We start from the raw sequence: 57671 nt of genomic DNA on the forward strand, positions 1-57671 counted from the left end.
GTGCCCGAACTCATTGTGTATTCTGGATGCCCCGTATGTTCATCTAACTGCTCGCTGACCACGTTAAAACCTTGGGACAAGTAGAACTGGTAACTGGCCTGATTTTCCTTATATACCGAAAGAGTCAGAATCGATCTTTGATTTTTTGCGTGATTCAGCAATTGCTTACCGATACTTTTACCTTGCAGCTCGGGAGCTACAAATATGGCAGCTAAACGACTTTCATACAGAGCGAAAAATCCAATAACTTTAGAGTCTATTTCGTAAACGTAGACCTCTGAAGCTGGGATATAAATATTACGCATGCTCTCTACTTGAGATTCCCAAAACTCAGCCAAGATAAAATCATGAGCTTTAATCGACGCATTCAGCCAGATTTCAAGAACTGAATCCAAGTCATTTTTGTTGTACTTTCTTATCATTTTTAGACTCTGAGTTGTCAAATTTATCAGGGGCAATATAACGTATTAGTATTTATGCTAATTTCTATCAACTACCCTAGCACGACTAAAACCACTACCTCTATGAAAGTCTATAGAACCAAAGAACTTCGGTGACTGTACAAACCAAACAGTATCCAAGAACTCCAAAGCTTTTTTATAGCTTTCACAATTTTCTAAAGACCTTTGAGCCATGAAATCTTTTTCGTGCTTTGGAGGCTGTACAAACCTGTCTCCAAACTGCTCAAGACCGATTAGTTTTCTTTCTTCCTCGAAATCAATGCTTTTAGAGTGAACCACAGAATTCCTAAATGAAACCATATCAGCAATAGTTTCACGGTGAGGCTCAACCAATTCTTCGGCATCAACTCCAAGTCGAGAAAGTAGCCAGTCGAATTTACCTTGAATAGTTGCGTTACTATAGAGTTTTAACTCTGATTTTTTAGTAAACACCTCTTTTCCAAAGGTATTTAACTTTGACTCCATGGCAAAACAATAAAATGTCATTGCAGGGACTAGCTTTTTGAAACGATATCCGTCCTTTTCAACTTTTGCTTCATTGTATAAGGCTATGGCGATCGACTCCAAATAACGGTCGTTTACAATCGAGCCTTCTATTTTAGTCATTGCCTATACTTCCTCGATTAGCCTTACACTTTATAGAAATAGACAGATTTCCCCCGCATTTATATTTCGTCTATTTTGTATTTAATCATTATTAAACTCAAGCAATATCAAACTATTGTGTGTGAGTTGAAGAGGCATTACAGGAAGAAAGTACCGAAGGTTTCCGTATAAGTTCTTAATGCATTGATTAGAAAATGTCGGGCAACCTGAACACGCTCGATTCGTTAAGAGCATCTACTTTAAATGGTTTCGGGGCAATAGCTTTTTAGCTAATCGAACAGCGATAGGGTTAGTGAGGATTGGCATTGTTGCAACTGTGACCGTTGGCGGCATGGATGCCGCCGTCGAGCCTATAGGGATGCTTCTTTTGAAAGAAATAGACGGCGAGTCACTGGGGAAACAATGACAATTCATGCTGCACTATTGACGACAAAGTTATCTTGCTTTGGTGCAAGAGCTTTTTAGCTAAACGAACTGCGAAAGTGATAGTTAGGATTGGCATTGCAGCTACAGTGATAGTTGACATGATGGGTGTCGCCGTCGAGCCCAAAGGGATACTTCTTATTAAATAAAAAATCGGCGAGTCACTGGGAAACAATGACAATTAATACAGCAGAACTAGCTTTGCGCATCAGTTCTTTATGTTGTAATTCGTCATTAAGAACTTGCCTAAGATAGGTATTGCCCTACCTGTGACGATCTAAAAGGATATTTTAGTCGCGCACTTAGGTGTTGTGCTGGACAGGCAAAATAGCCAAAGCATTTTATTTACTGGGTATGAAAGGGCATAATGCGGCGCTTACTATTTGTTTAAGATACAAGGAATAACCATGAAGTACCTGGTTAGCGTAGTTGCATGCTGTTTATTATCGGCCTGTTCTTTTGGGGATGCTGATGTTGAGTTCACACCTGAGAAAGGGGAAGAGCGCTCGTATCAGTTGTATAGCACCACCAACATCACTGTAGACAATGGTCAGCGTACCGAAACGCTTAATACTAGCTCACATCAATTGCTGCGTTATAAGGTCCTCGAGACAGGCCAAAACAGTCGGTTTCAAGTGCACGTCGATTACATGAACATGCGCGATGGTCAAGGGAGCGGCGTCAGTAGTGGCCAGCGGGCCGATCGTAATCCAGAAATGCACGCTATTTTCTCGCAGGGGTTTGAATTTACATTAAATCTAGAAGATGGCAGCGTTAAAGAATTCAGTGCATTGAACAAACCGGTATGGCAGGCGCTGCTGGCTGAACGCGGCGCAGAGCTTGAGCAGGAACTGAAAAAACTCTTTAGCTCATCGGCCTTCCTTAGCACCATACCCGCCAAAGCGGGGGCGGTCGTCGCGCTTCCTACCTATCAAGGCCACGCCAATGCCAAACTTACTGTATTGCAAGTCACTGATACGCATGTATTAGCCAAAGTTGAAAGTGACGGCGAGCAAGCCAAAATATACGGTCAGCTGATGTTAGAACGTGAGCGGGGTTGGTTAGCGCAGTTAGCTTTAGTGGCAGAAGCGCCGTTTGAGCGTTACGGCTATAAGGGCACAGTGCGCAGCAACGTTATTATGTTGCCGCAGCAGCGCCAGTTGGGTGATTTAACACAGCGTTTAGGTTTTGATTATGATTTTCCAGCCTTTGAGTATCAAAAACAGCCTGACTTTGTGCTGGATGACATCAATAAGACCTTAGGCCTTGATGCTGTGTTTGCCTATGATGCGGGTTACTTTTACCAGCAAGATGATCTATTAAATCTAACCTATCATCATGACTTTTCAGGTTTTAAACCCGAAGGCGGATTTAGCTTAACCGATATCACGGCACACAGCGCGGATGGCACTGTGCTGCCACTGCAACTGAGCAAGGTGGGCAGTTACAGTTATCCAGAACAGGATGGTTTCCATCAATCTGTGCAGCAAAATCTGCTTATTGGCTGGAATGCACCAAATGACCTCTTAGCTCAGGTTGCTGAGTTTCGCGCGACTGCCCATTATCATGGTGCGAAACTGGTCAAACTTAACCTGACACCTGATCCCAGTAAAACTGTGAGCTTGCAGTATGAAGATTTACAGCTGGAACTCTCGCCAATCCCAGATCAACCATTCCGTTATTTACTGAAATCGCGAGGCGGCGCTGACAAAACTTGGTTGTACCGGCGCTATGACGGTGCCGAAGGCGCTATGGTGCACTATCTTTCACCGCCAGCCACTGGACCGGATTGGCTAACGTCGGCAGAGCAAAATATGCTGTCGCTGGCTTCATCGGCGCAATATGAAACGATTACACAGTTTACCTTTGCCGCCGCGCCGTCAACACTGACACTCTATGTGAATACTGCGGTTGACAGCGGCGAACTGACTAAGAATATTCGTTTTATTCCAACCCTAGATTACGCGCAAAATGTCGACTATCCGCCGGCGCAGCAGCAACTGCTTTACAGCGATGATATGTATGCGTCCTATGATAATCAGCCGCAACCTAGCACACCTGTCGATCCTGCCTTACTCGAGCCGCAAATCGTCGCCAAATACGGCGTTAGTATGCTGTTAACGTCCGAGCAGGCAGCGGTGTGCACCCTCAGTGTGGTCGATGCCCCTAAGGTAAACGGGCACACACTGCAATGGACAAACACTAACGCCAGCAGCAACACGGGTTTTGGTGCTGGGCTAGATAAGTTTGTGCTGTACCAACTGAGTAGCGCCGATGGGATCCGCCGCAATTTTTACGACATCAATGTCAGCAGCACCTTGGCCTGTACTGGAACGCCTCAATGGCAAGCACTCGCATATCATCCCGAGCAAAGTTGGTTGATTGATGTCAGTCAGCTGCCAGATTTGGATACCACTCAAACCGTGGCCGAATTTATGCGGCACTATCGTTTTCTAAATGCGCAGAATTTACCCCTTGCGCCTGCTATGCAAGGTGACAGTAGTGATTTTTATCAACGTCCGTTGCAGCAAGTATTACGTGAGCAACGCTGGTTTGTGCTGGCGGGGCGCGCAGCACAGATAGAACAGCTGACGATAAGCGGGGAACCTGTAAATAAACAGTGGGTTAATACATTCCCTGCGTTACCTTAAGGAGCAGAAAATGCGAGTCTTATTACTATTATCTGCGCTACTTATGTCGTTTAATTTGTCGGCTGAGCGAATTTTACTCGACCAAGAATGGCGGCTTAGCGATGTGCCGGGCGAAGCCATTTATTATCTGGAGCAAGCGCCGACAGAACAAAATGGCGAGTGGCCAGTGCAGCTATTTTATTTAGAAACGGATAAACCGGTTTTTAAGGGCAGTGTCAACAATCCCAATTTAGTCGAGAGTTTTATCGTTGGCGATTTCGAGTTTTTCTACCCCGACGGTCAATTGTCTCGCAAGGGCAGCAGCGATGCGCAAGGACATTATCAGGGCACGCATCTGCATTATTGGGAAGACGGAGCGCTCTCGGGAGAGTACCACTACCAGAATGGCCAACTGAACGGCGAGCAGAAAAGCTATTATCAAAATGGCCAACTGCAGCGCCATGAGCATCGCGTGAATGGGGCTGAATTAGGCTTATCGCAAAGTTATCATGCCAACGGCCTGCTGGCATCGCGCACAAACTATGGCGCAAACGGTATGGAAGGGCGATATGAAAGCTTCTATGACAATGGTAAGCCAGAGCAAAGCGTGAATATGGTGGCGGGAAAATACCAAGGTGAGCGACTGTATTGGACTAAAGAGGGCTGGTTATACACCAAAGAGTTTTACCTGAATGGAAAAATGCACGGAGAAGTGTTGAGTTATCAGGCCGCAGATATTCTGCAAGAGATCAAACATTATCAGCATGGCAAGCAGGTAGGAAACCAGCAGCGTTTTAAAGGGCCAGGGCTGTTAGCCATGCAGCAAGAGTACGATAATGATGGCCGTGAAATACAGAATATTACCTATGATAATGCTGGCAATGTCGCCACTCAAACCGATACTCAATATCTTGCAAAAGGCCGGATTAGCACTGAACAGCGCTTCGATGCCACTGGAAAGTTAACCCATCAATATCAGCGTGATACTGCGAAAAACTGGAGTTTACGTCAGCGCTTCGACTCTGCAGGTGAATTGATTGAACGCGATGAACAACTCAAGGGGCAATATGAAGGCTTGTATATTGGGATTGGCTGGAATGGCGCTGTCCAACGTGCGAGCTATAGCAAAGGTCAAATGCACGGTGCCTATCGGGAAGATAATGTAGAGGACGGCAGTTTTGTCAGCGGCCAATACCACTTAGGTTTAAAGGTCGGCAAGTGGGTCACGCAAAACCGTGACACGACGCGCAATGAGCAGTTTAACCAACAAGGTGAGCTGAGTGGCGAACAAACAGAAATCGCAGCCGATGGCACGATAATGCGCCGAGAGTTTTATAAAAACGCTAAGTTACATGGCGCGTATTTGCTGCGTGGTTTTGATAAACAGCTGCAAGCCCAAGGTCAGTATGTTAACGGTCAACGCGAAGGCCAATGGCTGCTGCAAGATGAAAGCAGCTATAGCATGGTTAAGCTCTGGCATGGTCACTATAAAGCAGGACACGAAGTGGGTCACTGGCAAGCCTTTTCCGCCAACGGCCATTTATTAGGGCAGACTCAGTATGATGATAAAGGTCAATTGCAGGGTAAAGGTTACAGTTTTAACGAAGATGGCAGCCTGCTACAAAGTGATGAGTATCTTGATAATCAACTGCACGGCAGGTCAGTGTATTACTTTAATGGCGAACCCTCATCTGAGTATCGCTATCAAAATGGTCAGATGATCAGCGAGTAGCAGGTTATCGCGTAATCAACTTATCGCGCAATAAAACAGAAACCGGCAGACTATGCCGGTTTTTTACTTTTGTCTTTTAAATGTATAGCTTGCATATTTTTGCTTGTCTTGCTGTAACGCTTCGCCATACACAGTACCCGTTATTAGCGTGGCATAGCGACACTTCAATTCTACAACCCTCACTTCTAACCCCCTTACTTCCCAAACCCTCGTTTCGCAATTGCGAGCTGGTCTGAACAAACACAATCCCAGCGTTGAACGTCAACGAGTCCTCATACTTCTGCAACTTTCACCGCGGTGTTTTGTTAAATGAACAATGCAGGCAGCGGCATGAGCCGATTTTCAGCTAAAAGCATTATATTCATTAGGGAGGGATAGTTTTATTTTTCAAACTCTTGAAAATAATTATTTATTGTGTAAAGTAGCCAGCCTTGCTATTTTGTAACAAAATGATACAGAGTTGCTGTTGTATTTGTCCATTTATTGGATATCCCTTTGCGTATGTCGCCCGACACAGCTAACTGCAGTCTTGTTAGCTGTTTTTTTTGCCTAAAATAAAATATCGTTTGTTTTTTGCTCTATAGATCCATAGGTTAACACTTAGCCTTCGGATAATTGCGGCTATGCTTAATCCAATAACAGGCTTGTGTGCAATGCAAAAGGGGCGTGAGATGAAGCGTGTATTGATAAGTTTAACGGGTAAAGTGCAAGGTGTGGGTTGTCGGCATGCGACCTTGACTAAGGCCAGAGCCTTGGGCGTGACAGGCTATGTCACCAATTGCCGTGATGGCAGTGTCGAAGTGTTAGCCCAAGGCAGTGATATTGCGGTGAATAACTTGATTGCTTGGTGCGAAGTGGGCGTGCCTTGTACCGAGGGATTAACGGTCACTGTGGGAGAAGACGAAGCCGATGATATCTACCTCGACTTCTCCATAGTGCAGTCTTAAACAGCAGTACAGTCTAAGTCATTCATTTTAGAGTACGACTTAAGCCTTTCGCTGTTTACTTGCTGACTCAGTATTGCCCAACCGTTTGTATCGATTCGGCATTCTGACTTTTTTGCTGTGCACTAGGTTGTGCCATCTTACGAATTTGGATCACCATGCCCATTTCGGGGTGATCTAAATAATGGATCTCCTCACTCTTCACCCGGCGGTTTTGCTCCAAAGGCACTGACATTAAAAACGGTGTCATGACTTTAGGCGCCGTGAGTGTTGCGCTGGTATCGGCGGCATCGCTTGGCATTGCTGGTAATAGTTTTCTGCCTTCTTTGCGCATATTCAGTGCGGTTTCAATATACAAATAGTGGCTCAAGTAGATATTTAATGTGCCATCTAATTCCCAAACCGGCGAGACCACAGGCGCAAGCATAGGCGTGCCATCTGCATTGATCATAGGTTCTGTTTGAGTTGGCGTAACGATTTTTCTGCCATCAAAATGGTAGGTATCCGAGAAATCTTTACCCGCAAATAAACGAATAGGCACTGAACCACTTTTGCCGCGCATCGGTTGTTGCCACGCCATGTGCAGTAAACTGCGCGTGCCGCGTTCACGGGAGATACTATTGATAATGCTCGCGAACTGGCTTTGGCTGCGTGCTAATAACACTGGGCCACCATTGGCGCTGGCATAGCTGGTCGTTGCGCTGCTGATTTCTGATGGGATCACTGGCGGATAGCGAAATTCGACACTGGTCGGCGCGGCGGCTATAGGCTCAGACGTTGGCTCACCGTTTAAGCTTTCAGCGCAGTGGCTATTGGCATCGGCATCAAATACTAAGGTACAAGGCGCCGACTCACTCGCCATTGGGGTAACGACTTGTGCAACCGCTGGAGAGATCAAGTCTATCGCTTTATCGGTTTTTGTCTTGATCGGCGTATCTGGCCATTGCTCAGTTGACTGACTTTGGCGTTCAAATACATAGACTTCAACTTCGAACCAAGCTTCAGCTTGGACCACCTGACTGTGCGATAGTGCAATGAGGGTAGCGATAGAGACCGCGAGTTTACGTAACACTATTTATCTCCAAGACGATGTTGCGATTGATGTTGAGATAGTTGTTCGAGCAAGAGTTTCACTAAAGCGAGCCTGTCTTTGCTGGTTTCGGCCGCAAGGCTGAACTTTAACTTATTCGGTCCTTCCATTCGATAGATTTGTGGCTGGCTTTGGAGTAATCCAATAATAAACATAGGATCGATGACGTGATCATGACTAAATTCGATGCTGCCACCTTTACTGTGCACTTCTATTTTAGTCGCCCCTAAGCGAGTCGCCTCATGTTTATAGAGGGTCATTTCCATTAAGTTGCGCGTCGGTTCGGGCAATAGGCCAAAACGGTCGATCAATTCGACTTTTAACTCATCCAGCGCCGCTTCGGTTTCGCAACCTGCGATGCGTTTATAGAGGGATAGACGAATATTCACGTCGCTCACATAGGCCTCAGGCAGTAGGGCGGGGATACGCAGTTCAATTTCACATTGTTGATTCAGCATTTGCGCCAGCGATGGCTCTTTGCCTTGTTTTAAAGCTTTGACTGCCGCTTCGAGCATTTCCATGTATAAGCTAAAACCAATTTTCGAAATATGGCCGCTCTGCTCATCACCTAAGAGTTCACCTGCACCGCGGATCTCCAAATCTTGGGTCGCGAGCATAAAGCCTGCACCGAGATCTTCAAGGGCATCAATGGCTTCTAAACGCTTACGCGCATCGGGAGTCATACGTTTAGGATGCGGCGTCATCAAATAGGCATAAGCCTGATGGTGCGAGCGTCCGACGCGGCCGCGTAATTGGTGTAACTGCGCCAGACCAAAGGTATCGGCGCGCTCAATAATAATGGTGTTGGCACTCGGGACGTCGATACCAGTTTCGATAATAGTAGTACAGACTAACACGTTGAATCTTTGGTGATAAAAGTCAGACATCACCCGCTCAAGGTCGCGTTCACGCATTTGACCGTGGGCGACGACTACCCGCGCTTCTGGCAGTAAATCGATAATGCCTTGGGCACATTTTTCAATACTTTCAACATTATTGTGCAGGTAATACACTTGGCCGCCACGGAGAATTTCCCGCAAAATGGCCTCGCGCACGGTTGCAGGATCGGATTCGCGCACAAAGGTTTTTACCGCTAAACGTTTGGCGGGCGGGGTGGCGATAATAGATAAATCGCGCATGCCCGACATGGCCATATTTAAGGTCCGTGGAATAGGCGTTGCCGTCAGAGTTAGGATATCCACGTTCGCACGCAGTGCCTTGATTTTCTCTTTCTGACGCACACCGAATCTGTGTTCTTCGTCGATGATCAGCAGGCCTAAGTTTTCAAACTTGGCCTCAGATTGCAATAACTTGTGAGTACCGATAACGATATCGACTTTGCCTTCTTCCAATTGCTGCAGCACTTGAGTCTGCTCTTTAGCGGTGCGAAAGCGTGACATCACTTCGGTGACTACGGGCCAGTCGGCAAACCTGTCTTTAAAGTTTTCATAGTGTTGCTGGGCAAGCAATGTGGTCGGGACCAGCACGACCACTTGCTTACCGGCGTTGACGGCCACAAAGGCGGCGCGCATGGCGACTTCGGTTTTACCAAAGCCCACATCGCCACAGACTAATCTGTCCATTGCGGTCGGCGATTGCATATCGGCTAACACGGCGATAATGGCGCTTTCTTGATCGACGGTTTCCTCGAAGGGGAAACCGCGAGCGAATTGGGCGTATTCTTCTTCGTCAATCTCGCAGCTTTCGCCGGGACGAGATTGGCGACGGGCATATACATCGAGCAGCTCGGCCGCGACGTCGCGGATTTTTTCAATGGCTTTTTTCTTGGCTTTAGCCCAGGTCTCATTGCCGAGTTTATTTAAGTGGGCGTCTTCGTCGGCGCCAACACTGTAGCGGCTGATAAGGTGCAATGAAGACACTGGCACATACAGTTTATCGCCGCCGGCGTATTCCAATTGCAGGTATTCGGCGACCAGTCCGCCTGTATCTAGCGTGACTAAGCCTTTATAGAGGGCAACACCGTGTTCTAAATGCACAATGGGCTGGCCGACTTTGAGTTCGGCCAAGTTTTTAATCAGGGCATCGTTACTGATCTGACGCTGTTTTTCACGGCGACGTTGCTGGGAAATTCGATGGCCGAAGAGCTCAGTTTCACAAATGATACTGATGCCATCTTTAGCGCTGATCTGCAGTAAACAACCGCGTGACAGCGGCGACACGATGAGCCCTAACTTGGCATCACTTTGAATAAATTCATCAAAATGGTTAAACAGCGCAGGTTTTAACTGAATTTTTGCGAGCAATTCAAGCAGCGCTTCGCGGCGACCCTCGGACTCGGCACTAAACAACATGCGTTTGGCGCTGCTGGCATAATCTTGCAGCGCTAACAGTGGTTGCTTTAATTTATGGTTGGCGCTGATGTCGGGCAGGGTGCTGGCGGCAATCACCAAAGCTTTTGTCGCTTCAGCGCCATCCGTCGGCACGTGCATCTGGTAACGTGGCAGCGGTTTAAAGGCGGCAAATAACTCTTCGATGAGTAAATACAGCTCTTTAGGTGCCAGTAGCGGCCGCAGTGGATCGACGCGCCTGTCTTGATAGCGGTGTTCGACTTCTTGCAGATGCGCGCGCGCCGACTTTTCGATATCCCCTAAAGTGACTAACTGAGTGTCCTTGGGCAAGTAATCGAATAGGGTCGCTGTGTCATCAAAAAACAGCGGGAGGTAGTTTTCAATCCCCGCCGGCATCAAGTTACGGCTCACCAGCTGATAAACCGACTCTGGCTCTTTGACTATGACCTCAAAACTGCGACGGTATCTTTGTCTAAACCCTTCGATGGCTGAGCTGTCGGTCGGAAATTCCTTCGCGGGCAATAGGCGAATTGAGTCGACAGGTTGCAATGAACGTTGGGTTTCGGGATCAAAATGGCGGATGGTTTCCACTTCTTCATCGAATAGCTCGATGCGCAGTGGCATATTCATCCCAGTGGGGAAGATATCCAGAATCGAGCCGCGAATGGCAAACTCGCCGTGTTCATACACTTGCTCAACTGAATGGTAGCCAGTGTCGGTTAAATGCTGGCGTACATCGTGTAATTTGTAGCTATCACCTTTTTTCAGCACAAACACGTTAGCGCTTAAATAGGCCTTAGGTGGCAGGCGCATCATTAAGGTTGTGACGGGCACGATAACGATGTTTTGCTCTATCTGAGACAGCTGCGACAGGGTTTCGAGTCGCTGGGAGATCAAATCCTGATGGGGCGAAAAACTGTCGTAGGGCAAGGTTTCGCGATCAGGGAATAATCTGACCTTAATGCCTGTTTTACTGAGCAAATAACTCAGTTCTAGCTCTAAGCTTAATGCGCTTGGCGTATCACTGGTGACAACTAAGGTCGTCCCCTTATGTTGACGTGCTAAACTGGCGAGTGTAACGGCTTGGCAAACGCCGCCCACGGTGGACAGAGTCTGAATTTGATTGCCATTTTTGACGGCTGGCGGCGTTAGGGCTGATATGTGAGTCATTGGCGTGCGATAAACTGATTCATTCACAAAGAGTTGCAGACATTGTAGAGACTTGATGGCGCAGGTGCCAGTGAAAAGTCAGCGGCTATTGACGCTCGTCTCTGGCGAGTTTACGTAACTTGAGTTGTTTCTGCTGCACATTGAGGCTGGCTTTGACTAATTGCTCGACGTCAGCTTCGAGAATTTGACTGAACTCAAAGTCGGTTTGCCATTGCGGGGCAGGAGAGTGAAGTTCCGCCTGAGTATTGAACTCGGGGCTTTGTGTGTCACCGCTATTGGCGCTGCTCTCGGTAGATAGCGTTTTTTGCGCGGTAGAGCTGGTCACTTTGCCAAAACAGAGAATGGCGACTAGCTCGTCGTGAATAAACAGGGTGATTTTATAGTTTGAGCCGATGTCCAAAGCTGTGGGTGTGAGCAGTCTTAGGCCGCTGCCACCAAACTGATTGCCAATGCATTTATCGCCTTCTTGGGTTTCTTTCTCTAATACATGCTGCAGCACTAAATCCACTTTGCGGGATTGCAGCTTTAAAAAGTCCACCACCACTTTAGCGTCGTTGTCTAAATGGCGCAGTTGCAGCAAGCAATTGGCTTCGAGCGTTTTCACTTCGCTGAGTAGCTGAATACCCAATGATTGCATTGATCTTAATGCCATTTCAGAGGGTAATGGCTCGGAACTCGGCCACAGACTTAAGTAGGCGGTAAAAGGGTGAGGCACACTAAAATACGGATTGGTGTCAGTGAACAAGGCTTGCCTCTTTATTTATAGGACCAATACCCCTATTATCGTGCCCATCTTCATGATTTAGCAAGTTCAGCACACAGGACGCAACCCTCTTTCAATGAATCCAGGATTTCCTTTCTATATTGGTTACCGTTATTGGCGGGCCAGAAAAGCGAACGCGTTCGCGTCGTTCATTACTCTATTTGCCGTTTCGGGCATTTTTTTAGGCGTTGCCGCGCTCATTGTCGTGAGCTCTGTGATGAATGGTCTCGAAGGCCAACTCAAGCAACGTATCTTAGGCGCAGTACCGCAATTAACCCTTTATAGTGAAGCGCCTTTAGTCGATTGGACTGAGCAGGCGAGTGCGCTTAAAGCCTTACCTGGCGTATTAGGCGTGACGCCGAGCGTGTCGACGCAGGCCATGGTGCAATCGGCGGCGAGTATTCGTGCTGTACAGGTTTATGGCGTGTTCCCCGAGTTAGCGGAAAAGTTATCTTCGGTTGCCCAGCACACTTATTCAGGTGCATTTGAGCAGCTGACGAGCGGCGACTACAAGGTGATTTTAGGCTCTGAGCTGGCAAGGCAACTTAAAGTCGCCCCTGGTGATACGGTGCGATTACTGAGTGGCGATGGCGTGGTGTATTCGCCCTTAGGTCCAGTGCCGAGTCAACGTAAGTTTTTGGTCTCAGGCATTTTTGAAATGGGCTCTCAGGTCGATGCGGGCGTGGCGTATATCCATTATCAAGATGCGAAACGGCTGATGCGTCAACCCAGTGAGGCTATTGATCAGCTTAGACTCTATTTAGCCGATCCCTTTAGCGCACCGGCTTTAGCGCCTAAAGTGCAGGATATATTAGCTAAACAAGGCATTAAGGCGACAACCAGCGATTGGCGTGATACCTATGGCCACTTGTTCGGCGCGGTCAAAATGGAAAAGAACATGATGTCGCTAATGTTGAGTCTGATTGTGGCCGTGGCCGCATTCAATATCGTCTCGGCGCTGGTGATGATGGTGGTCGATAAAACCACAGATGTGGCGGTGCTCAAAACTCAAGGCGTGACCACATCCGCCGTGATGGGCATTTTTGTGGTGCAAGGGTCGCTTAATGCAGTGCTCGGTTTAGTGCTGGGGCTGGCGGTTGGGATACTCATCACCTTGAATCTGAATGGTATTATGACCACTTTAGGGATTTCTATTCTAGGCGTAGGGCAACGTTTGCCGGTGAAACTGGAATTGATGCAGTTGTCTGTGATCGTGATTGGTACGCTACTGGTGACCCTGCTGGCGACCTTATATCCCGCACTGCGCGCCGCCAATGTGCAACCCGCGACTGCGCTCAGGTACGAGTAAAGAGATACGAGTAACTGGATACGAATACAGAAATACGAGTAAATACGCCAATAGCTGCACACCGTCGCCACTGTTGAATTGAGCGACGGTTTAGCAAGATGCGAATAATTAAATGCATTGATTTGATGACATAAATCGATGCCAAAGCCTGTTTAAGAGAGAACTTCAATGCAAGACGTGTTACTGCAAGTGCAGAGTGTCAGTAAGAGTTACCATGATGGCGCCGTGACCACGCAAGTGTTGTCTAATGTTGATCTGCACGTGTTTAAGGGCGAGCAGTTGGCGATTGTCGGCAGTTCAGGCTCAGGTAAGAGTACCTTGCTGCACATCATGGGCACGTTGGATGAACCAACCGCAGGTAAAGTCTTGCTGTTAGGCGAAGATTTATATCAAGTGTCCAGTGCGCGTCAAGCGCAGATCCGTAACCAAGATTTGGGTTTTATCTATCAATTCCATCATTTATTGCCTGAATTTACCGCGTTAGAAAACGTCGCTATGCCGGCATTTATTCAAGGTAAAGATCGTAAGCTGGCGCTCGCCGATGCTAAAGCCTTGTTGGAGCGGGTCGGGTTAGGGCATCGCATGACGCACATTCCCGCCGAGTTATCGGGCGGCGAACGTCAGCGTGTGGCTATCGCAAGGGCCTTGATTAATAAACCAAAGTTAGTGCTGGCCGATGAACCTACGGGTAACTTAGATGCCAACAGTGGCGATGCGGTTTATGAGTTGATCCGCGAGTTGGCCGAACAACTGGGTACAGCGTTTGTGGTGGTGACCCATGATCATAAATTGGCTGCCCGTATGGACCGTCAGCTGATGATGAAGAACGGCTTCCTGCAATTAGCGGCGGAAACCCAAGTATGAAAGGACCGTTAGCCTTATCCATTGGTTGGCGTTTTTATCGCGCCCGCCAATCCAACAGCTTTATTAGCTTTATTTCCTTCGCATCGACAGCGGGCATCGCCTTAGGCGTGGCGGTATTGATCATCGTCCTGTCGGCAATGAACGGTTTTGAGCGCGAGTTAGAACATAGATTACTTGGTGTCGTGCCACAGGCGGACATAGTCGGTGTGAGCGAGCCTATCGCGAACTGGCAGAGTGTTGCAGAGGGCGCGCTGTTAATTGAAGGCATTCGCGGCGCTGCGCCTTTTATCCGCATGCAAGGTTTAGTGCAAAAGCCCGGCGGTTTTCAAGGCTTAGCTGTCGTGGGGATCGATCCAAAAGAAGAAATCAAGGTATCGACACTGGCGCAATTTATGAGCGATGCCAGCTGGCAGAGTCTAGGCCAAGATGAAAATCACATCGTCCTCGGGCAGAGTTTGTTGACCAAGTTGGGGCTTGAGGTTGGCGATACGCTGGCCTTATATGTGCAGGATATGGATCCAGAAGCGGCGGGCAGTTTACGCGCGGCGAAGAGCCATCGTTTTGTGGTGTCTGGCGCCTATAATCTTGGCGGCGAGCTTGAGCTGACTACGGCTTATATTCCTATGCAGTACGCGGCGCAGATTTTGAACATGAAGAGCGGCGTGACTGGCGTGCGTATTAGCGTCGATAAAGTGTTTGATGCACCCGTCAAAGTGCGCGAGCTTGGTTATGCGCAAAAGCAGTCGGTGTATATCAGTGACTGGACCCGTACCCAAGGGCATTTATATCAAGACATTCAGTTGGTTCGCACTGTTATGTACTTAGTGCTTGTGCTGGTGATTGGTGTCGCTTGCTTTAATATCGTTTCCACCTTAGTGATGGCAGTGCGGGATAAAGCCTCTGAGATTGCGATTTTGATGACTATGGGCCTGAGCCGCCTTGCTGTAATGGGGATTTTCATGGTGCAGGGCGCCTTGAATGGTCTGCTTGGCTGTGGTCTTGGTGGGATTATTGGCGTGAGTGTGGCACTAAATTTAAGTGCGATTGCCAGTACTATGGAGCAGTTACTCGGTATTCAACTGCTTTCAGCCGATGTGTACTTTGTCGACTTTTTACCGTCTGAGTTACATGGCTCAGATGCGGTGTTGGTGATTGTGATGGCGTTTGTGATGAGCTTAATCGCCACGCTTTATCCTGCTTGGAAAGCCAGCCAGATTGCGCCAGCGCAAGCCTTAGCGGGTAGATAACTCAATTAGTGGTTGTACGTCCTGTTAGCCGATTGGTGCTGAAACCAGTGCTGACGCTTGCAGGACACTCCTTTTGTTGTTAATCACTATGTCTCAATGATTATACTATTTCTCAAATACTATGTTTTGGCGACTGAGGATGTGAGGACTTGATGACTCGAGTACTGAAGGATTTAGAATGAAAGCCACATAAACAAAAAGGCCAGTGGGCGCTCTTAGAAGAGACTGCCACTGGCCTTTTTTTGTCTAACGTTTTGTGTCTATGCGTTTTGGAAAGCTAAGTGTTAATCGAGGCTAACGCTTCGAGACTAACGCTTCGAGATTAACGCCTACAATTAACGCTTTAAAGCTTCGTTCAACAATGGACGCATGATTTTAACTAATTCTGTGGTTACTTTAGGTGAACCTGCAACGATGTTACCAGAAATCAAATAGTTATGGTTACCAGTAAAATCAGTAACCGTACCGCCCGCTTCGCGGCAGATAAGATCGCCAGCAGCGATGTCCCATGGCTTTAAGCCGATTTCGAAGAAACCGTCTAAACGACCCGCAGCAACATAGGCTAAATCTAATGCGGCAGAACCTGCGCGACGTAAGTCAGCACATTGGCCGAAGACTTCGCCGAAAATAGCCATATAAGTTTCAGTGTGTTGACGCGCCTTGAATGGGAAGCCAGTACCAATCATAGTTGGGGCTAATTCATTCACGTTAGTAACACGCAGACGGAAATCATTGAGTTTTGCGCCTTTACCACGGACGGCGGTAAAGAGTTCTTCACGGACAGGATCGTAAACAACTGCAACTTCAGTTTTACCTTTATGTTGCAGAGCGATAGAAATCGCGAAGTGGGGAATGCCTCTAACAAAGTTGTTAGTGCCATCCAGAGGGTCAACGATCCAAACGTAGTCGTTATTCTCACCGCGGTTTTCGCCTTTCTCTTCACCCACGATAGTGTGATCAGGGTAAGATTTACGAATTTGGTAAGTAATTGTCGCTTCTGCTTCCTTGTCTACACTGGTAACAAAATCGTTGATACCTTTTGAACTGACTTCAATACGGTCAAGTTCGGTATAGGCGCGCATAATATTTTGGCCGGCCGCGCGGGCAGCGCGTACAGCAATCGTCAGCATCGGATGCATTGCAATCCCCTGGATGTTAAAGAACGTTAAAATAGCGGGCGGCATTATACCCGATTTGATAGTTATATCAAATACCGATTTTCATATAAGCATTCGGCAATGGCTGTGATAATATTCGTCCCCAACGTTTTATGAATTAAATTAAGTTGTTTCATGCTAAGTAATATTCGAGTGGTTTTAGTGGGGACTTCGCACCCCGGCAATATTGGTTCCACTGCCAGAGCGATGAAGACTATGGGTCTGTCAAATCTGTACCTTGCAGAACCGCGTGTTGAACCCGATGGGCATTCCATTGCATTAGCCGCGGGTGCATCGGATATTCTGAAACATCTTGTGAAAGTGGATTCACTCGCTGAAGCGATTGCCGATTGCAGCCTCGTGATTGCAACCAGCGCGCGCAGTCGCACCTTAGATTGGCCGATGTTAGAGCCAAGAGAAGCTGGGGTGAGATTAGCGACCGAGGCACTTAAAGGCCCCGTTGCAATCGTGTTTGGCCGTGAGAACCACGGGTTGAGCAATGAAGAGTTGCAACAGTGCACTTATCATGTGGCGATTCCTGCAAATCCTGAATACAGCTCGCTCAATCTTGCGCAAGCCGTACAAATCATTTGTTATGAAACCCGTGTTGCTCACCTCGCACAAAAAGAAGTGGCCGAAGAAGAGCTGACTGAGTATCCCTTGGCCGCCGATCAGGAACGTTTCTTTGCACACCTTGAGACGACACTGCTATCAACCGGATTTATCATTAAGAATCATCCCGGACAAGTGATGATGAAACTGCGCCGCTTGTTTAGCCGCGCACGGATTGAGAGTCAGGAGATGAATATCCTCAGGGGTATTTTGACCTCTATTGAGAAAGTGACGGGTTCTAAAGACAAATAGCCAAATCCTAATCATCAATAATTACCGTACAGAATGACCGTAAAGGGATAAACAATGGGCGTGATAGCTAGGCTAAAAGAAGACATTGAATCTATATATCACCGTGATCCTGCGGCGCGCAGCGCGTTTGAGATCTTGGTTAACTATCCGGGCATGCATGCCATTTGGTTGCATCGGATAAGCCATAAGCTATGGAAGCGCGATTGGCGCTTAACTGCACGTTGTTTATCGACTTTTTCCCGTTGGTTGACGGGCGTTGAAATCCATCCAGGTGCGACCATAGGTCATCGATTTTTTATCGACCATGGTATGGGCGTGGTGATTGGTGAAACGGCTGAAATTGGCGATGATTGCACCCTTTATCACGGTGTAACGCTTGGCGGAACCACATGGCAGGCGGGTAAACGTCACCCTACGTTAGCCAATAACGTGGTGGTGGGCGCGGGAGCAAAAATCCTCGGTCCTATTACCATGCACGATGGTGCGCGTGTGGGTTCAAACTCAGTTGTGGTGAAAGATGTGCCAAAAGATACCACAGTAGTCGGTATTCCTGGGCGCGTGGTGGCATCACCGTCACCGCAATCGAAAGAGAAAACCGAACGCCGCAGCGCGATGGCGAAAAAATACGGTTTTGATGCGTACGCAGTATCACCGGATAATCCCGATCCTGTTGCCAATGCGATAGGACAGATGCTGGATCATATGCATCTGATGGACTCGAAAGTTCAAGAGTTGTGTCAAGCCATTCAAGGGCTAGGTGGTAATGTCTGCACCGAAAAACTCCCAGAGCTGGATATGGGCGAGTTTAATGATGCAGAGAAAGCCGCCGCCGATAAGCGACAAAATGCCATCGATGAGTTTGATCCGAGTATTTAGCTTTAACGTAATGGTCTAAGTGACTTAAAAGTCTAGTTTCAACGGTTCTACTTTAGCGGATCTTGTTATAAAGGCTCATACAGCGGTCAAACCTTAGTTTGACCGCGCCATAGTGTACTGATCACTTTTATCCTGGGTTTATATCGTGCTAGATGTCGATTAATTGGCGCTCTAGCATTGAATCTTAAGCAGGAAAAAGGTTAAATACCCCACCAAGATGAAAGGGTATTGGTTATGTGCGCACTCAATACTTGAGTGTTTTAGTAGGTTTTAATACTTGACTGATTTACTCGGGTATGTTGAAATAAAGCATACCTCTTCGGGAGCTATGGTAGTTATGAAACTTACATCAAAAGGTCGTTATGCAGTAACCGCTATGCTAGATGTGGCCATCCACTCAGCATCGGGACCAGTTCCCTTAGCGGACATCTCTGAGAGACAAGGGATTTCGCTTTCTTATCTGGAACAACTCTTCGCTAAGCTAAGAAAACACGGTTTAGTTGCCAGTGTACGTGGACCGGGCGGTGGTTATCGCTTAGGCCTAGAAGCCAATGATATTTCAGTCGGCATGGTTGTCCATGCTGTAGACGAGTCTGTCGATGCGACTCGTTGCCAAGGACTTGGCAATTGTCAGAGTGGAACTCGCTGCTTAACCCATTCACTTTGGGGCGATTTAAGCAAACAAATTTCAGATTTTTTAGATGGTATCAGTCTTGCTGGCTTGATGCAGAAACGAGATGTGCAATTTATCTCGCTTAAGCAAGACACTATGCAAAAGGAACAAAGAGTCAGTTTATAACTGAACTTTGTTATACGATAAAAATAATTTTTGTACGTTGTATGTAGCCTCGGCAGAGACTGCTCAGTACGGAGTGTGTTATGAAGCTTCCTATCTATTTAGATTATGCCGCCACCACGCCTGTTGATCCAAGAGTCGCGGAAAAGATGTTCCAATGCATGACAATGGACGGCATCTTTGGTAATCCAGCCTCACGTTCACATCGCTACGGCTGGCAAGCTGAAGAAGCGGTGGATATTGCTCGCAATCAAATTGCCGAGTTAATTAACGCCGATCACCGCGAAATTGTGTTTACCTCTGGCGCGACGGAATCGAACAACTTAGCGATTAAAGGTGTTGCTCATTTCTATCACAAGAAAGGCAAGCACATCATCACCAGTAAGACTGAACATAAAGCCGTTCTTGATACCTGTCGCCAATTAGAGCGTGAAGGTTTCGAAGTGACTTATTTAGAGCCAGCGGCTAACGGCATCATTCCGATGGAACGTTTAGAAGCGGCAATGCGTGACGACACTATCCTTGTCAGCATCATGCACGTGAACAACGAAATCGGTGTGATCCACGATATCGATGCAATCGGTGAGCTGTGCCGTTCAAAAGGCATTATTTTCCACATGGATGCAGCGCAAAGTGCAGGCAAAGTGCCTATCGATGTGCAAGCCACTAAAGTGGATTTGATCTCGATTTCTGGTCACAAAATGTATGGCCCTAAAGGTATCGGCGCGCTATATGTTCGTCGTAAGCCACGCATTCGCTTAGAAGCGCAAATGCACGGTGGTGGTCATGAGCGTGGTATGCGTAGCGGTACGTTACCAACGCATCAAATCGTAGGTTTAGGTGAAGCTGCTGCAATCGCAAAAGCGGAAATGGCCTCTGATGACGCTCGTATCGGTGCATTACGTGACAAATTATGGAATGGCATCAAGCACATTGAAGAAACCTATATCAATGGTGATGCGATTGAGCGTGTTAGCGGTAGCCTCAACGTCAGCTTCAACTATGTTGAAGGCGAGTCGTTAATGATGGCACTGAAAGATTTAGCGGTTTCATCGGGTTCGGCTTGTACCTCAGCCAGCCTAGAGCCTAGCTACGTATTACGTGCGCTTGGCTTAAACGATGAAATGGCACATAGCTCGATTCGTTTCTCTATCGGCCGTTTCACAACCGAAGAAGAAATCGATCACGCTATCGAAGTAATTACTCAATCTATTGATAAATTAAGAGAAATGTCTCCTTTGTGGGAAATGTTTAAAGATGGAATCGACCTGAACCAAGTTCAATGGGCACATCATTAATTCTGACCTTTACAATAGATAATTTTGGAGCAGTACCATGGCTTACAGTGAAAAAGTGATAGATCATTATGAGAACCCACGTAACGTTGGTTCTTTTGATAAAAACGATCCTTCGGTCGTGACCGGTATGGTAGGCGCGCCTGCTTGCGGTGACGTGATGAAACTTCAGTTGAAAATTGGTGCTGATGGCATCATTCAAGACGCTAAGTTCAAAACTTACGGTTGTGGTAGCGCGATTGCGTCTAGCTCACTGGTAACTGAGTGGGTTAAAGGCAAGACTATCGAACAAGCTGCGGCGATTAAGAACACAGATATCGCTGAAGAATTGGCATTGCCACCGGTGAAGATCCACTGTTCAATTTTGGCTGAAGATGCCATTAAAGCTGCTATCGACGAGTACAAATCGAAACAAGCTAAGTAACATCTGGAGTTAAGATGGCGATTACAATGACCCCAGCGGCAGCCGATCGTGTCAGATCTTTCTTAGTCAACCGAGGCAAAGGTGTAGGCCTGCGTCTCGGCTTAAGAACATCAGGCTGTTCTGGTATGGCTTATGTACTTGAGTTCGTTGATTCTTTAAATGATGACGATGAAGTGTTTGATATCGAAGATGTGAAAATCATCATCGATGCTAAGAGCCTCATCTATCTTCAAGGGATCGAGCTGGATTTTGTTAAAGAAGGGCTGAATGAAGGCTTCCAATTTAACAATCCTAACGCAAAAGGTGAGTGTGGTTGCGGTGAGAGTTTCACTGTTTAACCGCTAAAGTTGACGCATGAATTATTTCGAGCTGTTTAAATTTTCCCCTGCCTTCGATATTGATACCGCCTTACTTGCAGAACGCTATCGCGAACTGCAACGGGCGGTTCATCCCGATAAATTTGCCAATGATACTGAGCAGCAAAAATTGCTGTCGGTGCAGCGCACGGCGCAAGTCAATGATGGTTTTCAAACCTTAAAAGATCCCATTCGCCGCGCCGAGCATATGCTGTCGCTGCGTGGCATTGAACTAAGCCATGAAACCACGACAGTGAAAGATACTGGCTTCTTGATGCAGCAAATGGAATGGCGTGAGGCGTTGGAAGACATACGCGATAGTGCCGATCCTCAAGCGAGTATTGACGAGCTATATCAATCGTTTGCAGAGTACCGCGCGCAACTCACTCAGCAATTGACTCAACTGTTAACCAGTGAGCAGGCTGAAGATACATTGTTAGCGGCGGATCAAGTTCGCAAACTCAAATTTATGGCAAAATTACACGACGAGTTAACCAGAGTCGAAGACGCTCTGTTAGATTGATTTTCCGTGTTTATGTTACTTTGCTGACTCAAGCACGCTTGAGTTGGCATTACTAAGTTGGATATATATGGCCCTTTTGCAGATAGCTGAGCCCGGTCAAAGTGCCGCGCCGCACCAACATAGACTTGCCGTTGGCATCGATTTAGGTACGACCAATTCTTTGGTGGCGGCTGTTCGAAGTGGAGAGACGGCAACCCTGCCGGACGAACTTGGACAGCATTCATTACCTTCTATCGTGCGTTATACCCAAGATTCAGTCGAAGTTGGCGCCCTTGCGGCGTTGAGTTCGGCGCAGGATCCGCAAAACACGATCGTTTCGGTTAAGCGTTTTATGGGCCGCAGCCTGGCTGATATCAAAGCCGGCGAGCAATCATTCCCCTACGAGTTTGCCGAAAGCGAAAACGGTTTACCTTTATTCGTGACTCCCCAAGGCCAAGTGAATCCCGTGCAAGTGTCTGCGGAGATTTTACGTCCGCTGATTGCCCGTGCTGAAAAAACCTTAGGTGGCGAGCTGCAAGGTGTGGTGATAACCGTACCGGCTTATTTTGATGATGCCCAGCGCCAAGGCACGAAAGATGCCGCAGCTTTGCTGGGTGTTAAAGTGCTACGTCTGTTGAATGAACCGACGGCTGCTGCGATTGCCTACGGCTTAGATTCTAAGCAAGAGGGCGTAATTGCCATCTATGACTTAGGCGGCGGTACCTTCGATATTTCTATTTTGCGTTTGAATCGCGGTGTATTCGAAGTGTTAGCCACCGGTGGTGATTCAGCGCTTGGCGGCGATGATTTCGATCATTTACTGCAAGCACATATGCAACAAGTGTGGCAGCTTAGCGACATCGACTCACAATTAAGCCGTCAGCTGTTAATTGAATCGCGTCGAGTCAAAGAAGCCTTAACGGATGCAGCAGAAACTGAAGCAAAAGTGATCCTTGCCGATGGGACTGAACTCACGCAAATCGTTACTAAAGCTGAATTTGATGCCATGATTGCGGCGTTGGTTAAGAAGACCATTGCTAGCTGTCGCCGTACCCTGCGTGATGCGGGCGTAACGACAGATGAAGTGCTTGAAACTGTGATGGTTGGCGGTTCAACGCGCGTGCCATTAGTGCGTGAACAGGTTGAAGCTTTCTTCGGTAAACCACCACTGACGTCTATCGATCCCGACCGTGTTGTCGCCATTGGTGCAGCTATTCAAGCCGACATTTTAGTGGGTAATAAACCCGAATCTGATTTGCTACTCCTCGATGTGATCCCTTTGTCATTAGGCATAGAGACCATGGGCGGTTTAGTGGAAAAAGTGGTGTCGCGTAATACGACGATTCCGGTTGCGCGAGCACAGGAATTTACCACCTTTAAAGACGGTCAAACGGCCATGGCATTTCATGTGGTGCAGGGCGAGCGTGAGCTCGTTGCCGATTGCCGCTCACTGGCGCGTTTTACTCTAAAAGGTATTCCGCCGTTAGCTGCAGGCGCTGCGCACATTCGTGTGACTTTCCAAGTGGATGCCGATGGTTTACTCAGCGTGACAGCGATGGAGAAATCCACCGGCGTGCAATCTAGCATTCAAGTTAAGCCATCTTTTGGTTTATCGGATACTGAAATTGCCACTATGCTGAAAGATTCGATGAAGTATGCCAAAGACGATATCGGTCGTCGTATGCTGGCCGAGCAGCAAGTGGAGGCGGCTAGGGTGCTCGAGTCTTTACATGCCGCGTTAGCGAAAGATGGTGACTTGCTGAATGCCGATGAGCGTGGACAAATCGATGCCACTATGGCCAATGTGGCGCAAGTTGCCGCGGGCGATGATGCCGATGCGATTAAGCTCGCGATTGAAAAACTGGATGAGCAAACCCAAGATTTTGCTGCCAGACGTATGGACAATTCTATTCGAGTGGCATTCAAAGGCCAGTCGATCGACAACATATAGGTGATGTAATGCCCCAATTAGTCTTTCTTCCCCATGCCGAGTTGTGCCCAGATGGTGCAGTGCTTGAGGCGAATGTTGGTGAGACCATTCTTGATGTTGCGCTGCGTAATGGCATCAATATCGAGCATGCATGTGAAAAGTCCTGTGCTTGCACGACGTGTCACTGTATCGTGCGTGAAGGCTTTAATGATCTTGAGCCAAGTGATGAGCTAGAAGATGACATGTTAGACAAAGCTTGGGGACTTGAGCCCGAAAGCCGTCTATCTTGTCAGGCGAAAGTGGTCGACACTGACATGGTGATTGAGATCCCTAAATACACGGTTAACATGGTCAGCGAAGGCAATTAATGCTGCCGCGATAATTGTTAAAACCAGTCCACGTGACTGGTTTTTTGCTTTTGGCGTTGAGCATTTGTGCAACTAATCTTGTCTATGCCTCTAGTTGTTTGATTTATCCCTGCGCAGGCGTATTATGCGCTCAAAATTAATGGTTGCCGGAGACCAGAATGAGAATAGCGATCTTATCGCAAGGGCCTGAGTTATATTCAACGAAGCGACTCGTTGAAGCGGCTCAATTACGTGGTCATGAAGTACACGTAATCAATCCCCTTGAATGTTATATGAATATCAACATGCGGCAATCGAGTATCCACATTGGTGGGCGAGAGTTACCCGCATTTGATGCTGTGATCCCCCGCATTGGGGCGTCGATTACCTTTTATGGCTCGGCGGTTTTGCGTCAGTTTGAGATGATGGGCGTATATGCTTTAAATGATTCTGTTGGGATCTCGCGCTCACGTGACAAATTGCGTTCTATGCAGTTGATGTCACGCCGCGGCATTGGCTTACCCATTACTGGATTTGCCAATAAACCGAGTGATATCCCCGACTTGATTGATATGGTGGGTGGCGCGCCTCTGGTGATTAAATTACTCGAAGGCACCCAAGGCATTGGCGTGGTATTAGCCGAGACCCGTAAAGCGGCTGAGAGCGTGATTGAAGCCTTTATGGGCCTTAAAGCCAACATCATGGTGCAGGAATATATTAAAGAAGCCAATGGCGCAGACATTCGCTGCTTTGTGCTCGGCGATAAAGTGATTGCCGCCATGAAGCGTCAAGCTATGCCCGGTGAGTTCCGCTCTAACTTGCACCGTGGTGGCACGGCAAGTTTAGTCAAATTAACCCCTGAGGAACGCTCAGTCGCCATTCGTGCGGCTAAGACCATGGGGCTCAATGTCGCTGGCGTTGACTTGCTACGCTCAAACCATGGTCCTGTCATCATGGAAGTTAACTCTTCACCTGGTCTTGAAGGAATTGAAGGCGCCACCACGAAAGATGTGGCGGGTGCTATTATTGATTTTGTTGAAAAAAATGCGATTAAAGTGAAAAAGGTGACGCAAGCACAGGGTTAGTGCCCTTGCTGTCGAGTATTGACTACGGAATATCAACACTTGATTCACCTCCTTATGGGTAACGTCTTTTAGCAATCGCTTACCCATTAAAGCGAACCGAATAGGGGAAAACGATGACATTAACCTGGATAGATTCGTTAGATATTGCGTTGGAATTACTCGAAGCACACCCAGAGGTGAATCCTACTCAGCTGCATTTCACCCAATTGTATGAGTGGGTGTTAGCCTTGGATGATTTTGCGGATGATCCCAAGCACTGTAATGAAAAAATACTGGAAGCGATTCAGCAGTGTTGGATTGATGAAAAGTAGTGAGCACAGCGGTGATACGGCTTTTTATGTGAGGCATCTTGTCCTTTTGACGTTTAACTAAGGTGATTTACCTCATGTATTTGCAGTGGCGCAGAGAATATTTGGCGAGAGTTTGATCACAGTCAAGTTCATTTTTAGCGGATATCGTACCTTGTTGTATATTGGTTAAGGCATTTAAATGGCTTAACTTTGTTATCGCAACTGCAAGGATGTTCACATGAAACTTTTGCTTGTATTGTTATGTATGCTTGTCCCTTCAATGGCTTGGGCTCATCCAGGGCATGGCGGTGTCGGTTTATTCCACCACTTGTTAGATCTTGCTCCCGCAGTCATTTTAGTCGCTTCGATTGCTTGGGCAGGTATTTGGGCAAAAAATAGAAAATAATCCCATTTTTTAATGAGTTAATGGACCCTGCTGAGGATTTATCCTCCTAGCGGGGTCTTTTGCGTGATCAAGCTGATTACGAATAAAGCGAATGTGCGCAATATCTCAGACTAATTTGCTATAAAGATAGGATTTAGCTTTTAAATTTCGTATAATCCGCGCGAATTTTTTAAACTTGCTGACAAAGGAAGCTAGTTATGGCGATCGAACGCACATTTTCTATTATCAAACCTGATGCTGTTGCAAAAAACCACATCGGTGCTATCTACAATCGTTTTGAAACTGCTGGTCTTAAGATCGTTGCATCAAAAATGTTACACCTGACTAAAGAACAAGCTGAAGGTTTCTATGCTGAGCATAGCGAGCGCGGCTTCTTCGGTGCTCTGGTTGCATTCATGACTTCTGGTCCTATCATGGTCCAAGTATTAGAAGGCGAAAACGCTGTTTTAGCTCACCGTGAAATTTTAGGTGCAACTAACCCAGCTCAAGCGGCTCCTGGTACTATCCGTGCTGATTTCGCTGAAAGCATTGACGAAAACGCGGCTCACGGCTCTGATGCTGTTGAATCTGCTGCTCGTGAAATTGCTTACTTCTTCAGCGCTGAAGAACTGTGTCCACGCACTCGTTAATTCGATGCTAAGACTGAAAAAGGAGCCCTAGGCTCCTTTTTTATTGGCTGCAATTTAGCGAATACAGCTTGCCGTGCGCAATGAATCTAATGCAGCGATACCAATCACGTCTCGCTTCACCGTTTTAAAGTTGAATTAGCGTTTGTTTTTATTGGTCTTTTAAAGTTCTGCACATTTTTTTAATTTTCTTGCTTGAAATTTTCTCTCCCGTCCTTATATCTATTTCAGGATCGCTCGATGAGGGTCCTAGTGTGAATTCTGTGCCGTAAGGACAGAAGATTTAATTCGGCAGACTCTACAACCGTTTTCATCCTGAAAACAGTCCGCCAATTCTCCATATTGCTTAAGACAAGGATATGAATATGCGTACTTATGATTTAACACCACTTTACCGCAGTGCCATTGGTTTTGACCGTTTAGCGCAATTGGCAGAACATGCCGCTGCCAATAATGGCAACTCAGGTTATCCTCCATATAACATCGAATTACTCGGCGAAAATCGTTATCGCATAACGATGGCCGTAGCCGGATTCTCAATGGATGAACTTGAGATCAGCAGTGAAGGTGAAAAATTACTGGTGAAAGGCAATAAAGCTGAAAGCCAAACCGAGCGTAAATACCTGTATCAAGGCATAGCTGAACGCGGTTTTGAGCGTACTTTCCAGCTGGCAGACTATGTCACTGTGCTCGGTGCAAGTTTAGAAAATGGCTTACTCAATGTTGATTTAGTGCGTGAAATTCCTGAAGCATTGAAACCACGTAAAATTGAAATCACCTCATCGCGCTTGTTAGACAGCCAGTCATAATTGACGCTGTGATAACCGCCTAAAAATAAGGGGAGCATTATGCTCCCCTTGATGTTTTTGTGCTTATGCGAAAATGTCCGCGAGATTTCCGAGGGAAAGCTAGGCCTTCATGGCCTTTTCGCCGCGGGCCAAACCCACCACGCCGGAGCGTGAGACTTCGACCAGTTTGGTGACTTCTCCCAGCGCATGAATAAACGCATCGAGTTTATCTGACGTGCCCACCATTTGGATGGTGTATAAATTGGCGGTGACATCGACAATTTGACCGCGGAAAATATCCGCCATACGTTTTACTTCTTCCCTAAATTCACCTTGGGCGCGTACCTTAACAAGGGCGAGTTCGCGTTCAATATAAGCAGACTCAGTAATATTCGATACTTTTAACACATCGATTAACTTATGTAGCTGCTTCTCTATCTGCTCTAATACCATTTCGTCGGCAACGACTGTGATATTAAGCCGCGACAGGGTGATATCGTCCGTTGGCGCCACTGTTAAACTTTCAATGTTATAACCGCGCTGTGAAAACAAACCGACCACACGAGACAGGGCGCCGGACTGGTTTTCTAATAATACAGATATAATTCGACGCATTAGCATTTCTCCGTCTTGGTCAGCCACATTTCATTCATCGCACCACCGCGGATCAACATGGGGTACACGTGCTCAGTTTCATCCACCATGATATCGATAAAGACCAGCCTGTCTTTCATCGCCAGTGCTTCAGCCATTTTTGACTCAAGCTCGGCAGGATCGCTGATCGTCATGCCAACATGACCATAGGCCTCGGCAATTTTGGCAAAATTTGGCACTGAATCCATATAGGAATGTGAGTGACGGCCAGAGTAAATCATGTCCTGCCATTGTTTTACCATGCCAAGGAAACGATTGTTTAAGTTGATGATTTTTACTGGCGTATCATATTGCAGTGCGGTCGAAAGCTCTTGAATGTTCATCTGGATAGAACCATCACCCGTGACGCACACAACGGTGGCATCCGGCATCGCCATTTTAACGCCCATTGCGGCGGGCAGGCCAAAACCCATAGTCCCTAAGCCACCTGAGTTGATCCAGCGGCGCGGTTTATCGAACGGATAGTACAAGGCGGCAAACATTTGGTGCTGGCCAACATCTGAGGCGACATAGGCATCGCCATTAGTCAGTTTATACAAGGTTTCAATCACTTGCTGTGGCTTAATGCGGCCACTGCTTTTGTCATAGGCCAGACAATCGCGGCTGCGCCATTGTTCAATATCATTCCACCAAGTGGCAATGGCATCGTTGTCGTTGTGTTCGTTCGATTCATCTAACAGTGCCAACATGCTGTCTAAAATACTGTCGGCCGAACCCACGATAGGAATATCCACGTGGATAGTTTTCGAAATAGAAGAGGGATCGATGTCGATGTGCAAAATGGTCGCGTTCGGACAGTATTTTTCCACATTATTGGTGGTTCTATCGTCGAAGCGTACACCAATACCGAAGATCAAATCGCAGTTATGCATTGTCATGTTGGCTTCGTAGCGACCGTGCATCCCAAGCATGCCTAAACTGTTTTTGTGGGTGCTTGGAAAAGCGCCAAGCCCCATCAGCGTGCTGACGACGGGAATATTTAATCTCTCAGCTAATTGCAGAATTTGCTTATCACAACCTGAGATAATTGCGCCGCCACCGACATAAAGTACCGGTTTTTTCGCGGCTAACAGGGCTTGAAGACCACGGCGGATCTGACCTTTATGGCCTGATGTCGTTGGATTGTATGAGCGCATTTTGACGCTTTCTGGGTAGCAATATTCGTGCAGCAGGGCGGGGTTTAAACAATCTTTTGGCAGATCGACAACCACAGGACCGGGACGGCCAGTAGAGGCAATGTAAAAAGCCTTTTTAATAATTTCAGGAATTTCAGTCGGATCTTTGACTAAAAAGCTGTGTTTCACCACAGGGCGAGAGATACCGATCATGTCGCATTCTTGGAAGGCATCGTTGCCGATAAGATTGCTCGGGACTTGACCCGATAACACCACAAGGGGAATAGAATCCATGTAAGCGGTGGCAATACCGGTAATCGCGTTGGTGGCACCGGGCCCTGAGGTGACTAATACCACGCCCACTTTACCCGTGGCACGGGCGTAGCCATCGGCCATGTGTACGGCGGCTTGTTCGTGGCGAACGAGTATGTGTTCAATACCGGGGATAACGTGCAGGGCGTCGTAGATATCTAAAACTGAACCGCCAGGATAGCCAAAAATGTGCTTTACGCCTTCATCGATCAAAGAACGCACTATCATGCTGGCGCCGGATAACATCTCCATGTGGAACTCCTATTGCATAGTACCGTTACGGTAAACAGTATCTTGTTACAGCGACGGTAATCGCTCTAAAAATTAAGCCTGAAGGGTAATTCAGACTCCGAAATGCTGAACTGACTTCGTCGAAGACAAGTGACTCATCCCTTAGGATGCAGCAACTGTTGCAATGAACAGAATTTCATCATATTCAAAAAAAACAACATTTCAAGCCTTTTATGTAAAAAATAACCAACTTGAAACAATTTCACGTTTGAATGACTCGATAACTTGCTTGAATCGCCAAGTAACCTAGGCTGGTTTATGGGCTTATCTTATATTTTTCAGATTGTTAGATGCTTAAAAAGCAAAAACGGCACTAAAAGTGCCGTTTTGGTGTTGGAGGTTAGATAAGCAGATACTTAACTGTCGCGATTAAATATTACTTATTTGCTACATTCGAGTATGCCAATGCGCTGTTTTATGCGATCAAACATGTGTTGCCTATGTGGCATTGGTAGCCATGGCTCTTAGAAATAGACCCTTAAAAATAGATCTTTAAAAAGAGCGCCTTAAACCGTCGGTTGGATTTGATGCTTAGGACGATTGAATTGGCAAATACCGACTAACACAACAGAGCCTAACATGAGGGCAGAGAAGGGCACGGCAGTGCCATCGTAAAACACCGCCAATAATGGCCCCGCCAGTGCGCCACAGCCAAATCTTAAGGTGCCAATAACTGCGGTTGCGGTTCCTGTTTCTTGTTTAAACTTCATCAGTACTATCGCATCGGCATTGACTGACATCACCCCTAGGCTGCCCATCAAAGGAATAAGCATGATCACGGTAAAGTGATAGCTCATCTCCAGCAGGTTGACGGTTAATAAACCGGCCCCAGCAATTGCCCCGAAAAAGGTCGACACATGCAACATACGGAGCGAACCATAACGGCCCACGATGCGCGTATTAATGATATTAGCCAACATCAAGGCGCCGACGTTAGTGCTAAACAAGATGGCAAAATAGGATTTATCTAAGGCAAAGACTTCCATGTAAACGAAGGGCGATGCAGTGAGATAACAGAAAAATGAAAAAGACGTTAACACGCCACTGGCAATGTTTAGCTTAACGCCAGGGCGGGAAAATACGGTCGCATAGGCGCCAAGAAACGATTTCTGGCTGCGGGTATCTATATCTTTATCGCTGGGCATTTTTAGCGCAAACAGCACCAGTAATAACAGGGTTGCGGCATAGGCGGATTGAATGAAGAAGATTAAATGCCAATCACCGAGTTCGAGGATCACGCTGCCAATGCTAGGTGCGAGTAATGGCGCTAACATCATGATTAAACTCACGTATGACATACCCTTGGCGGTATTATCACCATAGACTTCTTTGATGTATCCCGGTACCACCACAGTCGCAGCCGCGCCGATAAAAGCCTGCAAAAAACGTAGTCCAAGAAAGACTTCGACTTGACCCGCAAACCCTATCAGTAAGCTGGTGAGCATAAATCCACTCAGTCCCAATATCACCATAGGGCGACGACCAATGCGGTCGGCTAGGGGGCCGAAACATAACATGCCCAGCGCGTAACCCGCTAAGTAGATACTCAGGGACTGCTGCACTGTCGTGACATCGGTATGAAAACTGAGTGCCAATGTCGACATCGCAGGTAAGTACATGTCGATGGCCAATGGCGTGATCGCGACAATCGCCGCAAGCATGGGAATAAGCAGCGCTAAATTCGGTATACGTCTGCCGTTATGGGCAGAAGGTTGTGATTGTGGGTCCACTGTTACCTCGGGTGGCGAAAGAATTGAAAGCGTATTTCACAGGTTTATGCGGTGTGGTTTAAATTGTACTAGGACAATTCACGATTAATCCGCCATTTTGAAGCCAGTTCCTGCGCTACCAGTTTCTACACTAAGAGCGAGAGCACATGATCAAGATCATTGGCGGGGTTAAGGCAAAAGTGAATTGCGGTATTGTCTATTTGCACAGTTCAGACAGTAAGCAATAGCATAGTAAAGTGCTCGGACAAATAAACCAATCTTTGCGCTGATTTCTTTACTGTATTTTACCGATTAAATTGTAACTAAGTGGTAAGTTTGATTATCGAGGCATCACTTTAGTGGATTGAGCCGTTATCTTCACAAGATTCTTCATTTAAATCTTTCTTATCAAGTCTTTCTTATCAAATCGTAGCCCTTTGTAACTCTGTTCTTTACACCTTAGTCCTTCACATCCTTATGGTTCAAACTGACTCATTCTAAAGTGCGAGCTGTCATCTGAGTGTCACGGCTTTGTCATCCCAGCGTCTTTTATGCTGACTAGTTTAGTGGGCTTTAGCTTCACCCTACTAAAAATAAAATATTCAGGAATGACACGATGAAAACACAACGACTTGCGCTAGCCGCAGCCATTATGGCGAGCTTATTACTTGGAGCCTGCAGCGGTGATGATGGCGCAGCAGGTGATAAAGGCGACAACGGCTTAAATTCACTGGTTAAAGTGACGGCATTGAATATCGGTGATGCACATTGTCCCGCCGGTGGTCAGCGAATCGATACCGGATTAGATGCTAATAATAATGGACAATTAGATGACAACGAAATTGCAGCAGCGCAAACCCAATATGTTTGCCAGCCACAAACTGCAGGCTTAAAAGCTGAGTTAATTGGTCGTCATCAGACTGGCGTTTATGGCTTAAGTGCCGCCGAAATCGTTGAATATCACAGTGCATCTAACCGTATTTTTGTGGTCAATGCCATTAGCGGCAAAGTGGACATTATAAATGGCAGTTTATTAGCAACGGCATCCAATGCCGCTGATCCGTTAGCATTGAATAATCTCGAAAAATTTGGCGAACTTGATGTGGCTAAAGACGTTGGCCAAACCTTTATGGGTAGCGTTAACAGTGTGAGTATTTCAGGCAACTTGTTAGCGGCTGCGATTGAACGTGGCGATGCTGCCGGCAATAAAACCCAAGCCAATGGTTTTGTCGCTTTTTATCAGCTTAACGGCATAGATGCACCGCAGTTTATCAGCGCGGTAGAAGTCGGCGCTTTACCCGATAACCTGGCATTTACCCACGATGGTAAAACCTTATTAGTAGCCAATGAAGGCGAGCCAAATCCAGCCTATACCTTAGATCCTGAAGGCAGTGTGGCGCTGATTGCAATTACTGACGGTAAGCCTGCAGCCACTGCGACTATTATCGGTTTTAGTGAATTTAATCAGGGCGGTGCACGTGCCAGTGAGATCACGCCAGACATTAAAATCAATGGTCCAATGGCGAGTGTGGCGCAGGATTTAGAACCTGAATATATCGCGATTAGCCAAGATAACCGCCGTGCGTTTGTCAGTTTGCAAGAGAACAATGCCATTGCCGTAATTGATATCGCCAATGCCAAAGTCGCCAAGATTTTACCACTAGGCCTTAAGGATTATGGACTTGAGGTGAATAAAATTGATGCGAGTGATAAAGACAATCTTGTCAACCTGCAAAGCTACACAGGCGTCTATGGTATGTATCAACCCGATACTGTCGCGACCTACCGTTGGAACAATACCGACTTTATCGTTACGGCCAACGAAGGTGATTCCCGTGATTATGCAGGCTTTTCTGAGGAAGCCCGCGCAGGGGATTTAGTGCTCGACCCAAATCATCCACAATTTGCCGCTGCAAAAGATAAAACGCAGTTAGCACGCCTTAAAGTAACTACTAGCATGGGGGATGACGATAAGGACGGCGATTACGACAAGATAGTCAGCTTCGGTGCTCGCTCATTCTCGATTTGGAGCGCAGACGGTCAGCAAGTCTTTGACAGTGCGAGTGATTTTGAACGTATTACCGCGGCACTTTTAGGCAGTAACTTCAACAATAATAACGAAGAAAATAAAGGTGATAGCCGCAGCGATGACAAAGGACCAGAGCCAGAAGCCTTAGCCCTAGGTCAAATTGGTCAACGACTATATGCCTTTGTTGGTTTGGAGCGTACTTCAGGCTTTATGATCTATGACGTGACCAATCCCTTCGATGTGCATTTTATCGACTATGTTGTGAATCGTGATTTTGATGCCGACTTTGTTATCGATACTGATACGGGTGAAGTCAAAGGGGATGCAACAATGGCGGGTGATTTAGGGCCAGAAGGGATGAAGTTTGTCAGTGCCGATAAAAGTCCTAACGGTAATCCTTTGTTAATCATAGGCAATGAAGTCAGCGGCACGACGAGTGTTTACCAACTAAAGATTAAATAATGGTGCGCTAGTGGTTTATAACTAATTACTTGTTCATCAAGCTTGTCAGTCACATCAGCGCCACTAGCATACATGCTACTGGCGCTTTTTTATGCTCTCTAATTTTATGAATTAGCCATTTAATGTGAATTAACTTCATCTGATATGGCGCATAAAAATTGGCTGAGTTCGGAGGTTTTTAAGCGCGATTACACCACTGAATAGGCATTTTGTACCAGGGAGTGAATAGTCGCCTCGATACACTCAATCGCATGTTGAAATTGACTGTCGTTTTCGGCGCCGCCAAGGCTCAAGCGAATAAAATTGTCATGGCAATTAAAGTCATCTCCATTACGGATCAAAATGCCTTTGGCAGCTAGCGCAGTGACGAGGTGATGGGCCTTGATATCTTCTGGCAGATGTAGCCAACCGTTCAGTCCTCGCCAAGTTTGGGTTAATCCCAGTCGTTCGCCCATGGCGATACAGAGACGTTGGCGTTGGCGAACTATGGTATCGCGATCGGCAGTGATTTGGCCTTTCTTAATCAACTGACAGGCTATTTCAATGTTCAGCGGTGATACCATCCAGCATTGGCTATGAATCGCGAGTCGCACTTGGGCGATAAGTGGTTCAGGCACCAGAATAAAACCTTGCCTTAGGCCGCCAGAAAACAATTTGGACAGGCTAGAAATATAAATCACCCGTGGGATAGCCAGCTGTTTTGCTAATTGCCACAGGGGCGAATGCCACTCTTCGGGTAAACAATAATTCACATCATCTTCAATGATATAAAACTGATACTGCTCGGCCAAATCGAGGAGTTTTTGTCGCTGTGAATCACTGTATTGAATACAGGTAGGGTTTTGATTATTCAGGGTTAGATAGACTAACTTGGGGTGATGGATTTGCACTAACGCCTCAAAGCGGGCGAGATCCACACCTTCATGGGTGAGGGGCACTCCAATGCTAGTCACGCCGAGTTGCTTAGCGCAAATTCTCACGCCGGGATAACTGTACTGTTCGTGCAGCAGCGCATCGCCCGTCGATAAAAATGCACTTAAACAAGCAAAAATAGCTTGCTGGCCGCCGTGGGTAAAGATCAGTTGCTCAGGCGTTTGTTGTATGCCGCGTTGGTTAAGCCATTGGTGAAACACTTGTTGATGTTGATCTAATGGACTGGCGCGATAACCTAGTAACTGGCTGAGCTTTGTCGGGTCTTTTGCTAATTGGCTGAGGCAATCACTGAGGGTGCTAATTTGATCTGTGAGTGGCTGCTGGCAGGTCGCCATATTCAATTGTACTTTACCGATCTCTGGTACTGGGGAGGCGTTGACATAGGTGCCATCACCGACGCGCGCTTCGACGTAACCCCTTTGTTCCGCCAATGCATAGGCGCGGGTCACAGTACCAATAGTGATGCCTAAGGCATCGGCTAAACGGCGCTGCGGTGGCAGTTTACTGCCTTGGGTTAACACCTTCTGCAAAATGCCTTGTTCTATCGCACTGACTAAGCGCTGATATTTAGGGCCTGAAAAAGCGTTTAGGTCTGGAGTCCAGATTGTACCCATGACAATAAATCCATTGATCTCTAATATTCTCCGTATATTATTTATTGCATCTGTTTATGTCAACAAATGTATGCATACAATTTAAGGTGAATATGAATACCGCATTACTCTACGATCCACAATTATGGACTTTGATGGCCTCGACTGCGCTGTTTTGCGCCACTATGTCAATGACGCCCGGACCAAACAATGTGCTATTGGCCAGTTCCGGTGCGCATTTTGGTGTGATGCGCACTGTGCCGCACATTGCAGGGATCCGCTTGGGTTCGACTTCTTTACACCTTGCGGTGTTATTTGGGCTTGGAACCTTGTTTGAAGCATTACCGGTATTGCACCAAGTATTGAAATATTTCGCTTTGGCGTATTTGCTGTATCTCGCGTACAAATTAGTGACATCGCCAGTGCAGAGCACGCATCTTGATGACGGCCGAAAACCTATGACCCTGATTGAGGCCGCCTTATTCCAATGGATTAACCCTAAGTCTTGGATGTCGACAATTACCCTGTGCAGCGCATTCACATTAGGCGGCGATGGCTTTTGGCTCAGTGCCTTTCTTGGGGTATTAACCTTTAACTTAGTGGGATTTCCGGCGTCATTTACTTGGGTGTTTGTCGGTGCGGCGATCAGTAAGAAACTCAATACGGATAGACGTAAGCGTCATTTTAATTGGTTTATGGGCAGTTTACTTTTAGTGTCACTGCCGATGATATTGCGCTAACTTAGTGTTTATTCAGCGCCTAACTCCATAAATATTCTGAGGAAAATACTCGCGTAATGATTGGCTTTATGCCATAACCAACATACTATTGCGGGCTTTTAGGTAATGACCTTTTCGCTGAATATTTTCAGTCTCGGTTATACTGATTATGCTTATCTTGATGGTGTGTATGGAGGTTGCCGAGTGAAGTTCCCTAGTTTGATTTCGTTTATGCCGGGATTGGCGCAATTATTACAATATGAAAAGCAATGGCTTAGGGATGATGTGCGCGCAGGCTTGTCCGTTGCCGCTGTGGCACTCCCTGTTGCTATTGCCTATGCCCAGCTCACAGGCGTCAATGCTGCTGTGGGTTTATACTCCTGCGTATTGCCTATGCTGGTATACGCGCTATTTGGTACTTCAAAGCAATTAATCGTGGGTCCAGATGCGGCGACCTGCGCCGTTATCGCCGCCGTTGTTACGCCTCTTGCGGCGGGCGATAGCATGAAGCATTGGCAGTTAGTCATGACCATGACAGCCATGACAGGCTTTTGGTGCTTGATTGCGAGCCGTTTTAAGCTGGGTGTGCTAGCTGACTTTCTGTCAAAGCCGATTTTGATGGGATTGCTGAACGGGGTCGCGATCACCATTATCGTCGGACAATTTTCGAAGATTTTTGGTTTTACCTTCGACGAGCGCTATTTAATCGAACGCCTCAGCGGCGCCCCTTCTTACTTATCAAAAACCCATTGGCCGACCTTGACTATGGGGATTGTGACACTGGCGACCTATGCCTTAGTGAAACGGTTTCGTCCCCAATGGCCCGCATCTATGTGCGCGATGGCGATGGCGGCGTTCCTTGTTTGGGTATTTAACCTGACGAGCTTTGACATTAGCGTTGTCGGAGAGGTGACCTCTGGATTACCTTCATTCCAAGCACCGGCTTTTGATTTGGGGATCGCCCGTGAGTTGGTGGTGCCTGCGCTCAACTTAGCCATGGTGAGCTTTGTGAGCATGATGCTGACGGCCCGAAGTTTTGCGGCAAAAAATGGTTACGATATAGATGCAGATAAAGAATTTAGGGCGTTAGGTTTAGCCAATATCGCATCCGCCATCTCCCAAGGGTTTGCCGTGAGCGGCGCCGATTCCCGCACTGCGGTGAACGATGCCAATGGCGGTAAGAGTCAGTTAGTGTCCATCATAGCGGCGGTATTGATTGGCGTTGTCGCGCTGTTTTTTACTGCGCCGTTGAAGTACATCCCTAGCGCAGCATTAGGGGTGGTATTGGTGATTGCCTCTATTTCGCTTATCGATCTTAAGTCGCTGTGGAATCTGCGCGTGCGCGATAAGTCAGCTTTCTTGCTTGCGTGTATTACCTTGTTCTCCGTGCTGTTCATTGGGGTGATTCCTGGGATCACTTTGGCCGTGTTACTGGGGTTATTCCAGTTCCTTGCGACGGTAATGCGCCCCACGGATCAAGTGCTTGGTTTAGATCATAAGGGCGTTATCCGCAGCGTCGATGATTCGGGTAAAGCTAAATCTGTGCCTGGCGTGTTTATGTATCGCTTTAATTCACCGTTAACTTACTTTAATGCGACGTATTTTAAGCGCCGTTTACTGGAAAAGTTTATTCGGGAATCTGAGCCGGTCGATTGCATCATTATTGATGCCGTGCCTTGCTTTACCCATTTAGATTTAAGCGTGATGGCCATGCTGGCAGATTTACATCAATTGCTTAAAAAGCGTGGAGTACGCTTAGTGCTTGCGGGACGTAAACGACAGATGCTGAGTTGGTTCGAGCAAGCGGGCATGCAGACAGGGGAAGGCGGCATTCTGATCCGGCCGGATTTGTATCTCGCCCTTAAAATGAATCAAAGCTATAAACAAGCCTTGGCAGAAGGGCAAGCGCCTGTAATCCAAAAAGTCCCCGATGATGCTGTGCTGTTGCATAGCCATTTATAGCGAATGATTTAAATTTTAAGATTGTGTAAAAGAGGGGTCATTAAAATAGCGCAGCCTAAGCTTGCGCTATTTTTTTGCGTGTTTCAGTACTTGTTTAAGTTCTTGTAAGTATTTGTTGAAATGCTTATTTATGTGCTTTGACTCGTATTGAAATGAGTCTTTGAATTAGGCGGGTCAATGATGCCGTAGCAAGTTTTATCGCCCAATGTGATGGTGTTTGACGGCTTAGTCTTTGAGAATTCTATCGAGGGGAATAAAACCGTGATAACCGTAATATCCCATTGGGCCGAGGATCAAACTGAGTAGGCACCATAACCATTTTTTGTTGGTGCTGAGATCCACTTTACTCTTGAAGGCTCGAAGGGCGAAAAGAAAATGCAGTAGCATCAGGCCCCCAAGCATAATAATGATATTGATATCCATATGTTCCAACTGCCTTATCCTTGTGTTCTATCATTCACGCCTTTGAAAGACATTAAGCGCGGTTACATTTATCTTGAGAAGCTTGCCTAGTGATCTGTAGCTAAATTAGCGACCTCACTAACTGTCAAATACCTTACTCGAATATTTTACCGATGGCTATAACATAAAATAAAAATAATCTTTAAATCTTATTGGGTTACATGTCTCCTAACAAGCAAGTTGGAGAATGGCTAGCGTCCCAGATCACATATTTTTCCATCGCACGAATAAATATTTCACTCGAAATGAGGTTTTCTAGCCAAGCGGCGAGTCGCGGAAAATCATCGCTCAGTGCACGTTTAAGATCCACTGCGGCAAATTGGCGTATAAAAGGCACGATGGCGTAGTCCGCAAGTCGAGGTGTATCGGCGACTAAAAAGGAGTGTTGTCCTAAGCATGCTTCAAGTTGAGTGAGGAAATGGCTCGCTTGCTGATAATAGTCAGATTGCGTTTGCTCAGGGTAACGGTCAGCATATTTATAGCGGTCGAGCCATGGCTTAAATTGCTGATCATTTTGCGCAATAAGTTGCGCCATTTTATCTGTAATTACAGGGCTTTGCTGACATAGCAGATCTAAAGGATCAGCTTGCGTGAGTGCCCAGCGCATGATCTCAATACTTTCGGCAATCACTTCGCCATTGGCTAGCACTAATACCGGCACAGTCCCTTTGGGTGAAGCGGCCAGCATTTGCGCTGGTTTAGCTTTAAGGGTGATTTCGCGGACTTCAACATTGCATTGGGCTAACAAGAGTCCTAAACGTGCTCGCATTGCATAGGGGCAACGGCGGAAGGTGTATAAGACGGCAAGAGTCATTCGGATTTCCTCTACTGTACGGCGCTAATGCGATGGAAGTTGATGCGACTAAAGCTGATGTCAGCGTGTCATGCTTATTGACGACGCGAGTATGCCAATGCAAATGTTGTGTGCCAATCATGCAGTGTGCAAAGGGCGCAGATGGTAACGCTTTCATATTGAAATTTCTGCTTAATTTGCCAGCAGAAAATAATTTTTCTCACCACTGTGCGTAAAGAATTAAAGACCCTGCATTTTATCTGTGTTTATCTTGCTGTGACTCAGGTAAAATTCCGCGCTATTTTGGGATCTGTAGCCAGTCTACAGATGATTGATTTGTTTATGCACTGGAAATTAAGTTCCAGCCAGCAAAGAGGGTGTTATGACTAAAGTTGTCGTGTGTGCGTTATATAAATTCGTGTCTTTACCGCATTTTGAATCTATTCGAGCGCCACTGCTCGCCATGATGGAACAGGCCGAGATCAAAGGCACTCTGCTCCTCGCAAGCGAAGGGATTAATGGCACAGTTGCCGGCACCCAAGAAGCGATCGAAGCATTATTGGTTTGGCTTAATAGCCAAAACGGCCTAGACAATATTGTTCACAAATTGTCATTCGACGATGAAATGCCGTTCTACCGCACTAAAGTCAAACTGAAAAACGAAATCGTCACTATGGGCGTTGAAGGAATTGATCCACTTAAAGTGGTTGGCACCTATGTTAAGCCTCAAGATTGGAATGCGCTGATTTCTGATCCTGACGTGATTTTAGTCGACACCCGTAATGACTATGAAGTGCAAATCGGCACCTTCAAAAATGCCGTTAACCCTGTGACTGAAACCTTCAGAGAATTCCCTGAATATGTGAAGCAGAATCTTGATCCTGCTAAACATAAAAAGGTTGCCATGTTCTGTACAGGTGGTATTCGCTGTGAGAAATCAACCGCGTATTTGAAAGAGCAAGGCTTTGACGAGGTGTATCATCTCGAAGGTGGCATTCTTAAATACCTTGAAGAAGTCAAAGCAGAAGAAAGTCTGTGGGAAGGCGAGTGCTTCGTGTTCGATAACCGCGTCGCGGTTAACCATGACTTGAAGAAAGGTCAATACGATCAATGTAATGCTTGCCGCATGCCAATCACTGAAGCTGAAAAACAGAGCCCTGCCTATGTGCAAGGTGTCAGTTGTCCACATTGTATCGATAAAATTTCTGACGAGCAGCGTAAACGTTTTGTTGAGCGTGAGCGCCAAGTGAATCTGGCAAAAGCCCGTAACGAAGCGCATATCGGCAGCGATGTGAATCAAGTGATTGAAGCGCGCCGCGAGAAAAAAGAAGCGCAGCGTCGACTCGCCGCCGAGAAAAATAACGCGAAAAAATCGCAAGTGCTTTAACTTTATATTTCATTGTATTAGCTGCGAGTTAGTCATGAGTTTGCACTGAGTTCGTTTCTCGTTCAGGCAGCTCATACATTGCTCTCGATTTGAATATGGTTGCACTATGGCCCGACTCGTTCGGGCCATTTTTTTATGCCGATTTTGTTTTAGTGTGAATGTGCATTAACCCATTATTTAACTCATTATTTATCATAGCGCTATGCCGAAAATCTTAAATTTATGATAACTTTCAGTCGCTAGTATTAAAAAAATAAAGTCGAGTGCCATCAAACTAGGGAGCAATTCAGTGCAAGGTAGGCAAAGCGCATGAGCATTTGGAAAGAGCTATACGATATTTTCGATAAGGAACGCAGTCGCTGGCAGCAATCGAGCGCCAGTAAGCAGGCGATTGCCTTTGAGTTAAAAGCCAATTTGGGTTTTCTGGCCGATGCCTTAAGCAGCGGTTTATCGCAAAGCGCGATCGCCAGCGGTTTAGAATGCAGTATTTTTGAGGCAAAACTGAAAGAGGGCGTTGCACTCACTGCGTTAAATCGCCGTAAAGTGACCCTGAAGTTTATTGGCGAATTTGCCGAGTTTGCTAAGTATGTCGGTAAAGAGAACGACGCTTTAGTCGAGAATGCTTACTCTAAAATTAAATCACTGCAGAAATTAGTCGCAGCTGAGCCCAATAAAAGCCACGATCTGAGGATTAAATCCCTGTTTCGCTTCTTAGTCTTTTTAGTGGCGCACCTTGAGGAGCAGCCATTAAGTCGCACATCAGCGAAAAAAGCTTAAGGTCGATGCGTGGACGAGCTTGTGATTAATATGATTGGTATAAGAGGTAAAAAAGGCGCTTATGGCGCCTTTTCTATGTTTGCGAACATCATTGCTAGCTTTTTAGCGCAGTCTATAAGAGGCGAGTTCACGAGTCATCTTCAGATTACTCTTAAAGCCACCGTTGAGTTTAGCCCTTAGGTGGCTCATCTGTTTTATTGGCTTCTGAGTCCGCAGAACTTGGCTTGTTTGAAGCATCATCAGCGTCATTCTCAGCTGCCGAAGGCTCGGCAGTAGGCTTTATCTGCTTATCTTTACCATGTTGGCCGAACTGCGGCAGTTTGAACTTAGCACTGTACTTCAACGCGGCAAGATTGCTGGCGATGACACCGACGATCAAAATAATAATGATCCAGACTTCTAAGGTCGACATACTCAGCTCCTGTTTCGAATAGACTCGCGCACGATTTAGCTCTGATTAATCAACCGCTAAACGTTGCTCACATTTACGAATATCTTCTGGCGTATCAACTTCAATAGAATCAAAGGCGCTAATGGCGATTTTGATTTTATGCCCGTATTCTAATGCACGTAATTGCTCGAGTTTTTCCAGATCTTCTAGACGTCCTAATGGCAGGGCGGCGAAGGCTTGGACGAATTTGCGGGTATAAGCATACACACCTAAGTGCTTATAAACGGGGTAATCTTGTGTGTCGCGGCCAAAAGGAATACGCGAACGAGAGAAATACAAGGCATAGTTGTTGTTATCGAACACCATCTTCACATGCATAGGATCGTCAAGCTCGGCTTCATTCACGATTTCAAAGCCTAAGGTGGCCATTTCAAACTCACCTGGGTGACGCTCGAAGAGGCTGATGACTTGCTCTATGGATGTTGGGTCAATTAGGGGTTGATCGCCCTGTAGGTTGATCACTAAGTCGTCATCTTTCAGTCCCAGTTGGTTTATCGCATCATTGATACGATCTGTACCCGATGCCGCTTCTGGGCTGGTCATGACCACTTTGCCGCCAAAACCTTCAACGGCTGCTTTAATGCGGTCATCATCGGTAGCGACATAAATATTGGTGAGGCCTTTGGCTAACGACGCGCGTTCATACACGTGTTGGATCATTGGCTTGCCGTTAATCGGGGCTAAGGGTTTGCCCGGGAAGCGGCTTGAACCGTAACGAGCCGGGATTAACAGAGTCACATTCATCAAATTATCCTACTTTTATCAAAGATATACAGTGTAGATATACAATGCATATAGACAAAAGGGCTCAAGATTGAGCCCTTTTAACATGTGTTAGAGCTTAGATGCGACGGAACAGGGCAGTCAACATTTCGTCTGTGACTTTCTCTTCCCAACCCGCGCCATAAACGTTAGCCCATAGTGGACCCATGCTCTTAGTCACGGCAACCATTTTAGCGATGGTTTCGTCTGGCAGATCTTTACAGATGTTCTTCGGCAGTGTGATGTTGTGTTTCTTCATCATCAAACGGAACTCTTCAACACCTTCTGGATAGAATTCTTCTAACACGTCAAAGGCGATACAGTTGCCGATACCGTGGTGGTAACCCAGGATATAAGACAGACCGTAAGAAACCGCGTGACAGGCACCCACTTGGCTGTAAGCGATACTCATACCGCCCATGAAAGACGCCATCATCAGCTTGTCGTCTTTTTCTACGTGGTCGTCTAAGTACACTTGGCGACATAAATCCATGGCTTTTTCAGCGTAGGATTTAGAGAACTCGTTTAAGAAGGTACCTTGTAACGATTCAACACAGTGGATATAGCAATCCATACCTGTGTAGAACCATTGGTCCGTTTCCACGCCTTCGATTAACTCAGAATCCATGATGATTTGATCGAATACTGTGTAATCTGAGTTCAGACCTAGCTTACGCACTGGACCACATAATACGGCAGTGCGTGACGCTTCTGCACCCGTACCAGAAATCGTTGGGATACCAATGTGGTGTACCGCTGGGTTCTTGATCAAGTCCCAACCTTGGTACATGGCAGAGCCACCTGGGTTTGTCAGCATCAGCGATACCGCTTTAGCCACGTCCATGGTTGAACCGCCACCTAAACCCACTACGCTGACAGGCAGTTTGCTATTAAAAGCTTGAACTTGCTCTGTTAACGTGTCGATTTGAATGGTGCTTGGCTCTTCATCAACGTTAACCCAAATCACCATGTCTTGTGCTTTAGCTGGGATGCGGCCTTCAAGGGCTTTGCCTTGATGCACGTCATCGACTAAAAATACCACGAAGTCGTCGACGGTTTTACGTTCCGCAGCTAACACTTCATCCAATTGGACGAATGAGCCACGGCCGAAGATCATTTTTTCAACTACTTTAAAATTCTTAAAACTCATTGCAACAAACTCCCGTAGAATTATTGGGCAAATGCTTTCTTGATGTTTTCGATACGCTCAGCGATCTGAGCATCGGTCCAAGACAACTTGATGAGCATAGAAATGGTGCGGCTCATAATGGCATCGGATTTAGGCACAGAAACTTGAGTATAGTCAGGTCTATCGGCGATTAATGTGATTGGTAACGCAGCAGATGCCTTAAGCTCCTGAATGTGTTTCCAGTTTTTCAAATAATGCCAGTTGTTTACATACCAGTAGAAGCAGCCATCGACGCCGTTTTCAGCCAGTTTTTTGCTCACTTCTTGCGTGCGCGCTTCGGTTGGCAACATAAAGGTTAAGAAGCCCGCTGAGTCGCCTTCTGGATCGGGGATCAGGCGGAAAGTTACTTCAGGGATAGCTGCGGCCATTGCATCTTTAATGGTTTTTTTGTTTTTACGTTGGATATCGATAATGGTATCGAGTTTACGTAATTGCGCTAACCCTAAGGCGGCGTTCATTTCCGAAATTCGGAAGTTCAAGCCAATGATAGGGTGTGACTCAGCGCCGCGGTCTTTACCAATGTGGTCATGGCCGTGATCGGAGAACATGTGCGCGTTGTTGTAGATTTCAGTGTTATTGGTAATCACAGCGCCACCTTCACCACAGGTGATGGTTTTGACTGAATCGAATGAGTAACAACCCACATCACCGATAGTACCTAGGGCTTGGCCCTTGTAGCTGCCACCAATGGCTTGGCAAGCATCTTCTAAAATCTTGATGTTATGTTTTGCACAGATGGCTTTAATTTCATCCATCTTCGCCATAGAACCACACATGTGCACTAAGTTAATCGCTTTAGTGCGTGGGGTAATCGCGGCTTCAATACCTTCTGGGGATAAACACAGTGTCTCGTCGATTTCGGCAAAAATGGGGATCGCGCCTGCCATAAAAATCGCTTCAACTGAGGCAACAAAGGTAAAAGGTGGCACGATAACTTCGTCGCCAGCGCCAATGCCCGCAGCCATCATGGCCGTTTGCAGTGCAGCGGTACCGCTTGATAAAAGGTGAGCATGCTTCACGTTCATTTTCTCGCAGAGCAGTTGCTCCATATCGCGAGTCTTCCAGCGATCATTACGCATATGGTCGAAGTTGTAACGGAAGGTAAAACCGTTTTCCATAACGTCAGCGACTTCCTGCTTCTCTTCAGGACCAAATAATTCAAAACCGGGCATGGAAGGTATCTCCTTAGAATATGTCGCGCATAGGTCGCGCTGCAATTAACTGGCGGATTATAACTGGGGTAATAGACCCTTGCGATGTTTTATTGCTGAAAATTGCCATGTAAAAAGAAAAACCTGCACAGGGGCAGGTTTTATCTGAGCATTGATGACACTCAGCTAAGGGTTAAAAGCCTATATTCAGGCCGTTAGCGTGGATTAGCTAAACCATGTTCACGGTCAACCGTGACATCTAAATCTGTCAGTAAACCGTTATCAATGCCGTAAATCCAGCCGTGTACTGCGACTTCTTGGCCGCGATCCCAGGCTTCTTGCACTATGGTTGAACTGGTCACATTAGCAACCTGTTCAATCACGTTGAGTTCGCACAGGCGATCAAAACGTTTAGCTTCATCCATCTGTTGTAATTCTTCCTGATAAATACGGTAGATATCACGTAAATGCCCGAGCCAGTTATCGATTAATCCCAAACGTTGCTGACCCATTGCCGCGCGCACACCACCACAGCCGTAGTGACCCACTACCATAATATGCTTCACCTTGAGTACATCTACGGCGTATTGCAGCACAGATAAGCAGTTAAGATCGGTATGGATAACCATGTTGGCGATATTACGGTGAACAAAGACTTCACCCGGCATAAGATCAATGATTTGGTTAGAAGGTACGCGACTATCCGAGCAGCCAATCCACAGGTATTCAGGATGTTGCTGTTTCGCTAATTGCTCGAAAAAATCAGGGTTCTCTTGGCGTATACGTCCGGCCCAGCGGCGGTTGTTGTCGAATAAAGGTTTGAGTAGTTTCATTTTAACCTATTGTTTTATTGACATATAAAATGTCTTCTCATGCTCTAATTCATGCAAGCAGCACATTTTTAGCAAGAGTATACCAGCAAAATTGGCTCTGCTGGTCTATCCAATTAAGGTTTGAATCGGGATATTGAGGAATCGAGATTATTTTTTATTAATAGTTCTGCAAATGAATTGGTTCCCTCTGTGGATCTAAGCGCCATTTGTTAGCGTGTTTGGGGGTGATATTGCACTAAAGCTGAGTGAACGCCTTGTCCGCTAAAAATTAAGGCGGACAAGGATGATGTGTTATGGGTTAGAACTTACTGATCACTTTTACGCTATCGTTCACTTCGCTGACGTCAACAAACCCGATCATATTCGGATTGGCGGCAATCAATGAGAGCATTTCAGCGCTCGAGTCGACGACTTTGGGTGGTTGACCTTGGCCTGAAAAGACCAGTTTTGACCAATAGGCTTTGAGCTGACTCTCAGTTTTATTGAGGATTTGCTTCACGAAGGCATCACGAGCGGGTGAGCCTTCGGGCTGATCGAGCGCAACCACAGTCCCTCCATTGGGGAAAGACTTGAGTTTACCTAAATAGATACGTGAAATATCCGCAGCACTAATTTCGGATGTATTTGAAGGATGTACCACGACGGCAACTTCGGCTTGCACATAGGCACTGCCAAGTAAAAGTGCACTAGCAACTAAGGTTTTCATCATCAACCGAGATCTTATTAATAGTTTCATGTTTAACTCCTTAAAAAACTAAGTCTATTGCCATACTCAGCAACTGTTCATCGGAGGACGGTTTGTCATTGCTGTAGTTGGTGTACTCCAGTTTTAGTGCGGCCGAGGGATGGAAATCCCAGCGTGTTCCTATGATGTAGTAGGCGCTGTCTTCTTGCTGTGCTTCAAGCGCTGCTTTTGTACCGAAAACCAGAGGCGCTAACGCAGCTTGGTTTGCTGGTGGCAGACTATTGTATAGCGGTAACATGCCGTCATAGGCATTGTATTGTGGATCACCTTTGTCAATACCGTAGGTTAAGTGAAAAGTGAAATCTTTATAGCGGATCCCGCCGGAAACAAAGGCTGAATCTTGGATGTTAAAACTGCTAGGGTCGACGTCAATTCGGGTGTATTCAGCCAAGATAAACCATTTACCCGCATCATATTTAACGTTAGCGCCTATGAGTAACGCGCTGTCGTTAATGGGTAAAAGATCATCGACCACTTGCTGACTAAATAACCCAGTTTGGGCAATCGCATCGCCTAGGCCCAGCAGAGCAGGTAACTCGTAGGAGAAATCGGTCACTATGCCGATATTCAAGCCGTACTCAAACCCTGAGGTCACAAAGTTAAAGTTCATTATGTGGCCCTCGGCAGAGAAGGGCGCGGGAGGTGTTGATGAACCTATAGGCGCATAGTCAGAAACAGAAGTCGTAATATACTTATAGGTCAAACCGACTTCGGTATCGCCCCATAAATCGGAATATACTAAGCCGACACCTTCACCTGAATTAAATGGCAGTGAATAAACGCCGCGGGGCGGGGTGATCCAGTGATAGGCATAGCCTACGTCAATATAATCTGAATATTTATAGAGGTTAAAGCGTTGACGGCCCGCCATCAGCATAAGTTTGTCGCTGATGTCGTAAGAGATATAAGCCCATTCGAATTCGGCACTGTAATCGTTATTGCCTCTGGATAGCACTTGCGCCGTGGCTCTTAGGCCACTACCCAGATCGGCGGTAAATTGTAAGGCAACTTTAGAATCATTATTAAAGTTGATTTCTTTGTCATAACCATAATAGCTTTTATCGTCACTGAGACTCGAGCCCGCGACAATAGAGGCAAATCCATTTATTTGAACATCGGCATAAAGAGACGGCATATAAAGTGTGCTGAGCACGCAGAGGGCAACTGTACTTTTTCTCATGGCAGAATACCTTGTTGAGGGAATACAGTAATAAAGGTAGTTGATAAATGGTAGATTTCACCTTTATGCAACATTTTTTGAGACGTTGACATCAAAATGGTGATTTATACTTGTTAATGCTGATTTAGCGGGGGATTCTTAGGGAATTTGGCGAGTTAACCTGTGGTGCTAAATCAAGTAAAGCCTAATATATTCATGGGTTAAACAGGGGGGAACGTGGATTTGGTATTGAGGGTATGGGTTAAGCTGAATAGCTATCTTCAAGATGCGCATGCCCACACCTTGAAGATTTATTTCGCAACAGTATTTAGTGACAGATTAATGATGTTTAGCGAGAAAATCGGCTAAGTGTTGATTGATAAATTCGGCTTGTTCAAGGGTCGAGATATGTCCCGCCGCAGGAATGTGCACCAGCTGACTGCCATCGATGGCATCACTCATCAGGTAGCTTTCTAGCACACTGCGCGCTTTATCCTCAACGCCCGCCATGATGAGGCAGGGGAGTGTAAATTGCTCCGCACATTCCATGGTATCGCGGCGACCAAAAATCATTCGTCCCAGTTTCACTATCGTGGGAATTTTTTCTGCTGAGATTGTGGCAAGTGAGTGTTCAAAGTCAGTGACCAGTTCAGGTGTGTTTTGCGCGGCATTGTTTGCGAAGAACAAAGGTGAAATCGCACTGATAAGCGGCGCAGGAATCGCCTTAGCGGCGGTAATCATATCCAGCATGCCATCATATTTCGCGCGGGTCACTTCGGGTTCGAAACCGATAAAACTGTTGAGCATCACGAGGGTTTTAACTCTTGTTGGTGCTTTCAGTACCAATTCTGCGCCCCACATAGCACCAACAGATTGTCCGATAACACTAAAGTCAGTGATATTGAGGGCATCCATTAAGGCCAACATGTGATCGGCAATATCGAGTAGCGTTTTACCATCATCGGGCAGTAAATCTGACTGACCATGACCCCACAGTTCTGGCACGATACAGCGGTAATGGGCACTTAGCGCGGCAATTTGAGGCGCCCACATGGCGCTATCCCACAAATAACTGTGACCAAACAACAATATAGGGCCTGTACCTACATCAAGGTAACTTAATTTACGATCGGCAATCATGAGCTGCTGACGGTGTGAAGAAAAATCCATAAAGCCTACTTAACCAAATATATCGTTATGTTAAGCCGTATTCTGGCGCCAATTTGGGCGATAGATCGCTGGGCTTAACCTTTACAAAAATCTGCGGCGAATATCCCACAGCTAAGGCTGAGCGATACGCAGCACGTATTCATCCACTAGATAGTCTAATCGTGCTAGTACCGCATCTTTTAGCAACATATCACTGTTTTCTAACAAGGTTGCCAGTTCGGCACGATCGAATTGCGGCAACAATAATTGCGCAACAGGGAAATAGCTTATGTGCCAAGGCTCAGGACTGACCGCGCTTTGTCCCTGTTGAAACGGGAAATAAAAGCCAAAATCATGGGCATTCTCCATTAGCCAAGCATGCAGTTTGGCGCAGGGGCCAGCTTGGACATATTCAGCTTCAACAAGACGCAGGGCTTTGACATCAATTTGATTCGCATCGAACACATCGAGATCTGTGCCCCAGTGGTGACGTGAAGCACCGGGCAGCGCCGACCAGAGCAAAATCAAGTCGACGATGGCATCGTCACTCAGTCCCTTAATACTCATCGCTTGCTCGTTGGCATCTAATACCGCGCGTTTACCGCTGGCCTTGGCATTCCAAATTGCCAGTTGTCGCTCAAAAGGGCGATGGGCAGAGCAGATGGCGAGTGCTATGCCCGCCTCTTTGGCTTTTTCCGCCATCGCATTAAAGGCGATGGCGGTGTTCGCTTCGAGCCAAAAGCTATGATACCCATGGTGATACGGACTTAAATATTCCACTAATTCAGTGGCGTTTAAGCCGTAAAGCCTCGCGGTTTCGGGGCGGATCTCAAGGTGTGTTAGCACAATAGTTGTTCCAAAATCACTTCATAACACAGGGCTAGCTGCTCAAGGTCATCCACTTTAACGCATTCATTCACTTTATGAATGGTGGCGTTCACTGGGCCAAGCTCTAACACTTTGGCACCCGTTGGCGCGATAAAGCGTCCGTCCGATGTGCCGCCTGTGGTTTGTGGATCTGTCTCATAGCCTGTGACTTGGCGAATAGCAATACGGGTCGCGTCAAGCAGTGGGCCATCGCCGGTTAAAAATGGCAGACCATTGAAAATCCAGCTGATATCGTAGTCTAGCTCGTGGGCTTTCAATAAGGCTTCAACCCGTTCAATCAATATTTCGGCGGTCACTTCGGTGGAGTAACGGAAGTTAAACATCACGTCTAGTGCGCCGGGGATCACATTCGATGCGCCGGTACCGCCATTAATATTGGCGATTTGGAAGCTGGTGGGCGGAAAGAACTCATTACCATTATCCCAGTGCATCTGACTCAGCTCGGCTAAGAAAGGCGTGGCTTTGTGGATTGGGTTATCGGCAAGGTGTGGATAGGCCACGTGGCCTTGAATGCCTTTCACGGTTAAGTTACCGGTTAAACTGCCGCGGCGACCATTTTTGACCACATCACCCAGCTTTAGGGTCGATGAAGGTTCGCCGACTAACGCCCAGGTGATCTTCTCGTTGCGCGCTTCTAAGGTATCAATGACTCGAGTCGTACCGTTAATAAATGGGCCTTCTTCATCGCTGGTGATCAAAAAGGCGATTGAACCATGATGATCTGGGTGTTTAGCGACAAAGCGTTCGGTGGCAATGACCATAGCCGCCAATGAACCTTTCATGTCCGCCGCGCCGCGGCCATATAAGTAGCCATCAATGATGGTGGGCACAAACGGCGGCGTGTGCCAGCGGCTCACATCACCCGTTGGCACAACATCTGTGTGGCCGGCAAAACAAAAGACCGGACCTTCATTGCCACGGCGAGCCCACATATTGGTGGTGTCTTCAAATACCATAGGTTCGATATTAAAGCCGATGGTGCTGAGTCTTTCAGCCATTAAGGTTTGACAGCCTTCATCAAGCGGCGTCACCGAAGGGCGGGCAATCAGCGCTTTTGTTAGTTCAGTTACAGGATAATCGTCGGCTGGCATCATAGTGAAAATACTCTTTTATAGGCGGCTTCATCAAAGCCAATCAGCACGTGTTCACCGACGACCAAGACGGGGCGTTTGATCAGTGTCGGTTGCGCAAGCATAAGTTGAATGGCTTTGGCTTGATCGATATCGGTTTTATCTGCGTCACTGAGGGCACGAAAACTTGTGCTGCGCTTATTGAATACGGTTTCCCAGCCTGAGGTTTTACACCAGAATTCGAGGTATTCTTGACGTAGGCCGTCATCTCTAAAATCATGGAAATGAACTGGAACTTTATGATTTTCAATCCATTTACGTGCTTTACGCACTGTATCGCAATTCTTAATACCGTAGAGGGTCAAAATGATGCTCCAGTGTGGATGGACGCTTGGCTTGCAAGCATTGATTTTGCTGGCATTGTGGCATTGTGCGCCGCATGTCACAAGTGGGATGTGTTGCCGATATCTGGTGAGTAACAAAACGCTAATTTTCTAGGGATAATCATCGCTATTGCCTTGCTTTGGCTTGACTTTTTAACACTTGTTTAACTTAAGTGCCTTGTATATATTGTTTTTTCATTAAAATCAGTTTGATATCTGGCGTTGACTCTAGCGCGACTTTTAAAGGATTAAAATGCACAGCGATGTTTCTTTGCAGCGATTTAAGCAATTTCCGCGCTTGATGTGGATATTTTTGTTTGGGTCGTTTATCACCCGTGGCAGTTATTACATGGTATGGCCATTTTTAGCTGTTATTTTATATGAGAAATTTGCGCTAAGTGCCACAGAGGTCGGCATGGTCTTGTCCAGCGCCGCGATTATTTCGGTATTTACCAGCTTTGTTGGTAGCTCATTATCCGACAGAATAGGTCGTCATAAGCTGATGTACGTGACGGGCACTCTCTATATCATCTCGTTTTCGTTATTGGCTGAAGCCAATTCTGTCGAAGGGTATGTAGTTGTGATGACATTGTGCTCTATGGCCACTTCATTATGGCGACCGCTGACATCGGCGGCTATTGGCGACATTATTGCCGATCCTAAAACACGCGAATTGGCGATGCAGTCACTGTATTTCATCGTCAACGTTGGCTGCGCCGTTGGCCCTATGCTTGGGGTATGGCTTGGTCTTACGGGCAAGCAGTCCAGTTTTTACCTTACCGCAGTGGCCTTTGCCGTGTTGTTAATTATGTTGTACTGGGGATTTAACCATCAAACCCGTCAGGATGTTGCTTTGGCGGCTGGCGCCTCATCGAATGACAATTTAAGTGACGCTACGAGTGGCACTGAAAGTGATGGTGCAAGTGGCAGTGTAAATGACTGTGTAAATGACATAACAAGTGATGGTGTTAATCGTGGCGTGAATGGCTTATCGAGTGATACTGAGGCGAGCACGAAAAAAGCGGCAGTCGTGAGCCGTAAGCAAATTGTCGCCATTCTATTGCAAGATAAATTGCTGCAATGTTTAATTTTCGCCAATATTTTATGTATGTTCATTTATGCCCAAATGGACAGTTCGTTGATCCAATATCTCACTCGTGCTGGCGCGCCTGATTTACTGACGTTAATCTCTGGCATGATTTTCACTAATGCTATGGTGATTATCTCAACCCAATTTTTGCTATTGAAACTCATGGCCCGTTTTCCGCTTGTCAAACGGATTCAAATCGGATTGCTGTTACTGATCTGCTCACAGATCTGGCTGGCATTTAATCCGCTGGATCTTTTTTGGGGCTGGATAGGCGCAATTGTGGTGATGAGTGTCGCCGAGACGATTTTGTTTCCCACTATGAATGTGCATATCGACCGCCTAGCCCCTGATCATCTTCGGGGGGCTTACTTTGGGGCCGCCTCATTCTATGATTTAGGCTTTGCGCTCGCGCCCCTTGGCGGCGGTATTATATTGGATCATTTTGGCGGTCAGTGGCTGTTTTTGACCGGCGCCGTACTCTCAGTATTGGTGATTTATCTGTACAGTATTTTAGATAGACTACCGCGACCCGATTTTGCCATGTTTAAAGCGGATTAGTGTACGAGAACTCTATCTCAGCTCGTTGCAGCTAACGTGATGGCTTAGCGTGAAAACGACCGAAATGGATTGTTCTAAGTGCTGTGTATCGAGACAGCTACAGCTTGGCGAATTCAAATACCGTGTTAGGCTCGGTTTTCAAAAACGTAAAAGGCTGGCTCATGATTATGAGCCAGCCTTTTATTATTCAAAACACAACCGATAAACGATGCATGTAAACAGTTAAATTAGAGCTGTACCGTAAAGATCACGTCTTTACCTGCGGTGACACTGCCTTGGGCCTTGTCTAGGTATTTGACGTCTTCCATGTTTGCCAGCACGACAGGGGTGAGTAGGCTGTCGACTTGGTCTTTAAGATAATCAATATCGAAGGACAAAATCGGATCGCCGACTTTCACTTCTTGGCCTTCTTGGGCTAAACGTTTAAAACCTTTGCCCCTCAGCTCGACTGTGCCGACGCCAAAGTGCACAAATAATTCTAAACCTTGGGGAGACTCAATGCTGAAGGCATGATTTGTCTCAAAAATTTTTCCGATGGTGCCGTCGATAGGCGCAAGAATTAATTCGCCTTTGGGGGCGATGGCAATGCCATCACCGACAATCTTCTCTGCAAAAACCACATCGGGGACTTTTTCAATAGCGACGATATCGCCGGAAACGGGGGCATATACCATGATACCGCCAGCTAACTGAGTCTGACCCGATACCAAGCGCCTTATTCGGCTTAAAAATCCCATAATCTAGAGCCTCTTTTGCTTGTTTTTGTCATTGTTTTTGTTCTGTAATGCAGCATAACGAATAAATGTCTCTATTTATAGCTTGTTATACACTGCTGTAGACCTGCAATTCTATCTTGTTGTAATGCAGTGTGCGCCAGCGCCGAAAATTGTTGGATGTTGCCTTGGCAAATGGCAGCTTTGACTTCTAACAGTGAGCTTAAGTTAACACTGAGTTCGTCCAGCCCCATGCCGATTAACAGCGGTGCAATTTGTGGTGAACTGGCCAGTTCGCCGCACAGCGACACTTTCACATTGGCCGCTTTTGCTTGGACTATTGTCATGTTAATTAACGCTAAAATGGCAGGCGAAAGGCTCGGATAGTCGCGGGTAAGCTGCGGGTTGGTCCTATCGGCTGCCATTGCATATTGGGTTAAATCATTGGTGCCAATGCTGACAAAGTCGAGTCGTGGCAGCATAGCATTGAGGTTAAATACCGCTGCGGGGGTTTCGACAACGATACCGTAGCTGAGTTCACCGTAACCTTTCTCTTCTTCTTCCAGGGCATCTTGGCACTGGGCAATCAGTGCAAACACTTCATCCAATTCTTCGACTTGATTAACCATAGGGAACATCAAGCGGATCGGACCGTGGTTTGCGGCGCGCAAAATAGCCCTCAATTGGGTTTTAAATAAGTCGGGGTGTGCCAAGGTGTAGCGAATGCCGCGCAGCCCTAAGGCGGGATTATCTTCTATTTCTTGGCACAGGCAAGGCAGTTCTTTGTCGGCACCGATATCTAAGGTGCGGATGGTAAAGGTCTTACCGCCCAGAGCGTGCAATGCATCGCAATATAAGCTGTATTGGGCTTTCTCATCGGGCAGGGTGCTGACGTTCATCAGCATAAATTCGGTGCGAAACAAACCTATACCATCGGCGCCAACATCGCTGACATGGGTGATGTCGTTGAGATTGCCGACGTTAGCCATAAGCCCCACAATATGGCCATCTTGGGTTTGCGCGGGTCCATCCTTATAGGTTTGCAGCGCCGCCCGTCTTGCCTGTTCGTGGTGAAAGGTGACGGTAAGTCTTGCCTGTTGATCAGGATTGGGATTAACGCAAAGCTCACCATTGAGCGCATCGAGTACTAAGGGCGTGCCGTTGGGGATCGAATCGGCATCAAACTGACAACTTAATATGGCTGGAATGCCGGCAGCTCGGGCTAAAATCGCCGTATGACTGGTTAAACCGCCAGTTTTGAGCACAATACCGCAGAGGTTTTCCCTTGGCAGCAAGGCAAATTCGGCGGGGGTTAAATCTTGTGCCAACAAGATGGTGGGTCTGTCGAGTTTTTCGAGCCCTTGGTTTAAATGGCCATTGATCGCGGCGACAACGCGTTGGCCTAAACAGCGTACATCTTGGGCTCGATTAGCTAAATAGGGATCATCTAGGGATTGTAACTCGTTGGCTTGATGGGCAAATATGCGTTCAACCGCCACACTTGCCGACAGTTGTAAGGTACGAATCGCATCGTTCACTTGCTCGATTAATTCATCGTCTTCCAATAACAATAAATCGGCTTCGATCAGCTGATAATTTTCTGAATCGCTATCGAGTGCGGCTTGGCTGTGGGCCAGTTGTGCCTGTAGCTCTTGCAAGGCTTTGGTAAACTTGCCCTGTTGTTGGGGAATTTTCGACAGGGGAATAGGGCGATAATCGAGGTGGTGTTCGGTGTGAATAAGGTGAAGTGCCTGACCAAAGGCAATTCCCGATGACACTATAATCCCCGTTATTGACATATCCCTTCCTAAATTAACCACTGAACTGAGTGCCCGTTAGCGCTAGCGAGTCTAGTTGAGTGGCGTTGAGTTTGTAAAGCGTTGACATGTAAACTATTGGCACTAACAGAATCCGTTTCAACTTATCCCTCGTCGGTAAGATCTACATGTAAGCACTTATATATTAGTGCGCTAATCAGTGCACTAGTAAATAGGATAAAGGCCTAGCTTAGCGTGATCAGCAGCTCGGAGACTTTCTCAACCGCGGCTTGTGCCTGTTCACCTTCGGCAAACACTCTTACCGTGACGCCAGAATATAGCCCTAAAGTTTGTAGCTTAAACAGACTCTTAGCGCTGGCTTGCTTACCATTACATTCGACCATGACATCGCAGTCAAAGGTTTTGGCTTCTTTAACCAGTAAAGCTGCAGGGCGGGTGTGAATCCCATGTTTGGCGGTAATGGTGACAGATTTTTCGTACATAGTGGATGAGCTCATATTTAATGGGGTATTACACTTCGTCTTTCGATTCTATGATGTGGTAGCCCTGTTTTTTCAAGGCGGCGATGGCACTTTTGAGGCGATTATTTTTCACGAGGATGTAATCGGTATCAAAGGTGGAAATCGCAAAAATACTGATTTGTTCGTCCGCTAAGGTGCCAGACACTTTAGATAAAATGCCTGTCATCGAGAATCCGAGTGGCCCGAGCACTTCAAAACAACACCAGCCCGGTTCTTGCTCTAGGCTGTCGAGTTGCATCTCACTGGAAATGACTAAAGATAAACCTTCTTGGGTTTTACCGATGAAATACATATCCTGTGCAAAAACCTCACTGGGCAATACGGCATTCGGGCTAAAGCTATGAATTGTGTACTGTTCAGGGTGAACGGCTAAGGTCATTCGCATGGCAGTGTCTCGGTTGGATTTTTAAGGCTAAAGCATACCGCATATCAAACGTTAGCGTGACAGAGAATTTGTGGTTAATGGGATTTTTTTCGTTGAAATTCATTGTTGGTGAGATAGCGGTTAACAAGCGTTACCAGAAGGTTTACCCAAAGAAAAGGGCGCCCTATGGCGCCCCAGTCGACAAGTTATACAGCTCATATACTGTTAGTTAGATTTTAAACTGACCCAAGGTGCGGGACATGTCTTGGCTAATGTCTTGCAGTGACTGAGCCGCATGATTGTTGCTCTCGTTAGCTTTGACTGAGACTTCCGTTAATTCCGAAATATTACAAATATTTCGATTAATCTCTTCGGTCACTAATGATTGCTCTTCGGTGGCGCTGGCTAATTGGGTATTCATATCACTGATATGGGCAATTAATTGCAGAATCGCTGCCATGGCTTTACCCGCTTCGTGGGCTTGGGCTTGCAGCTCATCGGATTGCAGCTGAGTTTGATTGTTGCTTTTCATCACTGAGCCGACACCAGATTGGATCTCGCTAATGATTTTTTGGATCTCATTGGTCGAGTCTTGGGTGCGAGTGGCGAGGGCGCGGACTTCATCGGCAACTACAGCAAAACCGCGGCCATGGGTCCCCGCTCGCGCAGCTTCAATGGCGGCGTTAAGGGCGAGTAAGTTTGTCTGCTCGGCAATGCTGCGGATCACATCGAGAATGCTACCGATTTGCTGTGAGGCGACACCCAGTTTTTGGGTGATAACTTCAGAGGCTTTTAATTCAGCCACCAGCTTTTCAGTATTGCTGACCGTGTTGTCAATCACCACTTGGCTTTGCTGCGCTTGTTCTTTTACGCTGTTCGCCGCATCGGCCGCTTGCTGGGTGTTGCTCGCCATTTCATGGGTGGTTGAGAGCATTTGATTGACTGCGGTGGCAACGCTACCCGTTTCTCTGTGGATATGCTCAGCACTTTGATTGGACTCTTCAACTGCAATTAAGAGTTGTTTGGCGTCAGTGTCTAATGCTTGGCCTAAAGGCTGTAAATGGCCGACCATGTCGCCAATTTTTTGTGCAAACATGTTAAAGGCGCGGGCAAGATGGGCAATTTCATCTTTACCTTGGGCATTAATGCGCTGACTTAAATCGCCTTCGCCTTGGGCAATATCTTCAAGGGCATCAATGGCATCATTCAATGGCGAGGTAATGGAATGATTAAGCACAAGGAAGAAAGCAAAAATCGGCACTGAAATCAAAAACATAATAATCAGGTAATCGATAATAACTGACTTTAAACTCGCTTTAACGTCACTGAGATAAGCACCGGTCATCACTGTCCAGCCCCATTGTGGGTAGTAACGGGCT

Annotated in this window: 54 protein-coding genes (1 of these 54 running past the window's edge); 26 read left to right on the top strand and 28 right to left on the bottom strand. The window is 46.7% G+C overall.

Annotation, left to right across the window (positions count from 1 at the left end):
• Together Q4Q50_RS10515 and Q4Q50_RS10520 are read right to left on the bottom strand one after the other, a co-directional pair.
• The coding region (locus tag Q4Q50_RS10515; protein ID WP_012587276.1) for an N-acetyltransferase at positions 1–422 on the bottom strand (422 nt) is incomplete at its 3' end.
• A 57-nt stretch (positions 423–479) separates the two neighbouring features.
• Complete coding sequence (locus tag Q4Q50_RS10520) at positions 480–1067, bottom strand: hypothetical protein (RefSeq protein WP_311899251.1); 588 nt, start codon at positions 1065–1067, stop codon at positions 480–482.
• A gap of 830 nt (positions 1068–1897) precedes the next feature.
• On the opposite strand from Q4Q50_RS10520, the gene Q4Q50_RS10525 reads away from it, so the two are divergent.
• The 3 genes from Q4Q50_RS10525 to Q4Q50_RS10535 all read left to right on the top strand — a co-directional run bounded on the left by Q4Q50_RS10525 (position 1898) and on the right by Q4Q50_RS10535 (position 6799).
• Entirely contained in the window at positions 1898–4141 is a 2244-nt protein-coding gene (locus Q4Q50_RS10525) for a hypothetical protein (protein ID WP_311899252.1), read from the top strand.
• A gap of 10 nt (positions 4142–4151) precedes the next feature.
• Entirely contained in the window at positions 4152–5852 is a 1701-nt protein-coding gene (locus Q4Q50_RS10530) for a toxin-antitoxin system YwqK family antitoxin (protein ID WP_311899253.1), read from the top strand.
• A 671-nt stretch (positions 5853–6523) separates the two neighbouring features.
• The gene (locus tag Q4Q50_RS10535) at positions 6524–6799 is read left to right on the top strand and encodes an acylphosphatase (protein ID WP_011846955.1); all 276 of its coding nucleotides are present in this window, start codon (positions 6524–6526) and stop codon (positions 6797–6799) included.
• Between the two features lie 67 nt (positions 6800–6866).
• On the opposite strand, the gene Q4Q50_RS10540 is transcribed toward Q4Q50_RS10535, so the two are convergent.
• The 3 genes from Q4Q50_RS10540 to Q4Q50_RS10550 all read right to left on the bottom strand — a co-directional run bounded on the left by Q4Q50_RS10540 (position 6867) and on the right by Q4Q50_RS10550 (position 12110).
• Positions 6867–7868, bottom strand: a complete 1002-nt coding sequence (locus Q4Q50_RS10540) for a peptidoglycan binding protein CsiV (RefSeq protein WP_311899254.1) — start codon at positions 7866–7868, stop codon at positions 6867–6869.
• Positions 7868–11365, bottom strand: a complete 3498-nt coding sequence (mfd, locus tag Q4Q50_RS10545) for a transcription-repair coupling factor (protein ID WP_311899363.1) — start codon at positions 11363–11365, stop codon at positions 7868–7870. The genes Q4Q50_RS10540 and mfd overlap by 1 nt, the downstream gene beginning before the upstream one ends.
• A gap of 85 nt (positions 11366–11450) precedes the next feature.
• Complete coding sequence (locus tag Q4Q50_RS10550; protein WP_311899255.1) at positions 11451–12110, bottom strand: hypothetical protein; 660 nt, start codon at positions 12108–12110, stop codon at positions 11451–11453.
• Positions 12111–12204: 94 nt separating this feature from the next.
• On the opposite strand from Q4Q50_RS10550, the gene Q4Q50_RS10555 reads away from it, so the two are divergent.
• The 3 genes from Q4Q50_RS10555 (at position 12205) to lolE (ending at position 15548) form a co-directional block, all read left to right on the top strand.
• Complete coding sequence (locus Q4Q50_RS10555; protein ID WP_311899256.1) at positions 12205–13437, top strand: lipoprotein-releasing ABC transporter permease subunit; 1233 nt, start codon at positions 12205–12207, stop codon at positions 13435–13437.
• Positions 13438–13605: 168 nt separating this feature from the next.
• Positions 13606–14301, top strand: coding sequence for a lipoprotein-releasing ABC transporter ATP-binding protein LolD (lolD, locus tag Q4Q50_RS10560; RefSeq protein ID WP_259212224.1), 696 nt, complete (start codon positions 13606–13608; stop codon positions 14299–14301).
• A complete protein-coding gene (gene lolE, locus Q4Q50_RS10565) occupies positions 14298–15548 on the top strand; it encodes a lipoprotein-releasing ABC transporter permease subunit LolE (RefSeq protein WP_012587529.1) in 1251 nt (416 codons plus the stop codon). The genes lolD and lolE overlap by 4 nt, the downstream gene beginning before the upstream one ends.
• A gap of 335 nt (positions 15549–15883) precedes the next feature.
• On the opposite strand, the gene suhB is transcribed toward lolE, so the two are convergent.
• Positions 15884–16687 (bottom strand): inositol-1-monophosphatase, encoded by an 804-nt coding sequence (suhB, locus tag Q4Q50_RS10570; protein ID WP_006081861.1) that lies wholly within the window; start codon positions 16685–16687, stop codon positions 15884–15886.
• A gap of 153 nt (positions 16688–16840) precedes the next feature.
• On the opposite strand from suhB, the gene trmJ reads away from it, so the two are divergent.
• The 14 genes from trmJ to Q4Q50_RS10640 all read left to right on the top strand — a co-directional run bounded on the left by trmJ (position 16841) and on the right by Q4Q50_RS10640 (position 27311).
• On the top strand, positions 16841–17569 hold the full coding sequence (gene trmJ / locus Q4Q50_RS10575; protein ID WP_006081860.1) for a tRNA (cytosine(32)/uridine(32)-2'-O)-methyltransferase TrmJ: 729 nt from the start codon (positions 16841–16843) through the stop codon (positions 17567–17569).
• Positions 17570–17623: 54 nt separating this feature from the next.
• Positions 17624–18445, top strand: a complete 822-nt coding sequence (cysE, locus tag Q4Q50_RS10580; protein ID WP_006081859.1) for a serine O-acetyltransferase — start codon at positions 17624–17626, stop codon at positions 18443–18445.
• Between the two features lie 337 nt (positions 18446–18782).
• Entirely contained in the window at positions 18783–19244 is a 462-nt protein-coding gene (iscR, locus tag Q4Q50_RS10585; RefSeq protein ID WP_006081858.1) for a Fe-S cluster assembly transcriptional regulator IscR, read from the top strand.
• Positions 19245–19324: 80 nt separating this feature from the next.
• Positions 19325–20539 carry an IscS subfamily cysteine desulfurase gene (locus Q4Q50_RS10590; RefSeq protein ID WP_006081857.1) on the top strand — a complete coding sequence of 405 codons (1215 nt, stop codon included), beginning with the start codon at positions 19325–19327 and terminating at the stop codon, positions 20537–20539.
• Positions 20540–20576: 37 nt separating this feature from the next.
• The gene (iscU, locus tag Q4Q50_RS10595; RefSeq protein WP_006081856.1) at positions 20577–20960 is read left to right on the top strand and encodes a Fe-S cluster assembly scaffold IscU; all 384 of its coding nucleotides are present in this window, start codon (positions 20577–20579) and stop codon (positions 20958–20960) included.
• A 14-nt stretch (positions 20961–20974) separates the two neighbouring features.
• Entirely contained in the window at positions 20975–21298 is a 324-nt protein-coding gene (iscA, locus tag Q4Q50_RS10600) for an iron-sulfur cluster assembly protein IscA (RefSeq protein ID WP_006081855.1), read from the top strand.
• A 16-nt stretch (positions 21299–21314) separates the two neighbouring features.
• On the top strand, positions 21315–21839 hold the full coding sequence (hscB, locus tag Q4Q50_RS10605) for a co-chaperone HscB (RefSeq protein ID WP_311899257.1): 525 nt from the start codon (positions 21315–21317) through the stop codon (positions 21837–21839).
• A gap of 67 nt (positions 21840–21906) precedes the next feature.
• Entirely contained in the window at positions 21907–23769 is a 1863-nt protein-coding gene (hscA, locus tag Q4Q50_RS10610; protein ID WP_012587532.1) for a Fe-S protein assembly chaperone HscA, read from the top strand.
• 8 nt (positions 23770–23777) lie between these two features.
• Entirely contained in the window at positions 23778–24116 is a 339-nt protein-coding gene (fdx, locus tag Q4Q50_RS10615; RefSeq protein WP_006081852.1) for an ISC system 2Fe-2S type ferredoxin, read from the top strand.
• 158 nt (positions 24117–24274) lie between these two features.
• Positions 24275–25180 carry a 30S ribosomal protein S6--L-glutamate ligase gene (gene rimK / locus Q4Q50_RS10620; protein WP_006081851.1) on the top strand — a complete coding sequence of 302 codons (906 nt, stop codon included), beginning with the start codon at positions 24275–24277 and terminating at the stop codon, positions 25178–25180.
• A 113-nt stretch (positions 25181–25293) separates the two neighbouring features.
• A complete protein-coding gene (iscX, locus tag Q4Q50_RS10625) occupies positions 25294–25491 on the top strand; it encodes a Fe-S cluster assembly protein IscX (RefSeq protein WP_006081850.1) in 198 nt (65 codons plus the stop codon).
• A gap of 217 nt (positions 25492–25708) precedes the next feature.
• On the top strand, positions 25709–25876 hold the full coding sequence (locus Q4Q50_RS10630) for a hypothetical protein (protein WP_311899258.1): 168 nt from the start codon (positions 25709–25711) through the stop codon (positions 25874–25876).
• A 197-nt stretch (positions 25877–26073) separates the two neighbouring features.
• Positions 26074–26505: a nucleoside-diphosphate kinase gene (gene ndk, locus Q4Q50_RS10635; RefSeq protein WP_006081848.1), complete on the top strand. Its 432-nt coding sequence runs from the start codon at positions 26074–26076 to the stop codon at positions 26503–26505.
• 362 nt (positions 26506–26867) lie between these two features.
• Complete coding sequence (locus tag Q4Q50_RS10640; RefSeq protein ID WP_006081847.1) at positions 26868–27311, top strand: Hsp20 family protein; 444 nt, start codon at positions 26868–26870, stop codon at positions 27309–27311.
• Between the two features lie 99 nt (positions 27312–27410).
• Here the strand turns inward: Q4Q50_RS10640 and ilvN are convergent, their stop codons facing one another.
• From ilvN to Q4Q50_RS10655, 3 genes are all read right to left on the bottom strand, one after another.
• The gene (gene ilvN / locus Q4Q50_RS10645) at positions 27411–27905 is read right to left on the bottom strand and encodes an acetolactate synthase small subunit (protein WP_006081846.1); all 495 of its coding nucleotides are present in this window, start codon (positions 27903–27905) and stop codon (positions 27411–27413) included.
• Positions 27905–29623 carry an acetolactate synthase 3 large subunit gene (locus tag Q4Q50_RS10650; RefSeq protein ID WP_311890823.1) on the bottom strand — a complete coding sequence of 573 codons (1719 nt, stop codon included), beginning with the start codon at positions 29621–29623 and terminating at the stop codon, positions 27905–27907. Before Q4Q50_RS10650 ends, ilvN begins: the two co-directional genes overlap by 1 nt.
• Before the next feature lie 545 nt (positions 29624–30168).
• Positions 30169–31392, bottom strand: a complete 1224-nt coding sequence (locus tag Q4Q50_RS10655) for a multidrug effflux MFS transporter (RefSeq protein ID WP_311899259.1) — start codon at positions 31390–31392, stop codon at positions 30169–30171.
• Between the two features lie 595 nt (positions 31393–31987).
• Between Q4Q50_RS10655 and Q4Q50_RS10660 the strand changes: the two genes are divergently transcribed.
• The gene (locus tag Q4Q50_RS10660; RefSeq protein WP_311899260.1) at positions 31988–33862 is read left to right on the top strand and encodes a choice-of-anchor I family protein; all 1875 of its coding nucleotides are present in this window, start codon (positions 31988–31990) and stop codon (positions 33860–33862) included.
• 188 nt (positions 33863–34050) lie between these two features.
• Here the strand turns inward: Q4Q50_RS10660 and Q4Q50_RS10665 are convergent, their stop codons facing one another.
• Positions 34051–35409, bottom strand: coding sequence for an aminotransferase-like domain-containing protein (locus tag Q4Q50_RS10665; protein ID WP_311899261.1), 1359 nt, complete (start codon positions 35407–35409; stop codon positions 34051–34053).
• Between the two features lie 92 nt (positions 35410–35501).
• Here Q4Q50_RS10665 and Q4Q50_RS10670 point away from each other — a divergent pair, with 92 nt between their 5' ends.
• Both Q4Q50_RS10670 and Q4Q50_RS10675 read left to right on the top strand, forming a co-directional pair.
• On the top strand, positions 35502–36128 hold the full coding sequence (locus Q4Q50_RS10670) for a LysE family translocator (RefSeq protein WP_014358008.1): 627 nt from the start codon (positions 35502–35504) through the stop codon (positions 36126–36128).
• A 183-nt stretch (positions 36129–36311) separates the two neighbouring features.
• Positions 36312–38069 (top strand): SulP family inorganic anion transporter, encoded by a 1758-nt coding sequence (locus Q4Q50_RS10675; RefSeq protein WP_011846940.1) that lies wholly within the window; start codon positions 36312–36314, stop codon positions 38067–38069.
• A gap of 225 nt (positions 38070–38294) precedes the next feature.
• Here Q4Q50_RS10675 and Q4Q50_RS10680 read toward each other — a convergent pair whose 3' ends face one another.
• Both Q4Q50_RS10680 and Q4Q50_RS10685 read right to left on the bottom strand, forming a co-directional pair.
• Entirely contained in the window at positions 38295–38492 is a 198-nt protein-coding gene (locus Q4Q50_RS10680; protein ID WP_006081839.1) for a hypothetical protein, read from the bottom strand.
• A gap of 196 nt (positions 38493–38688) precedes the next feature.
• A complete protein-coding gene (locus Q4Q50_RS10685) occupies positions 38689–39345 on the bottom strand; it encodes a glutathione S-transferase (protein WP_311899262.1) in 657 nt (218 codons plus the stop codon).
• 361 nt (positions 39346–39706) lie between these two features.
• On the opposite strand from Q4Q50_RS10685, the gene trhO reads away from it, so the two are divergent.
• On the top strand, positions 39707–40711 hold the full coding sequence (gene trhO / locus Q4Q50_RS10690) for an oxygen-dependent tRNA uridine(34) hydroxylase TrhO (RefSeq protein WP_012197232.1): 1005 nt from the start codon (positions 39707–39709) through the stop codon (positions 40709–40711).
• Positions 40712–41020: 309 nt separating this feature from the next.
• Positions 41021–41488: a hypothetical protein gene (locus tag Q4Q50_RS10695; RefSeq protein WP_311899263.1), complete on the top strand. Its 468-nt coding sequence runs from the start codon at positions 41021–41023 to the stop codon at positions 41486–41488.
• A 169-nt stretch (positions 41489–41657) separates the two neighbouring features.
• Here the strand turns inward: Q4Q50_RS10695 and Q4Q50_RS10700 are convergent, their stop codons facing one another.
• The 11 genes from Q4Q50_RS10700 to Q4Q50_RS10750 all read right to left on the bottom strand — a co-directional run bounded on the left by Q4Q50_RS10700 (position 41658) and on the right by Q4Q50_RS10750 (position 51250).
• Positions 41658–41900 carry a DUF2897 family protein gene (locus Q4Q50_RS10700; protein ID WP_012089332.1) on the bottom strand — a complete coding sequence of 81 codons (243 nt, stop codon included), beginning with the start codon at positions 41898–41900 and terminating at the stop codon, positions 41658–41660.
• Positions 41901–41945: 45 nt separating this feature from the next.
• On the bottom strand, positions 41946–42683 hold the full coding sequence (gene kdsB / locus Q4Q50_RS10705; protein ID WP_311899264.1) for an 8-amino-3,8-dideoxy-manno-octulosonate cytidylyltransferase KdsB: 738 nt from the start codon (positions 42681–42683) through the stop codon (positions 41946–41948).
• 97 nt (positions 42684–42780) lie between these two features.
• Positions 42781–43851: a 3-deoxy-alpha-D-manno-octulosonate 8-oxidase KdnB gene (kdnB, locus tag Q4Q50_RS10710; protein WP_311899265.1), complete on the bottom strand. Its 1071-nt coding sequence runs from the start codon at positions 43849–43851 to the stop codon at positions 42781–42783.
• Between the two features lie 20 nt (positions 43852–43871).
• On the bottom strand, positions 43872–45062 hold the full coding sequence (gene kdnA, locus Q4Q50_RS10715) for an 8-amino-3,8-dideoxy-alpha-D-manno-octulosonate transaminase KdnA (protein WP_220590361.1): 1191 nt from the start codon (positions 45060–45062) through the stop codon (positions 43872–43874).
• 194 nt (positions 45063–45256) lie between these two features.
• Positions 45257–45874, bottom strand: a complete 618-nt coding sequence (gene can / locus Q4Q50_RS10720; protein WP_028760064.1) for a carbonate dehydratase — start codon at positions 45872–45874, stop codon at positions 45257–45259.
• 298 nt (positions 45875–46172) lie between these two features.
• Positions 46173–46610 carry a type 2 periplasmic-binding domain-containing protein gene (locus Q4Q50_RS10725; RefSeq protein ID WP_311899266.1) on the bottom strand — a complete coding sequence of 146 codons (438 nt, stop codon included), beginning with the start codon at positions 46608–46610 and terminating at the stop codon, positions 46173–46175.
• 10 nt (positions 46611–46620) lie between these two features.
• Positions 46621–47799 (bottom strand): porin, encoded by a 1179-nt coding sequence (locus Q4Q50_RS10730; protein ID WP_311899267.1) that lies wholly within the window; start codon positions 47797–47799, stop codon positions 46621–46623.
• A gap of 318 nt (positions 47800–48117) precedes the next feature.
• Positions 48118–48948 carry an alpha/beta fold hydrolase gene (locus Q4Q50_RS10735; RefSeq protein ID WP_311899268.1) on the bottom strand — a complete coding sequence of 277 codons (831 nt, stop codon included), beginning with the start codon at positions 48946–48948 and terminating at the stop codon, positions 48118–48120.
• 111 nt (positions 48949–49059) lie between these two features.
• Complete coding sequence (locus Q4Q50_RS10740; RefSeq protein ID WP_311899269.1) at positions 49060–49773, bottom strand: M15 family metallopeptidase; 714 nt, start codon at positions 49771–49773, stop codon at positions 49060–49062.
• Positions 49767–50906: a succinyl-diaminopimelate desuccinylase gene (dapE, locus tag Q4Q50_RS10745; protein ID WP_311899364.1), complete on the bottom strand. Its 1140-nt coding sequence runs from the start codon at positions 50904–50906 to the stop codon at positions 49767–49769. Before dapE ends, Q4Q50_RS10740 begins: the two co-directional genes overlap by 7 nt.
• A complete protein-coding gene (locus tag Q4Q50_RS10750; RefSeq protein ID WP_311899270.1) occupies positions 50906–51250 on the bottom strand; it encodes an ArsC family reductase in 345 nt (114 codons plus the stop codon). The genes dapE and Q4Q50_RS10750 overlap by 1 nt, the downstream gene beginning before the upstream one ends.
• 271 nt (positions 51251–51521) lie before the next feature.
• Between Q4Q50_RS10750 and Q4Q50_RS10755 the strand changes: the two genes are divergently transcribed.
• Entirely contained in the window at positions 51522–52916 is a 1395-nt protein-coding gene (locus Q4Q50_RS10755) for an MFS transporter (RefSeq protein WP_311899271.1), read from the top strand.
• A gap of 227 nt (positions 52917–53143) precedes the next feature.
• Here Q4Q50_RS10755 and crr read toward each other — a convergent pair whose 3' ends face one another.
• The 5 genes from crr to Q4Q50_RS10780 form a co-directional block, all read right to left on the bottom strand.
• The gene (gene crr / locus Q4Q50_RS10760; RefSeq protein WP_006081821.1) at positions 53144–53653 is read right to left on the bottom strand and encodes a PTS glucose transporter subunit IIA; all 510 of its coding nucleotides are present in this window, start codon (positions 53651–53653) and stop codon (positions 53144–53146) included.
• A gap of 71 nt (positions 53654–53724) precedes the next feature.
• Positions 53725–55428, bottom strand: a complete 1704-nt coding sequence (gene ptsP / locus Q4Q50_RS10765; protein WP_259563444.1) for a phosphoenolpyruvate--protein phosphotransferase — start codon at positions 55426–55428, stop codon at positions 53725–53727.
• 203 nt (positions 55429–55631) lie between these two features.
• Positions 55632–55889, bottom strand: a complete 258-nt coding sequence (locus tag Q4Q50_RS10770) for an HPr family phosphocarrier protein (RefSeq protein ID WP_006081819.1) — start codon at positions 55887–55889, stop codon at positions 55632–55634.
• A 28-nt stretch (positions 55890–55917) separates the two neighbouring features.
• Positions 55918–56313, bottom strand: coding sequence for an ACT domain-containing protein (locus Q4Q50_RS10775; protein ID WP_006086817.1), 396 nt, complete (start codon positions 56311–56313; stop codon positions 55918–55920).
• Positions 56314–56521: 208 nt separating this feature from the next.
• Positions 56522–57671, bottom strand: the 3' portion of a protein-coding gene (locus tag Q4Q50_RS10780) for a methyl-accepting chemotaxis protein (RefSeq protein WP_006086816.1). It continues 488 nt past the right edge of the window; only the last 1150 of its 1638 coding nucleotides appear in the window; its start codon lies beyond the right edge, outside the window — the gene reads right to left on this strand; it ends in the stop codon at positions 56522–56524.

This window comes from Shewanella scandinavica, assembly GCF_031932065.1.
Classification (GTDB): domain Bacteria; phylum Pseudomonadota; class Gammaproteobacteria; order Enterobacterales; family Shewanellaceae; genus Shewanella; species Shewanella baltica.

What these genes read in the sequence shown, in the direction of transcription:
- Q4Q50_RS10520 (WP_311899251.1), bottom strand. Translation starts at nt 1,067, where the DNA reads ATGACTAAAATAGAAGGCTCGATTGTAAACGACCGTTATTTGGAGTCG.
- Q4Q50_RS10525 (WP_311899252.1), top strand. Translation starts at nt 1,898, where the DNA reads ATGAAGTACCTGGTTAGCGTAGTTGCATGCTGTTTATTATCGGCCTGT.
- Q4Q50_RS10530 (WP_311899253.1), top strand. Translation starts at nt 4,152, where the DNA reads ATGCGAGTCTTATTACTATTATCTGCGCTACTTATGTCGTTTAATTTG.
- Q4Q50_RS10535 (WP_011846955.1), top strand. Translation starts at nt 6,524, where the DNA reads ATGAAGCGTGTATTGATAAGTTTAACGGGTAAAGTGCAAGGTGTGGGT.
- mfd (WP_311899363.1), bottom strand. Translation starts at nt 11,365, where the DNA reads ATGACTCACATATCAGCCCTAACGCCGCCAGCCGTCAAAAATGGCAAT.
- Q4Q50_RS10555 (WP_311899256.1), top strand. Translation starts at nt 12,205, where the DNA reads ATGAATCCAGGATTTCCTTTCTATATTGGTTACCGTTATTGGCGGGCC.
- lolD (WP_259212224.1), top strand. Translation starts at nt 13,606, where the DNA reads ATGCAAGACGTGTTACTGCAAGTGCAGAGTGTCAGTAAGAGTTACCAT.
- lolE (WP_012587529.1), top strand. Translation starts at nt 14,298, where the DNA reads ATGAAAGGACCGTTAGCCTTATCCATTGGTTGGCGTTTTTATCGCGCC.
- suhB (WP_006081861.1), bottom strand. Translation starts at nt 16,687, where the DNA reads ATGCATCCGATGCTGACGATTGCTGTACGCGCTGCCCGCGCGGCCGGC.
- trmJ (WP_006081860.1), top strand. Translation starts at nt 16,841, where the DNA reads ATGCTAAGTAATATTCGAGTGGTTTTAGTGGGGACTTCGCACCCCGGC.
- cysE (WP_006081859.1), top strand. Translation starts at nt 17,624, where the DNA reads ATGGGCGTGATAGCTAGGCTAAAAGAAGACATTGAATCTATATATCAC.
- iscR (WP_006081858.1), top strand. Translation starts at nt 18,783, where the DNA reads ATGAAACTTACATCAAAAGGTCGTTATGCAGTAACCGCTATGCTAGAT.
- Q4Q50_RS10590 (WP_006081857.1), top strand. Translation starts at nt 19,325, where the DNA reads ATGAAGCTTCCTATCTATTTAGATTATGCCGCCACCACGCCTGTTGAT.
- iscU (WP_006081856.1), top strand. Translation starts at nt 20,577, where the DNA reads ATGGCTTACAGTGAAAAAGTGATAGATCATTATGAGAACCCACGTAAC.
- iscA (WP_006081855.1), top strand. Translation starts at nt 20,975, where the DNA reads ATGGCGATTACAATGACCCCAGCGGCAGCCGATCGTGTCAGATCTTTC.
- hscB (WP_311899257.1), top strand. Translation starts at nt 21,315, where the DNA reads ATGAATTATTTCGAGCTGTTTAAATTTTCCCCTGCCTTCGATATTGAT.
- hscA (WP_012587532.1), top strand. Translation starts at nt 21,907, where the DNA reads ATGGCCCTTTTGCAGATAGCTGAGCCCGGTCAAAGTGCCGCGCCGCAC.
- fdx (WP_006081852.1), top strand. Translation starts at nt 23,778, where the DNA reads ATGCCCCAATTAGTCTTTCTTCCCCATGCCGAGTTGTGCCCAGATGGT.
- rimK (WP_006081851.1), top strand. Translation starts at nt 24,275, where the DNA reads ATGAGAATAGCGATCTTATCGCAAGGGCCTGAGTTATATTCAACGAAG.
- iscX (WP_006081850.1), top strand. Translation starts at nt 25,294, where the DNA reads ATGACATTAACCTGGATAGATTCGTTAGATATTGCGTTGGAATTACTC.
- Q4Q50_RS10630 (WP_311899258.1), top strand. Translation starts at nt 25,709, where the DNA reads ATGAAACTTTTGCTTGTATTGTTATGTATGCTTGTCCCTTCAATGGCT.
- ndk (WP_006081848.1), top strand. Translation starts at nt 26,074, where the DNA reads ATGGCGATCGAACGCACATTTTCTATTATCAAACCTGATGCTGTTGCA.
- Q4Q50_RS10640 (WP_006081847.1), top strand. Translation starts at nt 26,868, where the DNA reads ATGCGTACTTATGATTTAACACCACTTTACCGCAGTGCCATTGGTTTT.
- ilvN (WP_006081846.1), bottom strand. Translation starts at nt 27,905, where the DNA reads ATGCGTCGAATTATATCTGTATTATTAGAAAACCAGTCCGGCGCCCTG.
- Q4Q50_RS10650 (WP_311890823.1), bottom strand. Translation starts at nt 29,623, where the DNA reads ATGGAGATGTTATCCGGCGCCAGCATGATAGTGCGTTCTTTGATCGAT.
- Q4Q50_RS10660 (WP_311899260.1), top strand. Translation starts at nt 31,988, where the DNA reads ATGAAAACACAACGACTTGCGCTAGCCGCAGCCATTATGGCGAGCTTA.
- Q4Q50_RS10665 (WP_311899261.1), bottom strand. Translation starts at nt 35,409, where the DNA reads ATGGGTACAATCTGGACTCCAGACCTAAACGCTTTTTCAGGCCCTAAA.
- Q4Q50_RS10670 (WP_014358008.1), top strand. Translation starts at nt 35,502, where the DNA reads ATGAATACCGCATTACTCTACGATCCACAATTATGGACTTTGATGGCC.
- Q4Q50_RS10680 (WP_006081839.1), bottom strand. Translation starts at nt 38,492, where the DNA reads ATGGATATCAATATCATTATTATGCTTGGGGGCCTGATGCTACTGCAT.
- Q4Q50_RS10685 (WP_311899262.1), bottom strand. Translation starts at nt 39,345, where the DNA reads ATGACTCTTGCCGTCTTATACACCTTCCGCCGTTGCCCCTATGCAATG.
- trhO (WP_012197232.1), top strand. Translation starts at nt 39,707, where the DNA reads ATGACTAAAGTTGTCGTGTGTGCGTTATATAAATTCGTGTCTTTACCG.
- Q4Q50_RS10695 (WP_311899263.1), top strand. Translation starts at nt 41,021, where the DNA reads ATGAGCATTTGGAAAGAGCTATACGATATTTTCGATAAGGAACGCAGT.
- Q4Q50_RS10700 (WP_012089332.1), bottom strand. Translation starts at nt 41,900, where the DNA reads ATGTCGACCTTAGAAGTCTGGATCATTATTATTTTGATCGTCGGTGTC.
- kdsB (WP_311899264.1), bottom strand. Translation starts at nt 42,683, where the DNA reads ATGAATGTGACTCTGTTAATCCCGGCTCGTTACGGTTCAAGCCGCTTC.
- kdnB (WP_311899265.1), bottom strand. Translation starts at nt 43,851, where the DNA reads ATGAGTTTTAAGAATTTTAAAGTAGTTGAAAAAATGATCTTCGGCCGT.
- kdnA (WP_220590361.1), bottom strand. Translation starts at nt 45,062, where the DNA reads ATGCCCGGTTTTGAATTATTTGGTCCTGAAGAGAAGCAGGAAGTCGCT.
- can (WP_028760064.1), bottom strand. Translation starts at nt 45,874, where the DNA reads ATGAAACTACTCAAACCTTTATTCGACAACAACCGCCGCTGGGCCGGA.
- Q4Q50_RS10725 (WP_311899266.1), bottom strand. Translation starts at nt 46,610, where the DNA reads ATGAAACTATTAATAAGATCTCGGTTGATGATGAAAACCTTAGTTGCT.
- Q4Q50_RS10730 (WP_311899267.1), bottom strand. Translation starts at nt 47,799, where the DNA reads ATGAGAAAAAGTACAGTTGCCCTCTGCGTGCTCAGCACACTTTATATG.
- Q4Q50_RS10735 (WP_311899268.1), bottom strand. Translation starts at nt 48,948, where the DNA reads ATGGATTTTTCTTCACACCGTCAGCAGCTCATGATTGCCGATCGTAAA.
- dapE (WP_311899364.1), bottom strand. Translation starts at nt 50,906, where the DNA reads ATGCCAGCCGACGATTATCCTGTAACTGAACTAACAAAAGCGCTGATT.
- Q4Q50_RS10755 (WP_311899271.1), top strand. Translation starts at nt 51,522, where the DNA reads ATGCACAGCGATGTTTCTTTGCAGCGATTTAAGCAATTTCCGCGCTTG.
- crr (WP_006081821.1), bottom strand. Translation starts at nt 53,653, where the DNA reads ATGGGATTTTTAAGCCGAATAAGGCGCTTGGTATCGGGTCAGACTCAG.
- ptsP (WP_259563444.1), bottom strand. Translation starts at nt 55,428, where the DNA reads ATGTCAATAACGGGGATTATAGTGTCATCGGGAATTGCCTTTGGTCAG.
- Q4Q50_RS10770 (WP_006081819.1), bottom strand. Translation starts at nt 55,889, where the DNA reads ATGTACGAAAAATCTGTCACCATTACCGCCAAACATGGGATTCACACC.
- Q4Q50_RS10775 (WP_006086817.1), bottom strand. Translation starts at nt 56,313, where the DNA reads ATGCGAATGACCTTAGCCGTTCACCCTGAACAGTACACAATTCATAGC.